We start from the raw sequence: 57,671 nt of genomic DNA, 5'->3' as shown, positions 1-57,671 counted from the left end.
CCGGCAATAAGGGCACCCATATCGAGTGACAGAACCTTCTTGTCCTTGAGGCCATCGGGCACCTCGCCGTTGACGATACGCTGGGCCAGCCCTTCGACGATGGCGGTTTTACCAACGCCGGGCTCACCGATGAGAACCGGGTTGTTCTTCCGGCGGCGCTGCAATACCTGAATGGTACGGCGAATTTCATCATCGCGGCCGATTACCGGGTCCAGCTTGCCGGCCTCGGCTCGCTCGGTAAGGTCGATGGTGTATTTGGACAGAGCCTGACGGTTTTCTTCGGCGCTGGCGTCGTTGACGGCTTCACCGCCGCGAACGTCGTCAATCGCTTTTTCCAGGGCAGCTTTATCAACACCCTGCTCCCGAAGTACGCGACCCAAAGTACCCCGATCTTCCAGGGCGGCCAGCAACATGAGCTCACTGGAGATGTACTGGTCTTTGCGTTTCTGGGCGAGCTTGTCGGCAATGTTGAACAGCCGGCCCATGTCATTGGACATGGAGACGTCGCCGGCCGATCCCTGCACTTCGGGCAGGTTTTCGATTTCCCGGGCGATCGCCTGGCGAATGCGTCCGGGCTCTGCGCCGGCCTGCTTGAGCAGCGGCTTGATCGCGCTGCCTTCCTGATCAAGCAGTGCCTGCATCAGGTGCACCGGCTCAATAAAGTTGTGATCTTTTCCGACCGCGATGGACTGTGCGTCCGCGAGGGCGGTCTGCAGCTTGCTGGTCAGCTTGTCGATTCTCATGTGTACTTTCCCCAAATTTCTGCGAATACCATGGTGCCTTGGGTGGCGGATATTCGATTGCTTTGACAGTTAATGTAGGGGCAAGTAGAGCGACTTCAAGCGGGGCTGCGATGTATTCGTCAGAAAATTGACGGCCGTCAGGTTTGAGTTTGGTGCTGGGTGCAAGGCTGGCGCGAGGCTGCTTTCCAGAACACGCCGTGAATACATCCATGTAGGCTTGGCTGCAGCATCCATGCTGCAGACAGTTCTGGAAAGCAGCCTCGCACCAGCCACCGGACTTTTCAGTAACCGCCTCGCCGCCGCCAATTCAAGCTGGACATTTAACTTGTTAGCCAGACCAGCGTGGCCATACGCCCGGTTCGACCATCCCTGCGGTAAGAAAAAAACCGATCTGAATCCTTAACGGTACAAAGCCCACCGCCAGTCACGTTGGAAACACCGAGATGATTTAGCCGCAAAGTGGCAAGGGCATAGATATCTGCCATGAAATGACCCGGCCGAGCGCCTTCGGCTCTGAAGGCTTGGACCGCTTTCGGATCATGCTCAAGGAAGGCGTCACGCACTTCCGGGCCGACCTCGAAGCTGGTCGGACCGATGGCCGGGCCGAGCCAGGCTTGCAGGGTTTCGGGCGCAACCGCCATCTCGCTCACCAGATTCTCGATAACACCGCCACACAGGCTTCGCCAGCCACAGTGGGCGGCGCCAACAACCGTTCCTTCGCGATCGGCAAGGATAACGGGCAGGCAGTCGGCGGTGAGGATGGCGCAGGCGATGCCCGGATGACGGGTGTAGCTGGCGTCAGCCTCGGCCGTTTGTCCGACGTTGTTCGGGGTTAGCTCAACGACCGCGGTACCGTGTACCTGGTTGAGCCAACCAATACGGGCGCTATCCAGCTTCAAGGACTCGGCGAGTCTTCGCCGATTCTCTTGCACGTGATCTGGAGCGTCTTCGACGTGAACACCGAGGTTAAGACTGTTCCAGGGTCGACCGCTGACTCCACCGGCGCGGGTTGTGCTGATCGCCCGCACTCTGTCGGGCGCAGGCCAGTCTGGTTTCAGGGCGTCACTTTCAATAGTCACGGGTTTCCAGCTCCCGGGCGTGTTTGCGCAGAGCTTCAATCAACGCAACCATATCCTCAGGCAAGGGAACCTCCCAGGTCAGGATTTCACCGGTTTCCGGGTGTTCCAGGGTCAATTGCCGGGCGTGGAGGGCCTGACGGTTGAACGCCGAGAGGGCCTCTCTAAGCTCGTCAGTGGTTCCCTTGGGCAGTCTCAGCCGACCTCCATAGAGCGGATCTCCGACCAGCGGGTGTTTTACATGGGCCATATGAACCCGGATCTGATGGGTTCGGCCGCTTTCCAGTTTGCAGCGGACGTGAGTGTGGGCGGCAAAACGTTCCACCAGACGATAATGGGTGACCGCCGGTTTGCCGGAGGCGACGACCGCCATTTTCTTGCGCTCCCGAGGATGCCGGCCGATGGGCGCATCAACCGTTGCGCCGCCGGTGAGGGTGCCAACGACGACGGCCTCGTACTCGCGGCCCATGGTTCGGGTTTGTAGCTGGTCGACCAGGGACGTGTGCGCAATCAGGCTACGGGCAACGACCATAATGCCCGAGGTGTCTTTGTCGAGGCGGTGTACGATACCCGCCCTGGGCAGATTCTCGACCTCCGGTGCGTAGTTCAGCAGGGCATTGACCAGGGTTCCATCGGCATGGCCGGCCGCCGGGTGCACTACTAGGCCCGCGGGCTTGTTGATGACCAGCAAGTGCTCGTCCTCATAGACAATATCGAGGGAGATTTCCTCGGCCTGCCAGCTCACCTGGGCTTCCGGCTCGGCATCCAGCGCCAGGCGATCATCCAGCATCACTTTGTCCCGAGGCTTTCGCGTCTCACCATTCACCGTCAACGCGCCGCTTTTGATCCAGGACTGCAGGCGGGAACGGGAATGTTCGGGCATCAGTTCTGCCGCGGCCTGGTCAAGGCGCCGATCACTCAGTTCCGGCGGCACGACAAAGTTGGCGATGATTCGTTTTTCAGATGACATTAAGCCCCCAGGGCCTGTGTGTGTTACGTTTCGGTCAGATTATTGGAAACAGCGAGGCATTGCTCTGCACATGGAGCCACTTCCCCGCTACAATGACTGCCCTTGAATTAATCGACATTATACGGGATTCCGGAATGAGATCAGGTCTTCGTTTGCTGTTACTTTCCACACTGGTTGTTCTGGTCAGTGCCTGCGCCTCCAACAAGCAGGAGGAAGTACTTCCGGAGAAGACCTACTATGAGAATGCACGCCAGGCCATGACCTCCGGGAATTTCAACGAGGCAGAGGAGAACCTGGATGCCCTGGAAACCTACTATCCCTTCGGTCGCTACGCCGAACAGGCCCAGCTTGATCTGATTTATGCCCGCTACCAGAACCTGGACCTGGAAGGTTCCCGCGCAGCTGCCGACCGTTTTTTGCGTCTGAACCCGCAAAGTGACCACGGGGATTATGCGCTCTATATGCGTGGCCTCGCCTCCTACAACCTGGATATCGGCCTTGCTGCCCGTTACTTTCCGATCGACGTTGCGGCCCGGGATCCAGGCGAGCAGCTGCAGTCTTTCCGGGATTTTTCGGAACTGCTGAGCCGCTACCCGGAAAGCCAGTACGTCGCAGATGCCCGACAGCGAATGATCGCAGTGCGCAATCGCATGGCTGAGCTGGAACTTTACGCTGCCCGCTATTACGTCAAACGCCAGGCCTATGTGGCGGCCAACAACCGGGCGCGGTACATCATCGAGAATTATCCGACCGCAACGGTTACTGAAGAGGCTCTGATTATCCTGGCAGAAACCTTTCGCTTCCTGGATCTGAAAAAAGGTTCACAGGACGCAATCGCCATGCTCCGTACCAATTTCCCGGAAAGTGAGGCATTCAATGCCGACGGCGATTTTGAGGTGGATCTGCTGGAGGGTGAAAACCGTTCACTGACGAACGTTGTTACCTTCGGTTTGATGGGCGACGAGTAAGGGCTCAAACAGCTGAATTTGGGGCCAGATGAAAAGTTCATCTGACCCCGAATACTTCAACTATTTGCCACTCTTCCAGCCGTTGGTGATCGGATAACGCCGGTCCTTGCCAAATCCTCGCTCGGTAATTCGAACACCAATCGGCGCCTGCCGACGTTTGTATTCGTTGATATCTACAAGACGAATAACCCGCTCAACGTCGACTCGCTCGAAACCTTCCGCAACGATCGCATCGGCACTGAAATCCCGCTCTACATACAGATTCAAAATCTGATCCAGTACATCGTAACCGGGCAGGCTGTCTTCATCTTTCTGGTCCGGCGCCAGTTCTGCCGATGGCGGCCGGGTGATCACACGCTCGGGGATCACTTCTCCCTCCGAAAGCGTGTTGCGGTATTTGGCCAGGCGGAATACCAGGGTTTTGGGCACATCCTTGAGCACATCAAAGCCGCCAGCCATATCGCCATAAAGCGTTGAATAGCCCACCGCCATCTCGCTCTTGTTACCAGTGGTCAGCACCAGGGAACCAAACTTGTTGGAAAGCGACATCAGCAGAACACCCCGGAGACGCGCCTGCAGGTTTTCCTCGGTTGTATCCGGTTTGGTGCCCTCAAAAGGCGCTGCCAGAGTTTCCATGAAGGCGTCGTACATGGGTTCAATGGAAAACACATCATACTGCACGCCCAGGGCAACGGCTTCAGCCTCGGCATCCTCAAGGCTCATGCTGGAGGTGTAACGGAACGGCATCATCACCGCCCGAACCCGATCCTTGCCCAGTGCATCGACGGCAACCGCCAGAGTCACTGCCGAGTCGATACCGCCTGAAAGCCCTAGAACCACCGATTTGAATCCGTTCTTGTTTACGTAATCCCGTACACCGGTCACCAGGGCGCTGTAGACATTAGCCTCCAATGTCGGCTCTTCCGGCAACGCCTGGGATACCGACTGACAGTGGTGTTCGCACAGAAAGTCGACCGGATATAATCCTTCACCAAACTGAGGGGCCTCTGCAGTCAGCACACCGGAATGGTCAAACACCATGGAGCCACCGTCAAAAACCAGCTCGTCCTGACCGCCCACCAGATTCACATAAACGATACTGACCAGATTCTCCCGGGACTTTCTCTCCAACAGGGCCTTGCGACGTGCCTGCTTGTCGATATCGTAGGGTGACGCATTGAGATTCAGAATCAGACGGGCGCCTGCGGCCGCACAGTCTTCTACCGGGCCCTCCTTCCAGAGATCTTCACACACGGTGATACCTACGGGAACGCCGCGGATATCCAGAGTCAGAACATCCTGGCCTTCGGCAAAGTAACGCTTCTCGTCAAACACCTGGTAGTTGGGCGGGAAGCGCTTGAAATACCGGCCGGTAATTTCGCCACCATCAATCACCACCGCCGCGTTATACAACAGCGGGCCATGACGAAGGGGAGCACCGATAACGATCACCGGGTCCAGCCGTTCCGCCTGCAACCTTTCCAGCGCTTCGTTGACCCGTACCTCCAGGCTCGGGCGCAACAGCAGATCCTCCGGCGGATAGCCGGTCAGGCAAAGCTCCGGGAAAACCACGATGTCTGCCTGATGCTCGGACGATGCCCGGCGGGTAGCCTCCAGGACGAGCTCGGTATTGCCGGGTATGTCTCCCACCAGAAAATCCAGCTGGGCCATCACCACCCGCAGTTTTCTGGCAGACACCCCGGTCGCTGCCTGGTTTCCGGACACGGACATAAATCGGCTCCTGTAACTCATTGCCATGAAAAGGCTATTATAACCCCGCATAGGCGTGGATTTCTTCCGACCAACAGCGGATTCCTGTAAATCATGGCAGCAGATACACCAGCACAGTCGGCCGAAACGCTCGGCCAACCCCCTTCAACACCGTCCGGTGTGCAGCAGGCAAAGCTATTCAGGATCTACAACCACTACCGCCTGGTGGTGAGCCTGATGCTGGTGGCGCTGTTATTCGTGGACCCAGTCAACTTTGACATGCGTTTCCGGCTGCTGGATTACTACCAGGCAGGCGTCTCCGCTTACCTTGGTCTCAATGCCTTCATTGCCCTGCTCCTGGTGGCGGGCTTTCACCCCAGCCAGCGCCACATTACGCTTTCCATCCTGGTGGATATCCTGATCATGCACGGCCTGCTGCTTGCCAGTACAGGCATTACCAACGGCCTGGCCAACCTGGTGATTGTGTCTGTTGCGGCGGGCAATATCCTGACCCCAAGCCGCATGGGCACCTTCTATGCCGCTTTGGCCGCAATCTGCTCCCTGGGGATCTCTGGCTGGGCAGTTCTGGCTCTGGGCGAGTCCGCCGACGATATTGTCCGGGCCGGCTCACTGGGCATCCTTTACTTTGCTGCGGCTTTCGTCCTACAGAGCATTTCCCGCCGGATGATGCGCAGCGAGGCTCTGGCAAGCAGCCGCGCACGCAGTATTGCCGAGCTGGAGAAGATCAACCAGCAGATTATCCAGCGCATGCGTACCGGCATTCTGGTGCTGGACCGTTTCGGCCAGATCCGTCTTGCCAACGCTGCCGCCGAGGAGCTTTTATATGGTGCGCCAAAGACCTCGGTTCCGATTCAGGAGCGCGCAACCGTGTTGCCCAAACCGCTAAAGCAGGGCCTGGACGCATGGCTGAAGGACCCGACCCAGCGCATTGAGCCGTTCCAGCCCTCACCCACATCGCCGCTACTGCAGGCCAATTTCACCCAACTGGATCAGGAACGGGGTGACCAGATCCTCGTGTTCATTGAAGACATGAGCAAAGTCACCCAGCAGGCCCAGCAGATGAAGCTGGCATCGCTGGGCCGACTCACAGCCGGCATTGCTCACGAAATCCGCAATCCGCTGGGCGCAATCAGCCACGCGGCCCAACTTATGGAAGAAGCACCGAACCTGGAAGCCGGCGACCGCCAGATGCTGGCGATCATCCAGCGACACTCCCGCCGGGTGAACGGGATTATCGAAAACGTTCTTGATCTTTCAAGACGCCGGGCCGCCAATGCAGATCTGATCGAAGTCGCACCCTGGCTCCAGGAATTTCGGGAAGATTTCCTGCAAACGCAGGACGAGGACTGCACCACAGCCAACATTGTTCTGAAAATCGATCCGCAACTACCGCCAGCGCGGTTCGACAAAAGCCAGATTGAGCAGGTGATGGTGAACCTTTGCGACAACGGTTTACGCTACAGTCAGCAGCACTCGGGCCAGCAAAAGATCGGAATACACGCCGGGGCAACCGAGGATGGCGAGCGGGCCTATATCGATGTGCGGGACCTGGGCCCCGGCATTGCGCCGGAAAACAGAAACTCAGTGTTCGAACCGTTTTTCACCACAGACAAGACCGGGACCGGGCTCGGGCTTTATCTGGCCAGGGAACTGTGCGAGGCTAATCAGGCGCATCTTTCCCTGGTAGAAGACAACAAGCCCGGCTGCTGTTTTCGCATTACATTTGCTCACCCGAGGCGAATGATCTGAGCCTGCGCCGGCGGATATCGGGCGCTTGAACAACGACATGGAACCGACGACACAAGATGACCACATACACAGCGCTGATTGTTGATGATGAACCGGACATCCGGGAGTTACTCGAGATCACCCTCACCCGGATGGGAATATCAACCCTCACGGCACCCGACCTCACCAGCGCCCGGAAATTGCTGGAACAGAACGCCACCCACCTCTGCCTGACCGACATGAACCTGCCAGACGGTAATGGCATTGAACTGGTCCAGTGGATTCAGAAACACTCTCCGGCCACGCCTGTTGCCTTGATCACAGCGTACGGCAACATGGACACCGCGATTGAATCGCTCAAAGCCGGGGCTTTTGATTTCGTGTCCAAACCGGTGGAGCTGCCCCGACTAAGGGAACTGGTCAATAGCGCCCTCAAGCTATCTGAGCCCAAGGCAGACGCGGAAGATACAGCCGACGAGCCAGGCCTGCTACTCGGCAAATCACCAGAGATTCGAAAACTCCGGAACCAGACCCGAAAACTGGCCCGAAGCCAGGCCCCCGTGTTTATCAGTGGCGAATCTGGCAGTGGTAAAGAGCTGGTGGCCCGAATGATCCACCTCCAGGGACCCCGCCGCGAAGGACCGTTCATCGCGGTTAACTGCGGTGCGATTCCCTCGGAACTGATGGAAAGCGAATTCTTCGGCCACAAGAAAGGCAGCTTTACCGGGGCCGTGGAGAACAAAGACGGCCTGTTCCGCTCTGCCAACGGAGGTACCCTATTCCTTGATGAAGTGGCAGACCTGCCCCTGGCCATGCAGGTGAAACTGCTCCGCGCCATACAGGAAAAAGCCGTTCGGCCCGTCGGGGACACCAAGGAAGTGCCCGTCGACATTCGGGTACTGAGCGCCACCCACAAGAATCTGCCGGAGCTGGTCCAGGAAGGCAGCTTTCGTCAGGATCTTTTCTACCGGATTAACGTGATCGAACTCGCAGTACCACCCCTGAGAGAGCGGCCGGATGATATTTCTCTGCTTTCGAATCACATTCTTGAACGGATTGCGAAAGAGTATGAGTGTGACCCTGCCTCGTTAACGCCAGCGGCCGTGGACAGACTGCGAGGCTATGACTTTCCGGGCAATGTCCGGGAACTGGAAAACGTCTTGGAGCGGGCTTTTACCCTGTGCGACGCCGATCAGATCGATGCTGATGATCTGCATCTGGGGAATGGTGTTCAGCATGCAGCTTCGGCCTCGCAGATCATTGCTGAAGGGCAAGCAAACGGGGAAGATGGCATTGCAGCAGTACCCGATGGTGAAATCGATCTCGAAGGATATCTGGAAGGCATCGAGCGGCAAGCCATTGAGAAGGCGCTTGAGGCAACTCGGTGGAACAAGACGGCGGCAGCGAAACGATTGGGGATTAGCTTTCGAGCATTGCGGTATAGGTTGAAGAAGTTGGGAATGGAATAAAAATGTATTAACCTTCTCTTTGCCGTAAGGACTACGGTAGATAAAACTTAGCTTGACTGCCATCAAGGACTGGATGGCTAGTAGGAGATTCAAGGATGAGAACCACCTCCTCTTCCAAAGGCTTAACTTTGGTGGAATTATTGGTTGTTATATCGCTTTTAGCGCTTTTAGCAACGAAAGCTGTGCCTTCTTTCAATGAACTTATACAAAATAGCCAACGAACAGCTGCCATCTCTGAGCTTCGTCAGTTTCTAGCCTTAGCCAGACGACATTCAGTTATGACAGGGCAGATCGTAACCGTATGCCCTACGGAACCTGACGGTAAGTGCGGCCGAAATTGGAACGGGCCTGTTTCAATGTTTGCAGACCCAGGTAATCAACGGACTCTCCTTCAAGGCACCAAAGTCAATGCGGTTTTGCCTCCCCCTAAATTTGGAAATTTTATCGTGAGGTCACTGTCGAGAAGCTATTTCCAATTCAGACCAGATGGTTTTATATACAGCGATTTGGGAAACATCACCTGGTGCCCAGATTCAGGAGAAGCCTCTCTGGCAGGCCAGCTGATCATAAGCCGGAGTGGACGAATAAGAACCGCCACAGACAGCAACGGAGACGGCGTGGTCGACGACGCGAAGGGAAAGCCCGTGCGCTGCTGAATCACCAGCAGCCCGCAACGGTACTGCCATCTTTCACTGCAGTCTTCGCTCCGGTGTTCGAGATTCTGAGTGTGCCACAATCATCGTTCGCCTGATCACCCGAAGGCGCTGCCTGAAGAGAATAGGTGTTCGCAGTGACCGACCCATTAAAACCTATGGTGTAAAATGCAGTCCCACTCCGAGGAGACTGCGTAAACGGCAGCGTTGGGGCATTTCCGGAAGCATCAAGGTAACTGAAATTTGCGGAGTATTGACGTTCCATCCATTGGGCCAATTCCATTAAATCGGCTTGAGTCGCTGTCCGTCGAGTTTCTCTTACCTGGTTCTGATAGGAAGGATATGCGATCGCTGCAATAATCCCAATGATCGCCACTACGATCATTAACTCGATAAGAGTGAAACCAAGATTTTGCTGTCGGTTGGCGCCCTCTTTAGTTGTACCCAGCGAATGACTCATAGGGTATCCACCTCAATCAGAATCCGTTCCAATTCGCTACCAGACCTCTCATACTTCATTGACTTTAATTTTTGACCTTCACGAAGAATTTCCAACGCAGCTTGACCTGAAATCGATTGCCCGTTCATTATCACTTCCCGCTTAACGAACATTTCCTGGTCGTCGATAACCAACCTACCTTCGGTCGGGTAGATTGAATTGACAATAACCTGCTGCGCCTCCAACGTTGTATTTAAACCAGTTTTTGGCGACGTTTGGGCGATAGCCATGGCTGAGGAAACAGTCATGGCGAGCAAAAAAATCAAACCGAAAGCCTTATTCATGAAAATCCCCTTAGAGTCCAGACCCAAACAAACTATGGCGTTCACTCAACCAACTCATTCCAGCCACGACGACCAGCATTCGTAACTGCGCCACTCAATGGAGGAATTTCTACAACGTCGACAGGTTCGTCACCGTCGCTACCCGGCGTAAATCTGAAATTTCCAAGAATTGTAGACTGGTTTGGCATTGAATTTATCTTGTAGCCTGTCACGATCTGACTGAAGTCAAGAAAAGCTCTGGACTCTGGAGTTCTGCCGTCCAGACCGAACGCAAGAATCCAGCCCGCCCCGCCACCCAAGCAAGGATTTTGGTCCGGAATAATTGTGTTCAAATACAGAAACTCCCCTCTAACCTGCGGGCTAACGACAGCCCTCTCGCCACTAATATCCAAGTCAGCATACCAGCCATTAATCTCGGAAAAATCAAGGGCGTCCCCATTTGAGTAGCGAACCTCTGCGGTCGCCTCCCCCTCCAGAGCAAGGGTAGCCTCGTCAAGAGTTCTAGGCTCGAGTGTTGACCGTGTAAGACCAGCTACACCCTTATCCCATAACCCGTAAACTGACTGTGTATTTGTCGAGGTTACATCGTCACTTTCTAGGTATTGGCCGGTTCCGAAAAATATCAGCAGATTCGGTTCATTACCTGCACGGACTGCGTCTTTGTTTGCAGCCGCCACAGGCGCAGCCGTAATTGGCTGATTGGATGCTGCTGTGAAAAGCGGCTGTGGACCCGAGGCGTTGGAATATGCAGTCCCCCAGGAACCATTTGTGCCATCAGCTACCCAGAGCTTGCCATCAAGATCCCCTGCGTAGATCCGGTCAATCAGATAGTCACCAGTGGTATCGAAAGCACTGAGAGGAGATAGGCCATCACCATCCGAATCGAATTCGACATACCGGACTTCATCGCTCTCCCAAGTTCCATCCATACCCCCCTCGATATCCAACATGAAAAACCCGGTTGAATCTTCGGTAGAGTTGTATCCGTTAGATACGAAGGCGGTCCAGCGAATATCTGAACTTCCCCATTTGGCCATACCGATGATCGGGGCCTGCGTAACATAGCCAAGTTTGTTGTCGTTGCCCGCAGTAAACTCCCAAAGAACTATACTTTCTGCATTCGACTCTGAGAAGCTAGAAGGATCCGTTACATCAAGAGCGAAAATTCCTTTTGCGCCAGCTCTTCCGCCGCCAACAATGACACTTCTCCACGCCGTATCGTTAGTGAGGTTGCCATTTGCTCGCTTTCCTTTGGTATAGATATCCTGCTGCCTGATCTCCAAATCAACGTAGTACCGATGCTGATAGGCAGGGTCCGTGAGAAAATGAAGTCCTGCATTGTCAGCCGTAGAGTTGTAAACAAACTCAGGGATATATGCCAGAACTTCCTGCCCACCGCTCTTCGTCGCCGAGAAACCATGGAGCATTCCATCATTAGAGCCCACGTAAACAACAGGTGAACGATCTTTGTTGGTTTCCGCGAAGTCAGAGAAACGCTCGGAGGATTCGCCAAATGGATCCGAGTCCGGCCAGATAGCGCGTGGAGCACCCACAAACTCGGGGGAGGAATTAACAATGGATCCTAATCGGCTTCCCCGCTTACGAAACTCAGTGGTGTCCTCCAGTGAACGATCGCCGCGAATAAAATTCAACCTTTGCTCTGCCACAGTATCTGTGACGCCACCATAACGGAGGTCGTTTTTCTGGACATCGGTGAGATCATCCCAAAGAAAGGGGCTTGCGCTACCATTACCGTAGGTGATGATCACACGCTCATTGGTGCTGATGTCACGTTCATCCAGTAGGTCTCCAGCGGACCACCCGTTTCCGGCTTCTATCGCATCTTCAATATCGGGCACTACGGGGGTATCTGTTCCTCCAAGCTCAACGGCTTTGAGGTCGCCAGTCCAACCGTTTGGATCAAACTGGGATGAAAATATCAGTGCACCTTCCTGGAAAGAAGAGACATCAAACTCAACAGCCGTTGAAGACCCAGCTTCAGCTGTAATATCGCCTACGGTACCCTTTAGCTCTTTCGCAAAGGTCGAGGGGTTTGACGCACTAAAAAATCCACCTCGAGCGTTAACCGCGGCATGCAACATATCGTTCACTTTGTCTTCGTCAGAGGTTCCGCCCCACCAATTCAAGTATGTTCCATCTTCAATGGCTTTAAATGCAGCGACAGGATCCACCGATCCGGCGACGCCCAAGCCAACGGTATACGTAACCATATGTTGCCAAAAAGCGGGATTTCTCTCAGATACAGGCACATAGTTGTTAATGTCAGTTCTCAGGTCGCGCTTCCAGTAATACATGGCAACGTCTGCAAGGGTTCTGGAATTTCTGCCATCTTTAAACGGATCCACTGCCAAGTATTCGAAAGAATCGCCTCGTTCATTAGTTATCGCAGAGCCATTTACATCATCTGCCTGGTAGACATCAGAACTCGGATCACTACCGTTGTAGTAACCATCAGACATCAGGATGCTGTATGAGAGCCGACACTCTCTGACGGGATTTGTTTCAGAAACTTCTTTGCTCGGATCGTCTGACCAAGCCCTTTCACTTTCCTCAAAATACTGGCCAGCACCTTCGAGAGCGCGCCTCAGAGGGGTGTTACCACTGGCCGGGACATCATATAACCACCCTAAAAAAGCAGATCTTTGGTCATTTGAGTATTCGCGAACACCTGAAACAATTGCCCTGACGTCGGAAGCGTCGTCAATATCATTCTGCCCTCGATTTATTCTTCCCCACCCTAAGCGGAAAGAGGTCGGTAGCTCGAAAAACGCTTCCGCGATTCCGGCGCGCGACATGTACATTCTTGTTGAATAATAGGTAAACCAGTTTGCGAAATTTTGTCTCTCTTCATCAGATTGATCTTTGACAACAACCTTAGTATAGCAAGAGGCTGTTTTCGGGCTCGAAACACAAGCATCGGAGCTTTCATCCAACTGGTAATAAAATGCTGGCTCGTTATATGTATTACGCCAGGTCGGGAAGACATTCTCTAGGTTTGCGTCTCCCGCCGTAGTCATGTTGTCCGCGTAACCATAATAGTATGCCCCAGTAAAAGGACTATTCTGTTTACGCCCGGTTCCATCGGCTTTTCGTGGAGGCAGATATTGCAAATCAGGGTCAAACCATATGGTGTTCACTGCACTTGAAAAATACCAGGGACAATTTGAGGGGTTATTACAAAGATCATTGCCCAACTCATCTGGCATATATTCTCGCTCCATTGAGCCGGAATCATCGATGATGAACATCAAGTTCGGCGCAACAGCACTACCAATAAAAAGCGGCTCTTGAGCAAAATCCGGCCTAGCAGAGTAACCAGCGGTTGGAAGAACGAGAAGCCCAGCCAACGTACCAACAAACCATCTTGAATCAATCATTCGTTTCCTCCTGCCAGCCCACCAGGCTGAAAAATATAGAAGCCTTCCAGCAAGCGTGCGCTGGTCCCAGATGGCCCGGGAGCTCGAACAACGATACGCGCGTAGTCAAACTCGGTTGGTCCTGCCGCACCATACTGGCTCAGATCTCGCGGTAATTGCGCTTCAGCATCCAGAGTGACCTTACCTTTGTAGTCATAGAAATAAAGAGCTGAAATGCCATTTACAGCCGAAGCCTCGATTGCATTTACTGGATCCCCGGTTTCCCCGCTTTTGCTCCATGTCGTTGCTGCGAATGGAGAAGGGGGAGAAGCGCTTGAGCCCGGTGCTGACTCGTAAAACCCGGTTGTTGAGCCGAAATCGTCCAGATCGGCCAAACCATCCAGAGCCGCTTCAGCTTCAACCATTGCCCTTTCAGCTATCTCAAGTGCCAGCATCCCATCTCGCTGAGCTGAGGCCATCCGCTCCTGCATTACGCTGCCCTGCATACCTGAAATTGCCAGCAATGAGAGCACGAGCAGGATTACTAGCGAGACAAGGAGAACGGCACCCTTTTGTGTGTTTTTTGGCATAACATTTACCTCAGATGCGGTTCCGGATCGCGGCAGTGAAGTTAAAAGCTCTGTAGAGCCTGTCGTCTTGCGCAGTCCAGTTTTTTACTCCCGAGCAATCGGTCCAACTGGGGTAACAGAGTCTGGATCTGGTCTGCAAAACCTCATCTTCGCCGCCACGAACAAGCAGACTGACTTCCACAGCGAGCACGCTGTCCCAATCTAATGTTGAATCGCTTGGTAGCTTCCAATCCTGGACTCCAGTTGCAGGCTGCCCCTCACCAAAGCGCAGGCGCATATCAATAACGCCCGAAACAAGCTCAAACGTCGTCCCGTTGCGATCTCTCATAAAGAGGCCAGGCTCTCCTGATGCACCGGTTGCGATAAAGTAAGCCTCAGAGTAGGTCCGAAATACATCCGACCCTTCACCATACACAGCGCTCAAACAGTTCTGCGTGGTAGTGCAACCCGGAGGTGAATTGGCTGAAAAGTCATTCCCAGGCTCACCATTGCCACTATTTGCGACCAATGTAATTGTTGCGCCGCCAGTTCCGCCTTGAACATTAGACAATTCAAAAATATCGCCGTTAATACAGTCAGTTATCAGGATGATATCGCCAGTCTCAAGGTCTCCACGCTCATTTACTGTAAAAGATGCCGAGTTCACCTGAGCCGTTGAAGCAACTGAGGCGCCAGCTCTCCTAACACCCATTGTTACGAAAAAGTCAGTTCCTGCGATAGCGTCAGTTGGTCTCAGCGAACTTTCAGCCGTGATGCCCTGGAACTGGAAATCATGAAGTGCCGGATCATAATCAGAGTCGGAAACATCAAGGTTATTTGTGACCCCCTCTAAAGGGAAACAGCCGTAGAAGCCAGCATTTCGCAGGGCCCTCGAAAGAATATCTGCTCCAAAGCGGCCAGATTCCTGAGCCCGGGCACTTGCCTCCACTACCCGGAAGGACTGGCTGTTCGACGAAAATATCTGAACCAAACCCACTGTCAGAAAGGTGCCCAAAAGTAAGGCAATCATTAACTCGATTAATGAAAGCCCGCTCTGTTTTGATGGTGAGACGTTCAAATTCATTGCTTAAAGACTCGCGTTCATTGTCAGGGTTTGCGTAGCCGAGCCAGAATCACTAAACGGATCCCTCTCGGTCCACTGAACCGTAATCTGAGCCACATCTGCACTTACGGAAATCTGCAGATCACTGTCGGCACCAAGAACCTGCTGCATATTTGCCTCGAGTTGAGCGAGATCTGCTGAATCGAGAACATCTCCACCATTCGCCCTGACTCTGTCTGCAGCTGTTTGCGCATACAACGTTGCCTCCGAACGGAGAGTTGAATTCGCTGTTTGCTGCATAGACAGCAGTTGGACTCCTGCGACACCGAGCAAACCGATTGCCAGCACCAACAATGCGACAAGCACTTCGATCATTGAGAAGCCTGACTCTTTGTGGATTCGTCTCACTGGAGCTACCCTCACGGACATGTAATCGTTGTAGATTGGACCTGACCACCAAGAGTGACAGATACCTGAGTACCACGCTCTCCACTCTCGCCACATACGTTAAAAATCACATTGGAAGTATGTGTCGCCAGCCCATTAGCTCTAAAACCGGGATTTGAGCCAGATGTAAGCGATATATCTACACCGTCGCCCGGGCCTTCCACTTCTCGCAAAGTTTGCAAAGCTCCATTAACGGTAGCCTGAATCAAAACCCCCCCAGAGTAGTCTGAACCGTTTGGCGCCACAGAAACCGTAGTGCCCAATCGAACTGCTTCGGCTCGAGCCATGTTCAAGGCTCCCACCAAATCATTGCTTGACGACGTCAATCTGTTGCTCTCTATGAGCCTGCCAAAGCCCGGAACAGCCACAGTCGCCACGATTGCGATGAGTGTGATCAGAATGAGAAGTTCTATTAACGTAAAGCCAGCTGGCTGTTTGTGAATCAGCATAGTAGTTCCCACTATTCGTTATTCTTAAGGTAACTTGGGTAGGAGAGGCTATCTAGGGTAAGAGCGACGAAAGGAATTAAAGGTAGGATGAACGGTTATCAACTTGAGAAAAGATGACGCAATTCACAATCACGTCATCTTTTCATGCCATATGCGATGATGTAGACGCTTCACTAGTCGGCTAGCTAACCTCCACCACATCTATCCGAAGCTCTTTTGGCATAGAAAACACAATATTCTCCTCACGCCCGGCAATCTCCTCCGGAACGCTGCCGCCAAGCTCTCGCAGGCGAGTAATTACATCATTCACCAGAACCTCCGGAGCTGAGGCGCCAGCGGTCACGCCAACCGAGGTCTTCCCTTCCAGCCAGGCGGCGTCGATCTGGGAGGCCTCGTCGATAAGATAGGCTGGTGTGCCCATGCGCTCGGCCAGCTCGCGCAAGCGATTTGAGTTGGAGCTGTTCGGCGAGCCAACCACCAGCATCAGATCACAGTCGCCAGCCAGCTGCTTCACGGCGTCCTGGCGGTTCTGGGTGGCGTAACAGATGTCATCTTTTCGCGGGCCCTGGATTTCCGGGAACTTTGCTCGGAGGGCGTCGATGACCCGGGCGGTATCGTCCATGGACAGAGTGGTCTGGGTCACGTAGGAGAGCTTTGCGGGGTCTTTTACCTCGAGGTTGGCAGCATCCTCCTCGTTTTCCACGAGGTAGATTTCACCGCCATTGCTGTGGTCGTACTGTCCCATGGTGCCTTCCACTTCCGGGTGGCCGTGGTGGCCGATCAGCACGCATTCCCGACCATCGCGACTATAGCGCATGACTTCCAGGTGGACTTTGGTGACCAGCGGGCAGGTGGCATCGAAGACTTTCAGGCCGCGGCGGGCGGCTTCGTTCTGGACTGCCTGGGAAACACCGTGGGCGCTGAAGATAACCAGCTTGTCGTCTGGAACTTCATCCAGCTCGTCCACGAAAATGGCGCCGCGGTTGCGCAGGTTATCCACCACAAATTTATTGTGGACAACCTCATGCCTTACGTAGATAGGCGCTCCGAACACGTCCAGCGCCCGGTTTACAATTTCAATGGCGCGGTCCACGCCGGCACAAAAACCTCGGGGATTGGCGAGTCGGATCTGCATATCAACCTGCTATTCTGGTTAGTGGGCCGGGCCTGCCGGTTCCACGTCGATGATTTCTACTTCAAACGTCAGTGTACGCCCTGCCAGGGGGTGATTGAAATCCACCTCAACTTCGTCACCTTCTACACGGCTGACAACACCGGGCAACTCGCTCTGGCGCGCGTCGGCAAAGGAAATCATTACGCCGGGTTCCAGCACCATATCGGGGCTGAACTCATGGCGCTTGAACGTCTGTACGTTATTCGGGTTGTGCTGGCCAAAGGCTTTCTCGGGCGGCACCTGGAAGCTGCCTTTATCACCAGCTTTCATACCCATCAGGTAGGCCTCGAAATTCTCCGGCAGGTTGTCATCGCCGATTTCCAGGGACGCCGGCTCTTTCTCAAAGGTCGAATCAATCACTTCGCCATCCGGGAACTTCAGGGCGAAGTGCAGTTTTACCCGGGTACCCTTGTCGACAGGCAGTTCATTCATAAGAGTTACTCACTCCTTTTCGCATCCCCGTCCGAGTCGGCGGGTTTGCGGAACATATCAAGAATCATCATGGCGGCACCGATGGTGATCGCAGTGTCAGCCAGGTTAAAGGCGGGAAAGTGCCAGTCCTGCCAGTAGAAGTGCAGGAAATCGACCACGTAGCCGTGCACCACCCGATCGTAGACGTTGCCCAGGGCGCCGCCGAGTATGAGTACGATGGCAATGGCGGTCCAGGTTTCATGGCGCTGGAGGTTTTTTAGCCAGTAAATCAGCACCACGCTGACCACGAGCGCCAAAGTTACGAAGAACCAGCGCTGCCAGCCGGCCGCGCCAGCCAGAAAACTGAACGCTGCTCCAGTGTTGTGAAGCAGCGTCAGATTAAACATCGGCATCACCGGAACCGGATCACCGTAGGTCAGCATGGCGGTGGCCATGGCCTTGGTGCCAAGATCCAGAGCGATCACCAGCACCGCCAGCCACAGCCACTTCAGTTTGCTCCCGGTGACCTGCTCTGTCATGGTCGCGTCCATCAGGCGTAGGCGCGGGCTTCGCCGGGCCCTTCCACGTTGATCACACAGCGACCACAGAGGTCGTCGTACTTGGCATTGCGGCCGACGTCTTCCCGGTGGTGCCAGCAGCGCTCGCACTTGGTGTGAGCGGCGGGTGTCACCTTCACGCGGAGACCTTCATGGGAGGTCATTTCCGCATCGCCCGCTTCTGAAACCGGTTTGACACTGGCCTCGGAGGTAATCAGAACAAACCGCAGCTCCTCACCCAGGTGCTTCAGATCGGCAGCCAGGTCGCCTTCGCAGAACAGAGTCACCTCGGCACTGAGCGAGCCTTTGATTTCACCCCGTGCCCTGGCTTCCTCCAGGCACTTGTTGACGGCCTCTTTCACGCTGTACATCTCGCGCCAGTAATCGCGGCCAAGCTCAGCGTTTTCCGGCAGTGCTGTGAGACCTTCGTACCAGGTTTCATAAAACACGGTATCGCTGCGCTTACCCGGCAAATGCTGCCAGATTTCATCAGCGGTGAAGCTGAGAATCGGGGCAATCCAGCGAACGAGCGCTTCGGCCACATGGTACAGGGCCGTCTGGCAGGAACGCCGCGCCAGACTGTCGGCCTGGGTGGTGTACTGGCGATCCTTGATGATATCCAGATAGAAGCCGCCCAGAGTTGCTTCACAGAAGTTGTACACCTTCTGGTAAATCCGCAGGAAGGCGTAGTTGCCATAGTCTTCATGGAGCTCTTCCTGCAACTGCAGGGCACGATCCACCATCCAGCGGTCAAGGGCGATCATGTCTTCCGACGCCACCATGTGCTGCTCCGGATCGAATCCGGTCAGGTTGCTCAGCAGGAAGCGGGAGGTGTTCCGGATCCGGCGGTAACCATCGGCGGTCTGGCGCAGGATGTCCTTGGACACGGTCATTTCGCCGCTGTAGTCGGTTGCGGCCACCCACAGGCGCAGGATGTCGGCGCCCAGCTCGTTCATGACTTCCTGGGGCGCGATCACGTTGCCCAGGGATTTGGACATCTTGTGGCCCTTGCCATCGACGGTAAAGCCGTGGGTCAGAACCTGCCTGTAAGGCGCCACGCCATTCATGGCGATGGAGGTTTTCAAGGACGACTGGAACCAGCCACGGTGCTGGTCTGAGCCTTCGAGGTACATATCCGCCGGGAACTGGCCCAGCTCCTCGCGAACCCGCAGGACAGACTCGTGGGTGACACCGGAATCGAACCAGACATCCAGGGTATCCGTTACCTTCTCGTATTGCTCGGCATCACTACCCAGCAGGGACGACGCATCCAGCTCGTACCAGGCATCGATACCGCCCTCTTCGATCTGCTGGGCCACCTGCTCAATCAGGTTCTGGGTGTCCGGGTGCAGCTCCTGGGTTTCCTTGTGGATAAACAGGGTGATGGGCACGCCCCAGGTCCGCTGACGGGAGATGCACCAGTCCGGCGACTGGTTGAACATGGCTTCGATACGGTTCTTACCCCAGGACGGCACCCAACGTACACCCTGGATCGCTTCAAGGGCATCAGCGCGCAGGTTTTCCTTATCCATGCTGATAAACCACTGGGGTGTGGCCCGGTAGATCAGCGGGGTCTTGGTACGCCAGCAGTGGGGATAGCTGTGACGGAACTTCTCGGAGCGGACCAGCTTGCCCTCGCGCTCGAGGGCGCTGCAAACCGGCTCATCGGCCTTGTAAACGTGTACACCGGCCAGCTCACCGGCGGCCGAAGTGTAGGTGCCATCCGCCTGAACCAGGTTGATAGTGCCGATGTTGTAGGCCTTGCCCACCTCAAAGTCTTCCATACCGTGGTCAGGCGCGGTATGAACCGCGCCGGTACCGGCATCGGTGGACACGTGATCACCCAGGATCACCGGCACCTGCTTGTCGTAGATCGGGTGCTGGAGAATCAGATTCTCAAGAGCCGCGCCAGCACAGGTTGCCAGCACTTCGTAGCTCTCAACCTGCCAGCGGGCCATGATGCCATCGACCATGTCGGCAGCCAGGATCATCCGCTCCGGGCCGTGCCCGACATCGGTCTGTACCAATGCATAGTCCAGATCGGCATTAAGGGAAACGGCCTGGTTAGCCGGAATGGTCCAGGGCGTGGTGGTCCAGATAACCACGGACACATCGCCATTGCCATTATCGGTGCCGAACAGTGACAGGGCTTTTGCCTGGTCAACCGCGGTAAAGCGCACATCGATCTGGGTCGAGGTCTTGTCCTGGTATTCAACCTCGGCCTCTGCCAGTGCGGACTGACCCACCACACTCCAGTAAACCGGCTTGTAACCACGCACGAGGTGGCCCTTGGCGACAATCTTGCCCAGGGCACGAACAATACCCGCCTCAACTTTGGGATCCATGGTCAGGTAGGGTTTGTCCCACTCCCCCATCACGCCCAGGCGAATGAAATCGGTTTTCTGACCGGCAATCTGCTTGGTGGCGTAGTCGCGACAGGCCTGGCGGAAGGTCTTGTAATCCACCTTCACACCGGCCTTGCCAATCTCCTGCTCCACCTTGTGCTCGATCGGCAGACCATGACAGTCCCAGCCCGGCACGTAAGGCGCGTCATAGCCCATGAAGCTGCGGGACTTGACGATCATGTCCTTGAGAATCTTGTTGACCGCGTGACCAATGTGAATGCTGCCGTTGGCGTAAGGAGGGCCATCATGAAGGATGAACTTTTCCCGCCCTTCACGCTGCTTGCGCAGGTTGCCGTAGACGTCGAGATCCTGCCAGCGCTTGAGCATTTCCGGCTCGCGCTTGGCCAGGTTGCCGCGCATGGGGAAGGCGGTTTCCGGCAGATTCAGGGTGTGCTTGTAGTCGCTCATGGTTTGTGTGCGTACTCTTTTGGTCTTGGTCAGTTTGGGTCGGTCATTTATTCGTTGGGGCGCAGCCGGGCGTTTCAATCCGCGCTTTTCACAGAGCCGTTTTCGGCAATCCACGCTCGAGCCTGGTCAAAATCCCGGGCAATCTGATCTTTCAGCTCATCCACAGAACCGAATTTTTCCTCGTCCCGCAGGCCATGCCGGAACACAACCTCCAGGTGCTGACCATAAAGTGTGCCAGCAAAGTCAAACAGGTGCACTTCCAGTGAGGGCCGCTTGCCGTCAACGGTCGGACGCACACCAATATTGGCAACGCCATCGAATCGGGCGCCATCGTCAAGGGTGGCGGCAACCACATAGACACCGCGCAGGGCGGGTGTCCGATGTAACAAAATATTCGCGGTTGGCGCACCAATCTGGCGCCCCAGTTGGCGGCCATACACGACCCTCCCCCGGATTCGATAGGGGTGGCCCAGCAGCGATTCGGCTTTCTCGAGCCCATTCACCGTGAGTAAATCCCTGACACGTGTACTGCTTACTCGCTCGCCGTCGACGGTTACTGTCAGGGTATTCTCGACGGAAAATCCGGCGTCGTATCCAACTTTCTCGAGAAGCGCGAAATCGCCCGCCCGATCACAGCCAAAACGGAAATCATCGCCGACCACAAGGTGACGAACCGCCAATCCATGGATCAGAACATCGTCTATAAAGCCCATGGCCGAATAACTACGGAACGCCTGGTTGAAGCGCAGGCACAGCACAATATCAATGCCTTCCGCCAGCAGGGCCTCGAACTTCTGACGAAATCCCATCAGCCTCGGCGGCGCTTCCCTGCCCTGAAAAAACTCCCGGGGTTGGGGCTCGAAAATCATCACCACCGAGGGCACGCCCAGGGCCTTGGCCTTACTTTTGACCTGATCAATAATGGTCTTGTGCCCAAGGTGCACACCGTCGAAGTTACCGATGGTGGCGACACACCCGTTGGCGAGCGGTGAATCCTCCCGACGGGAAAGCATTTTCAGGTTGGTCAGGCCCCGGATCAGACGCATGCAATGCGAACCTTCAATTGCCAGCTAGCTTTCAGCGCTCACTTTTACCGCAACGCTGGTGAGAAAACGCGCGATTATACCTTACCTGTGGCGGAAATGTCTTACCCGAACCCCGGCCAGCGCCAGTGCAACGAAGTACACGGCGACACCCGCCCCTACCAGCATCGCCATGTCCGCTGCACGCTGATAGCCTTCGTTTGCCAGCCACACCGACACCGGGGCGTTGAGCCAGACAATGACGGCCGCCAGGGCACCGTTGGCAAATAGCAGCTGTAGCAGAAACCGGGGCCAGCCGGGCTGGCTCTGCCAGGCCCCTTCCTTACGCAGTCCGCGCCAAAGAAGGTAGCCATTCAACCAGGCCGATATTGAGGTAGCCAGCGCGAGACCGGCGTGGGCCAGCGGGAAAATGAGAATCAGGTTGAACACCATGTTTGCCACCATGGCAATGATGCCGATCTTGACCGGGGTTTTGGTGTCTTCTCTTGCGAAAAACCCCGGCGCCAGAACCTTGATGAGCATGAACGCCAGCAACCCGGCGGAATAGGCCCGCAAGCTCTGGGCCGACATGGCCACATCCCGGTCGGTAACGGCGCCATAGTGGAACAGGGTGGCAATCAGCGGCTCGGCCAACAGCGCAAGCGCCAGGGCAGCCGGTAGACCAATCAACAGGACCGCCCGAACCGCCCAATCCAAAGTGGCCGCGAACTGGTCCGCTGACGCCGCTGCGTGTTTACGGGAAAGGCTCGGCAGAATAACCGTCGCAATGGCTATCCCGAACACGCCGAGGGGCAATTCCGAGAGTCGATCGGAGTAATACAACCAGGAAACGCTGCCGGTCTGGAGAAAGGACGCCAGAACCGTATCCAACAGCAGATTGATCTGGCTGACGGATACCCCGAACAGCGCAGGCGCCATCAGCTTGAGAATCCGGCTGACACCTTCGTGGCGATAATCCACACGAGGCCGTGGCAGCAGGCCCAATCGCATCAGAAACGGCAACTGGAAAAACAACTGCAGGGCCCCGGCAATGAAAACACCCCAGGCCAGAGCCATCACCGGCTCATCCATCAGCGGCGTCAACCAGATGGCTGCCGCAATCATCGCCAGATTGAGAAGAACCGGGGTAAACGCGGGTACCGCAAAGCGATCGTAACTGTTGAGGATGCCGCCGGCGAAGGCTGTCAGGGATATCAGCAACAGGTACGGAAAGGTGATGCGCAACATGTCGCTGGTCAGCGCAAATTTCACCTCATCATCCAGGAAACCAGGGGCAAAGACCGCCGTCAGCACCGGCGCCCCGAGAATGGCCACCAGCGTGACGCCCAACAGCACCAAGCCGAGGGAGCCGGCCACCGCATTGACCAGCCGCTGAACGTCCGAGAGCGACTGATTCTCCCGATAGGATGACAGGACAGGCACAAAAGCCTGGGAGAAGGCGCCTTCCGCAAATAGCCGACGCAGGAAATTCGGAATCTTGAAAGCCACAAAAAAAGCATCGGCACCGGCACCGGCACCGAAATAGCGAGCGATGACCATATCCCGAACCAGACCCAGCACCCGGGACAGCATGGTCATAATACCGACGAGCCCCGACGATCTGAGTAGTCCTGGCGGCTTGGGTAATTGCTTCTGTTCAGGCGTTGATTCAGGTTCCGACGACATGCAGGCCCTTGCTTGGCATTCTGAATATCCTTTTGGCGCTCGTATTTCGGGAATTACCTGCTTCCCGGTCAAGCCCGCGTTCAGTGAGCCGCGAGTTTACCACAGGCCTTCTGTGTCGGGGCATGAAATGGGTTTTAGCCTTGACATTTGAAGGTTTGAGCGGCATAGTTCCGCGTCATTTATTTCGACGCGCTGGTTTTGGCGCGCCCGCGATGTAACGAATCATTCAGCAACGAATTTGAGATTTTCAGGAGTTTTACGGTGGCAAATTCCCCGCAAGCCAAGAAGCGCGCACGTCAGAACGAGAAGAACCGCAAGCACAATGCAAGCCTGCGCTCCATGGCTCGTACTTATGTGAAAAAGATCCAATCCAAGATCGAAGCCGGCAACTACGAAGAAGCCCAGGCCGCTTTCCAGCAGGCTCAGCCGATTCTGGACAGCATGGTCAACAAAGGCATCTTCGCGAAGAACAAGGTTGCTCGTAGCAAGAGCCGCCTGAGCGCCAAGATCAAGGCCCTGAAGAGCGCCTAATCAGCTCGATTCAGGCAAAAAAACCGGCCATCTGGCCGGTTTTTTTATGGACGAGCGATTATCACACAATCACCAGATTGTCCCGGTGGATCATCTCCTCGCCTGACATATAGCCAAGGATCTCGGTAATCCGGTCACTGGAACGGCCGGCAATAGCCCTGGCTTCGTCGGCGTCGTAATTAACCAGCCCCCGGGCGACTTCACGACCACTCTGGTCGAAGCAGGACACCATCTCGCCACGGCGAAACTGCCCCGACACACCTTTAACACCCACCGGCAGAAGACTGCGGCCACCCAGGCACAGCACTTTCACCGCACCATCATCCAGAGTCAGCCTGCCACGGGTCTGCAGGTGGCTGGCGAGCCATTGCTTTCGGGCAGCAATCCGGCCCTGCTCCGGCAATAACAGAGTACCGATTACATCACCCTGCCGCAGGCGACCAATCACGCCCTCAATGCGACCACCAACAATGACGGTGAAAGCCCCGGACCGGGCAGCAAGCCGCGCAGCACGCAACTTTGTCTGCATGCCGCCGCGCCCGAGAACACCGGCGCCGCCACCCGCCATGGCATCCAGTTCGCGATCGCCGGCCCTGCGCTCGGTCACCAGACAGGCATCCGAATGCTTCCTGGGATCCTTGTCAAAGAGGCCCAGCTGGTCAGTGAGGATAATCAGGCCATCCGCCTCAATCAGATTGGCAACCAGGGCGCCCAGGGTGTCGTTATCGCCAAACCGGATCTCGTCGGTAACCACAGTGTCGTTTTCGTTCACAATGGGCACGACACCCAGGTTCAGCAGGGCCCTGAGGGTTCCCCGGCCATTCAGATAGCGCTTGCGGTCGGAGAGGTCGTCATGAGTCAACAGAATCTGGGCGGTATGGATATCGTGCCGTTTGAACTGGGCCTCCCAGGTCTGCACCAGACCCATCTGACCAACCGCCGCAGCAGCCTGCAACTCATGGAGCTGCTCTGGCCGGACAGTCCAGCCAAGACGACTCATTCCCTCGGCGACGGAACCAGAGGAAACGACAACCACCTCCACGCCATCTTCAATAAGCTCGGCGATCTGATCCACCCACAAACCCAGGGCCGCCACATCCAGGCCACGGCCATCGTTGGTCAGCAAAGCGCTTCCGATCTTGATAACCAGGCGACGGGCCTGGCGCAACTGTAGGCGTTCAGTCATGGTGCTTGAGCGATCTCTCTGGTATCAGTCCTTGGTTTACTCCGGGGCGTAGACCACTTCGACATCGTAATCATCATCGTCAAAGTCGTCGTCATCGTCCTCTTCGCGGGCCGCGCGGCGTGCCTGACGCTCGGCTTCAATACGGGCGCGAGCTTCGTCGTCCATCTGCCGGCGACGTTGGGCCTCCCGCTCCGCGAATTCCGGATTCTGGGCCTCTTCCTCAGCCTGCTCTTCGATCCAGCGCATGACGGCCTGAGCCAGGGACTTGGTGCCCTCGCCACTGAGCGCAGAGATCCAGAAAACCGGCCCTTCCCATCCGAGCTCATCGACAATGGCCTGACAATGAGCATCGCGATCTTCTTCGGCCACCATGTCGACCTTGTTCAGTACGAGCCATCTCGGACGGTTGGCCAGAGTTTCGCTGAACTTCTCAAGCTCATGCTCGATCGCTCTAACCGCATCGGCGGGCGACGAGCCATCGTACGGTGCCACATCCACAAGGTGCAGCAGTAGACGGGTGCGCACGAGATGCTTCAGGAAGCGGATACCCAGGCCGGCACCTTCGGCGGCACCTTCAATCAGACCCGGGATATCGGCAATCACGAAACTCTGGTGCGCCTGTACACTGACAACACCAAGATTGGGTACCAGCGTGGTAAACGGATAGTCCGCAACCTTCGGGCGAGCCGCCGACACCGAACGGATAAAGGTAGACTTGCCAGCATTGGGCATGCCCAGCAAACCCACGTCCGCCAGCACCTTCAACTCCAGCCTCAGGTTACGCAACTCGCCCTCGGAACCCTTGGTAGTCTGGCGCGGGGCGCGATTCACCGAGGATTTGAAACGGGTGTTGCCAAGACCATGAAACCCGCCCTGGGCCACCTTGAGGCGCTGGCCGGCGTGGGTCAGATCTCCCAGGACCTCATGGGTATCCATATCGACCACCGTGGTGCCGACCGGAACCGGCAGAACCAGGTCCTCGCCTTTGTTGCCGGTACAGTTGCGGCCGGAGCCCGGCTCGCCATTCTGGGCCTTGTGTTTGCGCTGGAACCGGTAGTCGATCAGCGTGTTCAGCGACTCCTCGGCTTCCAGATATACGGAACCACCATCGCCCCCGTCGCCGCCATCGGGGCCACCCTTGGGAACGTATTTTTCTCGCCGGAAGCTCAGGCAGCCGTGACCGCCCTTGCCGGCTTCCACAATGATGGTGGCTTCGTCTACGAATTTCATGAATCAACCCTTTGCGCCATGCGCATAAACTAAAAAGCCCCGCAGCCTCTAGGAAGCTTTGCGGGGCTCCGGATGGTTCTGAGCACCTGATAATATCAGGATATCAGCGCCACCCAGGGTTCGACAGAACCGGATCGCCGCTGCTTACGCAGCCGGAACGATGCTCACGAACTTACGGCTCTGCGGGCCTTTGGTTTCGAACTTCACCTGGCCGTCTGCTTTCGCAAACAGGGTGTGGTCCTTGCCAATGCCAACATTGCTACCAGCGTGGAAACGAGTGCCACGCTGACGGATGATGATGCTGCCTGCAGATACAGTCTCGCCGCCAAAGCGCTTCACACCAAGTCGTTTAGACTCGGAATCGCGACCGTTACGGGTACTACCTGCTGCCTTTTTATGAGCCATTACCAGCCTCCTTATTTAAGGGGTAATTCGAGAGCCTCAGCCCTTGATACCCGTGATCTTGACTTCAGTAAACCACTGACGGTGGCCCTGACGCTTCATGTGATGCTTACGACGACGGAACTTGATGATCTGAACCTTGTCATGACGGCCGTGGCTAACCACTTCTGCGGTCACTTTGGCACCATCAACTACCGGCGCGCCTACCTGAACCTTGTCGCCGTCGGCGATCAGCAGAACGCGATCAAACTCAACGTTACCGCCGGTTTCAACTTCCAGCTTTTCCAGCTTCAGGGTTTCGCCTTCTTTTACACGGTGCTGCTTGCCACCGCTAACAATAACTGCGTACATTCACTCGTTCTCCACGATTGACCCATCCCTGCTCTTATCCACCTGGTTCTAAGGGAGGCGCTCTGGCGACCCTATAGCAGGGAGCGCAGGTTGGGATGAGTTGGGCGCGTGATTGTACGAAAAGACGCACCGCAACACAAGCCAAGTTGACACTACCTTCGGCAATACCTAGCATTGCCGCGACCTGCCTTTAATATCAACAATCGTAACGACGATAACACCAGCAAGGGATCCACAAGCCGCATGACAGCCCAGCGCATTTACGACACCGTGGCCGACGACTTCAGCCGCGTTAATGATCTGATCATCCAGCGGCTTTCCTCAGATGTTCCCCTGGTGGAGAAAATCGCCCAGTACATCATTGAAAGCGGCGGTAAGCGCTTGAGACCGCTACTGGTTCTGCTTTCCAGCCAGGCCGCCGGCTACGAGGAAAACGACCACCTCAAGCTCGCAGCCGTGATCGAATTCCTGCACACCGCCACCCTGCTGCACGATGATGTAGTAGACACCTCGGACATGCGCCGCGGCCGAAGCACCGCCAACGCCCGCTGGGGCAACGCGCCAAGCGTTCTGGTAGGTGATTTCCTCTACGCCCGTGCTTTCGAGATGATGGTGGAGCTGAAAAGCCTGCGAATCATGGACGTTTTGTCCCACGCCACGGCGGTAATCGCCGAGGGCGAGGTTATGCAACTGATGAACGTGAAAAACCCGGACCTCACCGAAGAGCAGTACATGAAGGTCATCCACAACAAGACTGCCATGCTGTTCGAAGCCGCCTCCCACACCGGCGCACTGCTTGCCAACGCCAATGCAGAGCAGGAGCTGGGCCTGAAAGACTACGGCAAGCATCTGGGCCTGGCTTTCCAGCTGGTGGACGATGTCCTGGATTACCGCGGCGACGCCGAAGCCATGGGCAAAAACGTGGGCGACGATCTGGCTGAAGGCAAGACCACCCTGCCGCTGATCCACGCCATGAACCATGGCACCGGGGAAGAACGGCAGTTGATCCGTCAGGCCATCCGCAAGGGCGGCCTGGACGATCTGCCCCGCATCCTCGATATTGTTGAGCGCTCAGGCGCAATCGAATACACCATGGCAAAAGCGCGGGAGCAGGCGGAACTGGCCCAGACCTGCCTTCACCCCCTTCCAGACTCAGGCCATAAAGAAGCCATGGAACTGCTGACCGAGGTCGCAGTCGCGAGAGTTAGCTAAGCGACTCACGCCCGTGGGGTGAGTCAAAGTCCAGCTCCGGACCAACCGGTACTATCTGAGTCGGGTTGATGGTTCTCTGGCTTACGTAGTAGTGGCGTTTGATCTGATTAATATCCACGGTCTCCGCCACGCCTGGCACCTGGTAGAGGTCCCGAACGTAGGCAGAAAGCGCCGGGAAATCGCTGATCCGCTGGCGGTTGCACTTGAAGTGGCTGTAATACACTGCATCAAACCGGATCAACGTGGTGAACAACCGCCAGTCAGCCTCGGTCAGCCGGCCACCGACCAGATACCGTTGAGAAGACAACCGCTCCTCAAGCCAGTCGAGAGAATCAAACAACGCATTGTAGGCTTCCTCGTACTTATCCTGCGCAGTGGCAAAGCCCGCCTTGTAAACGCCATTATTAACCGTGTCGTAAACCCGGGCGTTCACAGAATCAATCTCTTCTTGCAGCTCCCCGGGATAGAAATCCAGATCGGTACGAACACCCTCAAGGCCATCAAATGCCGAATTGAACATCCGGATAATTTCGGCCGACTCGTTGCTCGCAATCGTTTCTTTCTTTTTATCCCACAAGGTCGGCACTGTTACCCGGCCAGAATATTCCGGTGCAGCCTTGGTGTAGACCTGATGCATGAAGCGGAATCCATGGAGATGGTCCCGGTGCTGCTCGCTGTCGGGCCGGAATTCCCAGCCGTTTTCAACCATGTCAGGGTGCACCACTGACACTGAAATGTGCTTCTCCAGACCTTTGAGCTTCCGGAAAATCAACGTCCGATGCGCCCAGGGGCAGGCCATTGAGACATACAGGTGATAGCGCCCGGATTCCGCCTTGAAACCGCCTTCGCCATCCGGCCCCGGCGAGCCATCGGCGGTCACCCAGTTCCGGAAACGCGCCGCTTCCCGTTCAAATTTGCCACCAGTCTTGTCGGTGTCATACCACTTGTCGTGCCATTTGCCATCAATCAGCAGGCCCATAAAGCCCTCCCGTTAAAATTCCTGAACATGATGAAATCAATACAGGCAGAATACCGGGGACCCTGCTACGCTCTCAAACAAGCATTTCTGGCCAACAACCTCAGATAATTCGAACATGCATACAGCCATCACCATTGACGCCCTCAAAGTCCTTGATGCCATTGACCGCAAAGGCAGTTTCGCCGGTGCCGCCAACGAACTGTTCCGGGTTCCCTCCGCCATCAGTTACACCGTGCAGAAGCTGGAAGAAGACCTGAATGTCGCCATTTACGACCGAACCGGTCACCGCGCCCGACTGACACCGGCCGGCCGCTACCTTTTGGAAGAGGGCCGCACACTGCTCGAGGCGGCAGAAAACCTCGCGCACACCACGCGCCAGGTCGCCCAGGGCTGGGAAACGCGGTTACGGATCGGGTTCAACTCACTGCTGCCGGCGGAATGCCTGTTTCCGGCAATCCGGGAATTCTATGAGCTGGGCGTACCGGTAGATGTACAAATCGTGGAAGAGGTCTTTGCCGGAACCTGGGATGCTCTGCAAAGCCGCCGCGTGGATCTGATCATCGGCGCCGATAATTTCAGCAAGCCAGCGGGAAACTACACAACCCAATCCCTGGGCGACATGCCGTTCGTTTTTGCCGTTGCCGCCGATCATCCCCTGGCCGATGCCGAAGCGCCGCTCTCCGAGGACGAAATCTCCCGTTATCCGGCAGCCGTCGCTGCAGACACATCAAGGTCCTTGCCCCCGGGCCACGCCGGCATATTCCACCGCCAGCGAACCTTGACGGTGGCCAACATTGACCAGAAGATCGCCATACAGGTAGCCGGCCTCGGCGTGGGATGGTTGCCAAGGGCACGAATCAGCGCAGAACTGAAGGAAGGCAAGCTGGTCATCAAGGAAGTGCAGGAATCGCGACAACCAATCAAACTGCAACTGGCCAGGCATGCCGAGGACCAGGGCAAGGCCCTGATGTGGTTTTGGGACCGACTCAGCGCGGAGGGAGCCGTTTCAGACTGGCTAACAAGCTGAAAATAAAGCAAATGGTATGACTCCAACTCGAAGTCATACCAGGCAAATGAGTCAACCGTTTGCGCGGGCACTTCGTTTATACTGCAGCTGAAACCAACGCCGAAGGGAGCTCTCTGATGCGGCAACTGTCGGAACTGGATGCCTCGTTCCTGTATCTCGAGTCGGAAACCACACCGATGCACATCGGAGGCATCTACCTCTTCGATGCTTCCGAACGGGAGAAACCGCTGGCCTTCAGCACCTTTGTCGCCTACCTTCGAAGCCGCCTGCATGTTGTGCCGGTTTTCCGGCAACGCCTGAAAGAAATTCCCCTGCGCCTGGGCCGCCCCTACTGGATTGATGACCCCGATTTCAGCATCGAGCGCCACCTTGCCTACGTTAATCTGGGCGAACACGGCCGCAAGGCAAGCCTGATGACGCTGGCCTCACGGATTCTGGAAGAACCTCTGAAAAGGGACCGCCCGCTGTGGCACATCACCTTCGTAGACGGTTTCAAACTGGACGAGCAGGACACCGGCAGTGATGGCTTCGCTTTGATCGTCAAATTGCACCACGCTGCCATCGACGCCTTCAGTGGCGAGGAGATTATTGGCAAACTACTGGAGTATACGCCCGAGCCCAGCCCGATTGCGCCACCTCGACCCTGGCAGCCCAGACCAGAACCCTCGGAAGAACGGGTCATGCTCCAGGCCGGTGCGAACATCATTCGCACGCCACTGCAGTTCACCTCTCTGGCGTTCAACGCAGCCGAGGCTACAGCCCGGGGACTGATCCAGAAGCAATTACGCAAACTGCCACTCCCGCTGCCCCTGTTTTCCGCCCCAAACAGCCCTTTCAATCGGCAGATTACGGCAAATCGGCAGATTGTCGCCCCCAGCGTGGAGCTTTCGCGCCTGAAGGCGATCAAGGCGTTTCTCGGGGACGTAACGTTGAACGATGTGGTTTTGGGCCTTTGTGCCGAGGCCCTGAAGCGCTATCTGATCAGCGAGGGCGCCAATGCCGACAAATCCCTGGTGGCAATGACACCGATTTCGGTTCGTTCCAACAGCCTACGACGAGCCACCGGGAACCAGATGTCTGCCATGCTGCTGGATCTCGCGACCGATGAAACCGATCCTGCCCAGCGGATACGGCGCATACACTGGAACGCGGTTGCCTCGGAGCCCTACCGGGAGGCTATTGCTGCAGATCGGCTGACGGAACTGCTGCCTTCAACCATGCTGGCGCTTTCCGCAAGACTTTACTCGGAATTGCAAATTGCCCAGCGTTACCAGCCGGTATTCAATCTGCCAATCACCAATGTTCCCGGACCACAGGTTCCACTGTATCTGCAGGGGGCACGCCTGGTTCAGCAATACAATACGGCGCCGCTGTTCGACAGTATGGGACTGGTTATTGTAGCGGTGAGCTATGAGGGAAGGCTGACACTGAATTTCACCACCTGCCCCGATGTGGTGGCCCACGGAGAGTCATTGCAGTCTCACGTGGATGAAAGCCTCAACGCCATTGAAGCAGCCATGGAACGGCTCGGAACAGAGGCAACCAAAGAACCCATCGCAGCCTCCCCAACACAGACCCTCGCAGATGATGCCATGACCGCGATGGAGGGGCTTCTCAAGAAAGCCCTGAAACGTTTCCGGGCCTGAACCGGACCCGGAAACGGTCAAGCAAGACTCGCTTATTCGAACGCCCAACGAAGAAACGCTTTCTTTTCCTCGTCACTCGCTGTTTCCCAAATGGTTTTCAACTGTTCAAGCGCGTTTTCAGCACTTGCCGGAGAACTCCGGCATTTCCTGCTCGGCCTCCTGACGCGACTCGGGCCGATCAAATTCGAACCCATAGGTCTCCCCGGCTTCCGCCGCTTTGGTAGCATTCTGACGAGTGCAAGACAACGGCGGGCTTCGCTGACCCACTCCGGCTTTTTCAACGCAGATCCCGATTGAGACCCAACCCGTAAAATTGTAAAAAAATGTTGAATTCGCCCCGAATTGGGTTAATTTTAAACAGATCGGCAGATATTAACGCGGCGCCCGAGAAGCAAGAACGAAAAGCGGGCAGTACAGGAGACGCCATGGACACCCATCGCAGGACCGGAGAAGAAGGGCCGGTTCCCTTTCGCAGTAGTCGATTCTTCTGCGTAGGGAGCAAATGGTACTTTACCACCCGGGAAGGGTTTGACAGTGGCCCGTTCGCTTCACGGGAGCGGGCGGAAACAGGCCTCAAACGCTTTCTGCACGTGGTCCGTATGCTGCCGGAAGAACAACAGCTTCACTGACAGGCCTTCGTGCCCGTCTAGACCATGACGGGCACCAGCCACACGTCTACTGCCCACAGGCAGATCAGGGCCATGACGCCGGCAATAACATCGTCAACCATGATACCCAAACCGCCAGGCAGGTGCTGGTCCAGCCAACTGATGGGCCACGGTTTTGCAATGTCAAAAAGCCGGAACAGAGCGAACGCCCCCAGAACCCCATAGATAGTGTCAGGGAAGAGGCCAAGGGCAATCCACATCCCGACGAATTCGTCCCAGACAATGCCGCCATGGTCGTGAACCTTCAGGTCTTCAGCGGTCTTTCCGCAGAGCCAGATACCTACGATAAAAGCAGCCAGTACCACCAGCCAGTAGCCCACGGGCGGCAACCAGGCGAAGACGTACCACAGCGGAATCGCGGCCAGGCTGCCCCAGGTACCGGGAGCCCTCGCCGTCGCGCCACTGCCAAAACCAAAAGCGAGCAAGTGTACCGGGTTCCGCAAAAAGCCCGGCGGCAGTATGACTGCAGGCGCCTCCGGCTCCGGAGTCGGGCCTTCCTGACTCATGATTCACTCCTGAAATGATCAAAACCCGCAGGTAGCACCTCCGAACTGCAGTCGGCGCCATCGAGATACAGCCCTTGCTCAGCCTCGACCGAACCGATCACGGTAAGCTGGCTCGTGAGAGAGGCCGGTGCGCGGTCCCAGTTTTCCCGGGGGAAACACAGGCACAGTTCGTAATCGTCTCCCGAACGCAATGCGTAGTCCAAAGCCTTCTCGCCCTTGAGCCTGACAAGCTCCGGCGAAAGCGGTAACCTGGCACTCTCGATCCGGGCCCCCACCCCGGAAGCATCCAGAATATGCCCAAGATCAGCCAGCAAACCATCAGAGATATCAATTCCGGCGCTGGCATACTGGCGAACCCCTGCCCCAAGAGCCAGCTTGGGGCGGGGCCGGTGGTAATGCTCCAGCACGGCGAGCATGTCAGCGGAGGGGGCAGGTTCAGAGAGATAATCAAGGGCAGCGCCAGCGTCGCCCAGGGTTCCCGACACCGCAATCAAGTCGCCGGGACGGGCGCCCGAGCGTCGAATTCCGCCCCCCTGCTCCACGGTGCCATGCACCTGCAGGCTCAAAGTAAGCGGGCCGGAGGTGGTGTCCCCACCCGCCAATTCAAGACCGAACGCCTCGCTGGCACTTCTCAGCCCTCTCGAGAAGTCTTCAAGCCACTGCTCATCCAGGGCCGGCAGGGTCAGCGCAAGAGTGAAACATTCCGGGTCGGCACCCATGGCAGCGAGATCACTGGCTGCTGCGGCGAGCGCACGCCAACCCAGGTAATCCGGGCGATAGTTTCGGGGGAAATGGACACCTTCAACAAAAGCATCCACGGAAAAGACAAGATCCCGGCCGGCGGGTATCCGCTGAATCGCGCAGTCATCCCCCGGCCCGAGAATCAGGGCTCGGGATTTCTGCCGCCCGGAGAGCGGCAGAAAGTAACGCCGAATCAGCTCGAACTCGCCCATGGGCTAGCGGGAGCGGGTCTCAGCGAGCCGAAGTCGGCCGCTCAGCTTGTCGAGGATGCTGTTGACGAACTTATGGCCCTCGGTGCCGCCGAAGCGCTTGGCCATTTCAATGCCCTCGTTGATAACCACCTTATAGGGCACATCCAGCCGATGCTTCAGCTCATAGGCCCCAAGGCGCACGATAGCCAGCTCCACCGGATCCACCTCGTGAATGGGCCGATCAAGAAAAGGCTCGATCAATTTGTCCAGCTCGCCCTGCTCACGATGGACACCACGGAGCAGATCGCGAAAATACAGCAGATCAACCTTGGTCATGTCATTGTCGACCATGAACTCGGCTTCAATGTCAGAAATCGCCGTCTTGCTGAAATGGCGCTGATAGAGCCCTTGCATGGCCAGGGCCCTGGCACGGCGTCGATCACCGGCTTTCGGTTTGCCGGACGGGGCCGGCTGCGGTGATGTACCTTCAGTGTCACTCATTACTCACCCAGCTTCTTGAAAAGGCTGACCATTTCAAGGGCGGTGATCGCCGCTTCCGCACCCTTGTTACCGGCCTTGGTGCCCGAACGCTCGATGGCCTGCTCGATGGAGTCCACTGTCAGGACACCGAAAGTCACCGGCACGTCAGTATCAAGACTGACAGCGCCAATACCACTGGAGGCTTCGCCGGCAACGTACTCGAAATGAGGCGTTCCGCCACGGATGACCGCACCCAGGGCGATAATCGCATCGTACTCGCCGGTTTCTGCAACGCGCTTGACCGCCAGGGGCATTTCATAAGCTCCCGGCACGCGAACAATGGTGACGTCATCATCGGAAATACCGTGACGGCGCAGGGTGTCCAGCGCACCCTCAACCAGGCTTTCTACAACAAAGCCGTTAAAACGGCCCACCACCAGGGCATAGCGCCCACTGCACTCGGTAAAATCACCTTCAATTACTCTGATATCTGCCATTGATGGCTCCTTCACGTGTCGCGGCATCGGGGCCACGACCGGGTTTATCATTCGGGGGTATAGGGAACGTATTCAACAACTTCCAGATCGAAACCGGAAATGGCCGAGAATTTGATCGGCGGGCTCAGCAGACGCATCTTGCCGACACCGATATCCCGGAGAATCTGGGAACCAGTGCCTACGGTGAAGTAAACGCCTGAGCTGCCCTTGCCAGAGGAGCCTTTCCCCTCATCAAAGAATTCCTGGATACGGTCTTCCAGATTGTAGCTGTCCTCGGCACTGTTCAGCAGGACAACCACGCCCTTGCCTTCCTCCGCCACTTTCTCCAATGCGTGATGTAGAGGCCAGCTACGGGAATCCTTGCGGCGGGCCCCCAGAAGATCCCGAAGGGTATCGGTGATGTGGACCCGTACAAAGGCCGGTTCGTCGGGGGAAATATCTCCCATCAACATGGCCAGATGAGTGGCTCCCTGGATGTTGTCGCGATAGGTCCGAAGTTTGAATACGCCGTACTCGGTGTCCAGGTCGTTCTCTTCCACACACTCCACGGTGCGTTCGTTCATGGTGCGGTAATGAATCAGATCGGCAATGGTGCCGATCTTGAGGTCGTGCTCTTCGGCAAACCGCTCCAGATCTTCCCGACGAGCCATCGAGCCATCGTCATTCATAATCTCGCAGATCACACCCGCCGGTTCGCAGCCGGCCAGCGCCGCAAGATCACAGGATGCTTCCGTGTGCCCGGCGCGGCTCAGCACACCGCCGGGATCAGACATCAACGGGAAAATATGGCCGGGCTGGACCAGATCACTGGCCCTGGCGTTGCGCGCCACTGCCGCCTGAACAGTACGGGCACGGTCCGCAGCCGAGATGCCAGTCGTCACGCCTACAGTGGCCTCAATGGAGAGGGTAAACTTGGTTCCGAAGCCGGAGGCGTTCTGCTGCACCATCAATGGAAGACCCAGCTGTTCGCAGCGGTCCCGGGTCATAGGCATGCAAATCAGGCCACGACCAAACCGGGCCATGAAGTTGATGGCTTCGGCCGTGCAATGCTCAGCAGCCATCACGAGATCGCCCTCATTCTCGCGATCCTCGTCATCCATCAGTATGACCATTTTGCCCTGACGGATATCTTCTATGATGTCTTCAATGCTGTTCAGTGCCATGTGGTTTTTTACCCTTGCGGCGCTCCGGCAAATGTTGGCTTCCGGAACATCCTGAGTTTATGAATTACCGGCGAGTGAGAATCAGGCGCTGATCCTCACCCACCTGACGTCGATCCAGCACGTTCCATTGTACTTTATCTGCCATGGTTTCCAGCGGCAGGTGGGCGGTCGGCCTCCCCGTACTGCCCAGGAAAACCGGCGCCTGGTAGAGCCAGAGTTCGTCGACCAGATTTTCGCTAATGAACGTTCCAGCCAGAGTCGGTCCCGCCTCCACCAGCAGCTCGTTGATACCCAGCTCCCCCAGCGAGTCCAGCAGTTCGGCCAGATCAATGCCGTTGTCTTTCCAGGCGACGCCGGTAAGGCTGATGCCCAGTGCCGCCAAATCCTGGGCCGGCGCCGTGGCCAGAGTTGATGATGCACAGAACACCTGCACATTGCCGCCCTGAAGAATATTCGCCGTGGAGGGCGTGCGCGCATCCCGGTCGGCAATTACCCGCAGCGGCTGCCTGGACGGCTCGGTGGCATCGCCAATGTCTCCGAGCTCCTCGCGACGGACTGTCAGCGAGGGATCGTCGGCGAGCACAGTACCAACACCGGTCAGGATGGCGTCGCTGATCGCTCGGAGGCGTTGGACATCCCGGCGCGACTCAGCACCGGTTATCCACTGGCTCTCGCCAGAAGCCATGGCAGTACGACCATCCAGGCTCGCTGCCATTTTCAGCCGCACCCAGGGCCGCCCGGTGTTCATGCGCTTCATGAAACCCGGATTCAGGCGAACAGCTTCTTCCGCCAGCAAGCCTTCGGTAACCTGAACGCCAGCCTCCCTCAGCATATCCAGCCCGCGTCCGGATACCGAGGGATTCGGATCCTTGGTGGCGGCATACACATGGGCAACACCGGCATCAATCAGCGCCCTGGCACAGGGCGGTGTACGACCAAAGTGGCTGCACGGCTCCAGGGTTACATAGGCTGTCGCTCCCCGGGCGTCCGGACCGGCCTGACTCAGGGCGCGGATCTCAGCGTGGGCTTCTCCGGCACGCTCATGCCAGCCCTCACCGAGTATCAGATCGCCGCGGGCAATGACACAGCCAACCCGGGGATTGGGATGGGTAGAGTACCGACCGCGCCAGGCAAGCTGGACAGCCCGCGCCATCATGGCCCTGTCGCGGTTGTCGATCATGCCTTTCCTTTCGGGGCGTGGTTATCCGCCAACGCTTTGGCGACGTCAACGGCCGCCTCACCGTTGCTTGCCGACAGCCTCTCAATCTCTTCCTTGAACTCGTTGATATCCTGGAAACTGCGATACACCGACGCGAAGCGGACATAGGCGACCTTGTCCAACTGGCGCAATTCGGTCATCACCTCCTCGCCCAGTTGCATGGATTTCACTTCCCGTTCGCCGGTCGCCCGCAAACGGTATTTGATCCGGTTCAGGGCCGCATCAATCTGCTCGATGCTAACCGGCCGCTTCTCGAGGGCCTTCATCAGCCCCGAACGCAGCTTTTCCTCATCAAACGGCTGCCGGGTGCCATCCTGCTTGACCACTCGCGGCATCACCAGCTCGGCAAACTCGAAGGTCGTGAACCGCTCCCGACAGGACAGGCATTCCCTGCGGCGACGCACCTGATCTCCCTCGGCCACCAGCCGGGAGTCAATCACCTTGGTATCTGCTTCACCACAGAAGGGACAATGCATAGTCAGGAACTCCGAAGAGGAAGCCGGGCCGAAAGTTCGGCCCGGCAGGTCATGCCTGTAGTCTAGCTATAAAACGATTAGCCGTAGACAGGAAAACGGGCGCAGAGCGCACTCACCTGTTCGCGAACCCGGCTGTTGACCGCATCATCATCCAGATTATCGAGGATATCGCAGATCCAGCCGGCCAGGTCGCGACACTCGGACTCGCCGAAACCGCGAGTGGTGATCGCCGGGGTACCAATACGCAGGCCGGAAGTGACGAACGGCGAACGGGGGTCATTGGGAACCGCGTTCTTGTTCACGGTAATGTGAGCACGACCCAATGCAGCATCGGCGTCTTTACCGGTAATGTCCTGCTTGATAAGGCTGACCAGGAACAGGTGGTTCCTGGTGCCGCCGGAAACCACATCATAGCCACGATCCACAAAAACCTGAGCCATGGCAGAGGCGTTCTTCACAACCTGCTGCTGGTAGGTCTTGAACTCTTCGCTCATGGCCTCCTTGAAGCAAACAGCCTTCGCGGCAATAACGTGCATCAGCGGGCCACCCTGGCCGCCCGGGAATACCGCAGAGTTCAGCTTCTTCTGCAGATCAGCATCATCGCAAGCCAGGATCAGACCACCACGGGGACCGCGCAGGGTCTTGTGTGTAGTCGTCGCGATCACGTGGGCATGGGGAACCGGATCCGGGTAAACGCCCGCGGCCACCAGGCCAGCCACGTGGGCCATATCGACAAACAGGTAAGCGCCCACCTTGTCGGCAATCTCGCGGAAGCGGGCAAAATCAAGCTCCTGAGAGTACGCGGAGAAGCCGGCGATAATCATCTTTGGCTTATGCTCCAGAGCGAGCGACTCGATTTCATCGTAGTCAAGAAGGCCAGTGTCGGTGTTAATACCGTACTGCACAGCGTTGTAGATCTTGCCCGAGAAGTTGACACTGGCGCCGTGAGTCAGGTGCCCACCATGGGCGAGGCTCATGCCCAGAACAGTATCGCCTGGCTTGAGCAGGGCCATAAAGACAGCAGAGTTGGCCTGGGAGCCGGAATGCGGCTGAACGTTGGCATAGGCAGCACCAAACAGTTCCTTGGCGCGCTCAATCGCCAGATCTTCGGCAATATCCACGAACTCGCAGCCGCCATAGTAGCGCTTGCCCGGATAGCCTTCCGCGTACTTGTTGGTCAGCACGCTGCCCTGGGCTTCCATCACCCGGGGGCTGGTATAGTTCTCGGACGCGATCAGCTCGATGTGAGCTTCCTGACGCTTCTCTTCCGCCTGCATGGCGTTCCAGAGTTCGTCGTCAAAGCCGGCGATTTTCATTTCACGATTAAACATGGATGCGCTGCCCCTGTGTGCTTGGCTGGCCCGGAGAGCTTTGGCGATCTCCGCAGGCTCCCTTAAAAATTGGGCCGCTATTCTATCTTACAAACGGGTAAAAAATCACCCTTTATACCGTCCGCAGATACCGGCATGCGGCCAACTCCGGTTTCTGCTCAATTGCTATCACTGGTAGGTTTCGATACCTTACCGGATCAATAGCACTGGCTTCGATCGAGGGCGGCGGGGCTGGCCTTCCGGGATCGTCAAAATCAGGGATGATTTTGCCGAGCGTACATGGACGTATTCACCGCGTATCCCGGAAGGCCAGCCCCGCCGCCCGAACCATCAGATTGCGAATTCACGAACCTGTTTTACCAAGAGGTTTACGCCAACATGGCCCAATACGTTTACACCATGAACCGCGTGGGCAAGGTGGTCCCGCCCAAGCGCGAGATTCTGAAAGACATCTCCCTGAGCTTCTTCCCCGGCGCCAAGATCGGCGTTCTGGGCCTCAACGGTGCCGGTAAATCCACCCTGCTCCGCATTATGGCGGGCGTAGACCAGGATTACATCGGTGAAGCCCGTCCGCAGCCTGGCATCAACGTGGGCTATCTGCCCCAGGAGCCGGAGCTGGACGAAGAAAAAACCGTCAAGGAGATCGTCGACGAGGCGGTTTCCGGCGTCCACGACGCCCTGGCCGAACTGGACCAGGTGTACGCAGCCTACGCCGAACCGGATGCCGACTTTGACGCCCTGGCCAAGAAGCAGGGCGAGCTGGAGGCCTATATCCAGGCCACCGATGGCCACGACATTGAACGCAAGATGGAAGTTGCCGCGGACGCCCTGCGTCTTCCACCCTGGGATCAGAAAGTAAGCGTTCTTTCCGGTGGTGAGCGCCGCCGGGTCGCACTGTGCCGTCTGCTGCTGTCCGGCCCGGACATGCTGCTGCTGGACGAGCCCACCAACCACCTGGATGCCGAATCCGTGGCCTGGCTCGAGCGCTTCCTGCATGACTACGAAGGCACCGTGGTCGCCATCACCCACGACCGGTACTTCCTCGACAACGTCGCCGGCTGGATCCTGGAACTGGACCGTGGCCACGGCATTCCGTTTGAAGGCAATTACAGCCAGTGGCTGGAAAACAAGGAGAAGCGCCTGGAGATGGAATCCAAGCAGGAAGCCTCTCACCAGAAAGCCATCAAACAGGAACTGGAGTGGGTGCGAAGCAATGCCAAGGGCCGTCAGTCCAAGAGCAAGGCCCGTCTGGCCCGCTTTGAGGAGATGAGCTCCCAGGAATTCCAGAAGCGCAACGAAACCAACGAACTCTACATTCCGCCCGGACCTCGCCTGGGCAACAAGGTGATCGAGGTGGACGGCATCAGCAAGTCCTTCGGTGACCGCCTGCTGTATGAAGACGTGTCCTTCAGCGTACCGCCCGGTGCCATCGTGGGCATTATCGGCGGTAACGGTGCCGGCAAATCCACCCTGTTCAAGATGATTGCCGGTTTCGACAAGCCGGACTCTGGTGACATCACCGTCGGCGAAACCGTGGAACTGGCCTACGTGGACCAGATGCGTGACCTGGATGGCAGCAAAACCGTTTGGGAAGAGCTCTCCGACGGCAACGATATCATCAAGGTTGGCAATTACGAGACGCCCTCCCGGGCTTACGTAGGCCGTTTCAACTTCAAGGGCAGCGACCAGCAGAAGCGGGTTGGCGACCTGTCCGGCGGTGAGCGCAACCGCCTGCACCTGGCCAAGCTGCTGAAACAGGGCGGCAACGTGCTGCTGCTGGATGAGCCCACCAACGATCTGGACGTGGAAACCCTCCGGGCGCTGGAAGAAGCCCTGCTGAACTTCCCGGGTTCTGCCCTGGTGATCTCACACGATCGCTGGTTCCTCGACCGCGTAGCCAGCCATATTCTGGCGTTCGAAGATGATGGCGAGGTGGTGTACTTCGAAGGCAACTTCACGGAGTACGATGAGGACTTCAAGAAGCGTAAGGGCGATTCAGCCATGCAGCCCAAGCGCATGAAGTACAAGAAGCTGGCCTGATGGCGAAAACCAAAACCGCCTTTGTCTGCACCGAGTGCGGTGCAGACTATTCCAAGTGGCAGGGCCAGTGCACGGCATGCCAGGCCTGGAACACCATCAGCGAAGTCCGCGGCGTCAGCAGCAACAGCAAAGGCGCCCGCGGTGCCCGCTTTGAGGGATTCGCCGGCAGCCTATCCGAAGTTCAGAGCCTGGACGACGTCAGCCTGGCCGAGCAGCCTCGCATCAGCTCCGGCATGCAGGAGTTCGATCGGGTCCTGGGCGGCGGCCTGGTCGAAGGCTCTGCCGTACTGATGGGCGGCCATCCGGGCGCCGGCAAGAGCACACTGCTGCTACAGGCCGTCTGCCATCTTGCCGCCAGCGTCCCCGCTTTGTATGTCACCGGTGAGGAATCCCTGCAACAGGTCGCCATGCGCGCCAAACGGCTGGGCCTGCCCACCAAAGACCTGAAGATGCTGTCCGAAACCAGTGTCGAACGAGTCATGCAGGTGGCCGAGGCAGAAAAACCCCGGATTCTGGTGGTGGACAGTATTCAGGTGATGCACATGGCGGATATCGAGTCCGCCCCGGGCAGTGTCTCGCAGGTACGGGAAAGCGCCGCCTACCTCACCCGTTTCGCCAAGCAGACCGGCACCATTCTGTTTCTGGTCGGCCATGTCACCAAAGACGGCAGCCTGGCCGGCCCGAAGGTTCTGGAACACATGATCGACTGCTCTATCCTGCTGGAAGGCTCCAGCGACAGCCGTTATCGAACCCTTCGGGGGATCAAGAACCGGTTTGGTGCAGTGAACGAGTTGGGCGTGTTCGCCATGCTGGAACAGGGGCTAAAGGAAGTGAAGAACCCCAGCGCGATCTTCCTGAACCGCGGCGAAGACGCTGCCCCTGGAAGCGTGGTGATGGTGGTCTGGGAAGGTACCCGCCCGATGCTCGTGGAGATCCAGGCCCTGGTGGATATGGCTCAGGGCGGCTACCCCAGACGGGTCGCAGTTGGCCTCGATCAGAACCGGCTGGCCATGCTCCTTGCCGTATTGCACCGCCATGGCGGCATGCACGTATCCGACCAGGACGTGTTCGTGAACGTGGTTGGTGGCGTAAAAGTAAACGAAACCAGCGCCGATCTCGCGCTGCTGGCCGCCATTGTCTCCTCCTTCCGCGACCGAGCCCTACCCCAGGACCTGGTGATCTTCGGCGAAGTCGGCCTCTCCGGCGAGATCCGCCCGGTACCCAGTGGCCAGGAGCGCATCTACGAAGCCGCCAAACACGGTTTCACCCGGGCCCTGGTGCCGAAATCCAATGCCCCAAGGAAGGCCATCGACGGCATGAAGGTGATTCCGATAACCAAACTGAGTGATGCACTGTCGGCCCTGGAAGAACTTTAGACCTGCATTTCTGTAGTTACCGGCCAATTTGGGAGTTAACGGCTAGACTGGCATAGGTGCTTCCAAAAACCGCTACGAGCACATCCATGTGCGCTTGTCCTCGGCCATCCCTGGCCTCCGACATTTTTGGAAGCACCTATGCCAGTCTATCCTGCTCACTCCAGGGCAGGACTCTGACTTTTTAAACTCTTGAAGACGAATTCCGAAAGGCGAAAACTGGTATCAGCTCGTGATTCGCCGTCCCTTTAAGGGGTCAATCAATCAGATGTGCAAACTCTCTTTCCAACAGCGCCTGGTCGCCCAGGTTCAGTTCCACTAGGCGCTTAAGATGCGTGGCGCTATCAAGGTCAATGTACTGACATTTGAAGCCCAGCCGGTGCGGTTCCACGTGCCTCAACTCAACAGCCATGACAATACCAGCCTCATGGTCGTTCAAATGGACAATCACCTCACAGGGCTGCTTTAACGGGACCTGCCAACCCTCCGGCCGCTTGACCAGAACACCTTTCAGCGAAATATCCAGCACCTCAGTCGTCCAGACAGATTCCTGACAATGGAGTTCACAGGGCGCATCGAATTCGATCCGGTGGAACCGGCGTTTTTCGGGATTCTTGGGGGGCAAGTGGTTACTCCTGTTTACCGGTCTTGTTTCACCTGACTATAGACCGGACAGGAGATTGCATCCAGAGGATTTTGGGGAAACGGGTATAGCTCTGAAGTTGGTCTCGGGCCGTGGTGGGGCCCTTTCCAAAAATGTCGGAGGCCAAGGATGGCCGAGGACAAGCGCACATGGACGTGCTCGTAGCGGTTTTTGGAAAGGGCCCCACCACGGCCCAGCCCGCATGGTCAGCAGGCTGGGTGAAAACCAACTCCAATACTCAGCGATGGTACTCGGGGCTGAGTTCAACAACAGCCTCAATGAACGCCTTGGCATGCTCCGGATCCACATCCGGCGTAATCCCGTGACCAAGGTTAAATATGTGCCCATTGCCGGAACCGAAGCGCTTGAGGATATCAGCCACTTCCTGCCGGATCCGCTCAGGCGGTGCATACAGCATCGCCGGATCCATGTTGCCCTGAAGGGCCACTCGATCACCAATCCGGGCCCGGGCATTACCGATATCGGTAGTCCAGTCCAGACCAACGGCATCCGCACCGGAATCGGCAATGGATTCCAGCCACTGACCGCCATTCTTGGTAAACAGGATCACTGGCACCCGGCGACCATCGCTCTCGCGAATCAGGCCGTCAACGATCTTCCTCATGTAGCGGAGCGAGAACTCTTCGTACGCCCAGCTGCTCAAAACGCCTCCCCAGGTATCGAAAATCTGTACAGCCTGGGCACCGGCCTTGATCTGGCCGTTGAGGTAGTCAATGACCGCGTCCGCCAGATAATCCAGCAAGCGGTGCATAACCTCTGGCTGGCCGTACATGAGCTTCTTGGCCTCCCTGAAATCCTTGGAAGAGCCGCCTTCAATCATATAGGTGGCGAGGGTCCACGGGCTTCCGGAGAAGCCGATCAGGGGAACACTGCCATTCAGCGCACCGCGGATGGTGGAGACCGCGTTCATGACGTAATCCAGGTCCACCTCAGCGTTGATCTTCGGCAGAGCGGCAACATCGGCTTCGGAGCGGATCGTGTTCCGGAATTTCGGGCCCTCGCCGGTTTCGAAGTACAGGCCGAGACCCAGAGCATCCGGAATGGTCAGGATGTCTGAGAACAGGATGGCCGCATCCAGCGGGAAACGCTCCAGGGGCTGTAGCGTCACTTCACAGGCCAGCGGCGTGTTCTTGCACAAGCTGAGAAAATCCCCGGCCTTCGCCCTTGTCGCACGGTATTCCGGCAGGTAACGCCCCGCCTGTCGCATCATCCAGACCGGTGTGCGGTCCACGGGCTGGCGCATCAGGGCGCGCAGGAAACGATCATTCTTCAGCTCGGTCATAGGAAATCCAGCGTGTTCTGTACAAAGGGGAAAATTGGATGGAGGCCATAATACCCGGTTTGCGGGAATAAAAAAGGGCGGCTTTCCCTTAGGAAACCGCCCTTCTGATCAGGATCAACCGTGCAATCAGATATCCAGGTAATCCATGATGCCTTCGGCAGCCTGACGGCCTTCCCAGATAGCGGTTACGACCAGATCGGAACCACGGACCATGTCCCCGCCCGCAAAGATCTTCTCGTTGCTGGTCTGGAACATGAATTCTGCGCCTTCCGGAGCAGTTACCCGGCCCGAATCGTCGGTATTCACCTTCAGCTCATCGAACCAGTCGGCCGGGCTCGGACGGAAACCGAAGGCGACCAGAACCGCGTCCGCAGGAATAACCTCCTCGCTACCCGGGACCACTTCCGGACGGCGACGACCATTTTCGTCGGGATCGCCCAGACGGGTCTGAACCACCTTCACACCCTCAACCCGGTCTTCACCAATAATGGCGATGGGCTGACGATTGAAGAAGAACTTAACGCCCTCTTCCTTGGCGTTGGCCACTTCCCGGCGAGAACCCGGCATGTTGGCTTCATCCCGGCGGTAGGCACAGGTGACGCTCTCGGCCTGCTGACGGATCGAGGTGCGGTTGCAGTCCATGGCCGTATCGCCGCCACCCAGGACAACAACCCGCTTGCCTTTCATGTCGATGAAGTCTGCTTCGTCTTTCTCGAAGCCGAGACGACGGTTGACGTTCGAAACGAGGAACGGCAGTGCATCGTACACGCCCGGCAGGTTCTCACCCGGGAAACCTCCCTTCATGTAGGTGTAGGTGCCCATGCCCATGAAAACGGCATCGTACTCGTCAATGATCTCCTGCAACTGAACGTCCTTGCCCACCTCGGTAGACAGGCGGAATTCCACGCCCATCTCCTCGAACACCTTGCGGCGGCGGGTCATAACGGATTTTTCCAGCTTGAACTCGGGAATGCCGAAGGTCAGCAGACCACCGATTTCCGGATAGATATCGAATACAACCGGCTTGACGCCATTGCGAACCAGAACGTCCGCGCAGCCCAGACCCGCAGGCCCAGCGCCGATGACGGCAACCTTCTTGTCTGTCCACTTCACGGCGGACATATCCGGTTTCCAGCCCAGGGCAAAGGCGGTATCGGTAATGTACTTCTCGACAGACCCGATGGTAACCGCGCCGTACCCGTCGTTCAGGGTGCAGGCACCTTCACACAGGCGATCCTGCGGACAAACGCGGCCGCAAACTTCAGGCAGGGAGTTGGTCTGGTGACACAACTCGACGGCCCGCATGATATTGCCTTCGGAAACCAGCTTGAGCCAGTTCGGAATATAGTTGTGAACCGGGCACTTCCACTCGCAATAGGGGTTACCACACTCAAGACAGCGATGGGACTGGGACGCCGCGTTATCTGCTGTGAAGGGGTGGTAAATTTCACCAAACTCTTTCTTCCGCTTCTTGGCCGGGACCTTTTTCGGGTCGACACGTCCAACCTCGACAAACTGGAAGTCATTACTCAGTCGTTCTTTCATCTGGATGCTCTCATCAACTCGATTTCGACAAGGGCGGCAGCCAGGCTGCTCGCCCCAAACCCTCTCAGCCTCTTATTCCGGACGCGCCCGGGTGCTGGCCAGCAGACTGCGCAGATTCGCAGCCTTGGGTTTCACCAGCCAGAAGCGGCCAATGTAGTCGTCGAAATTCTCAAGAATGTGCTCTGCCCACTCACTGCCGGTTTCCGAGATGTGCTCCCGGATAACACCACGCAGGTGATTGCGGTAGGACTCCATGTCCTCGCTGGAAATCCGCTGAATTTCCACCAGCTCGTGGTTGTATTTGTCCACGAACGTGTTGTTGATATCCATGACGTAAGCAAAGCCACCGGTCATACCAGCACCGAAGTTGTGGCCAGTAGAGCCCAGCACCGTCACCAGACCACCGGTCATGTATTCACAGCAATGGTCTCCGGCGCCTTCCACAACGGCATGGGCACCGGAATTACGAACTGCAAATCGCTCACCCGCGGTTCCGGCAGCAAAGAGTTTGCCGCCGGTTGCGCCGTAGAGACAGGTATTGCCGACGATAGAGGTTTCCTGAGTCTTGAACGCGCTGCCGCGGGGCGGCTTCACAACCAGCTTGCCACCGGTCATGCCCTTACCGACGTAGTCGTTGGCATCCCCTTCAAGGATCAGGTTGAGACCACCCACGTTCCAGACACCAAAACTCTGGCCAGCGGTACCGGTCAGGTCCAGGGTGATCGGTGCATCCACCATACCCTGGTTACCATGGATCTGGGCGATTTCGCCAGAGAGGCGGGCGCCAATAGAGCGATCACAGTTGGTGACTCGATAGGACCACGCGCCTCCACTCTTCTCTTTGATCGCCGCAGCGGTATCCTGAACCATCTGTTCCGCGAGCCTGCCCTCATCAAACGGGTGATTCCGTTCGACCTGACAGGTCTGCGGCTTGTCTGCAGGAATATGGTCGTTAGACAGCAGGCGACTGAGATCCAGCTTCTTCTGGCGCTCGGTATCGCCCGGCAAGCGTTCCAGCAGATCTACACGACCAACCAGTTCTTCCAGGGTACGCACGCCCAGCTTGGCCATCCACTCCCGGGTCTCTTCGGCCACGAAGCGGAAGAAATTCATCGCCATTTCCACCGTGCCCTTGAAGTGCTCTTCACGGAGGTGGTCGTTCTGGGTAGCCACACCGGTCGCGCAGTTGTTCAGGTGACAGATACGCAGGTATTTGCAGCCCAGCGCCACCATCGGGGTGGTACCGAAACCGAAGCTCTCGGCACCAAGGATCGCGCCCTTTACCACGTCCAGACCTGTTTTCAGGCCGCCATCAGTCTGCAGGCGAATCTTGCCACGCAGGTCATTGGCTCGCAGCGCCTGCTGGGTTTCGGTAAGCCCCAGCTCCCAGGGAGAACCGGCGTAGCGGATCGACGTCAGCGGGCTCGCCGCTGTACCGCCATCGTACCCGGACACCGTGATCAGGTCGGCGTACGCCTTAGCCACACCTGCGGCAATCGTACCGACGCCGGGCTCAGAGACCAGCTTCACAGACACCAGAGCCTGCGGATTGACCTGTTTGAGGTCGAAAATCAGCTGGGCCAGATCCTCGATGGAATAGATATCGTGGTGCGGCGGCGGTGAAATCAGCGTTACGCCCGGGACCGAATAACGCAGGCGGGCGATCAGTTCATTGACCTTGCCACCGGGCAACTGGCCACCTTCGCCTGGCTTGGCACCCTGGGCCACCTTGATCTGCATGACATCCGCACTACGCAGGTATTCGGCAGTGACGCCGAAACGCCCGGAAGCCACCTGCTTGATTTTGGAGCGCTTTTCGGTGCCATAGCGGGCCGGATCTTCACCGCCCTCGCCGGAGTTCGAGCGACCACCCAGAGTGTTCATAGCGACTGCCAGGGCCTCGTGAGCCTCTGGAGACAGCGCACCCAGGGACATGGCCGCGGAATCGAAGCGCGGGAAAATATTCTCGATCGGCTCAACTTCCGAGAGATCAATCGGTTTGAGGTCCTTGCGGAAGCCAAGGAGATCACGCAGGGTTGCCACCGGCCGTTCATTGACCAGCCCGGCGTATTCCTTGTAGTGGCCATAGTCGCCACTGGTTACTGCTTCTTGCAGCTTGCCGACGACATCCGGGTTGAAAGCGTGGTACTCCTCGCCGTGGACGTACTTCAGCAAGCCACCCTGGACAATCGGCTTGCGCGGCTTCCAGGCCACGGAAGCCAGTTGCTCCTGGTCCTGCTGGAAGTCGTAGAAGCCAGCCCCCTTGATACGGCTGGGCACACCTTTGAAACACAGGTCAACGACGTCGTCAGCCAGCCCGATCGCCTCGAAGAGCTGGGCGCCCCGGTAGGAGGTGATGGTCGAGATCCCCATTTTGGAGAGGATCTTCAGCAGCCCCTTGTTGATGCCCTTCCGATAGTTGTTCTTGGCGTCAATCGGATCCATCAGCAATTCGCCGGTGCGGATCAGATCGTTCAGGACCTGGTAAGCGAGGTACGGGTACACCGCTGTCGCACCAAAACCGAAAAGCACCGCAAAATGGTGGGGATCACGAGCCCAACCGGTTTCAACAATGATGTTGGAATCGCAGCGCAACCCTTTCTGGACCAGATGATGGTGAACGGCACCGGTTGCCATCAGGGCATTGACCGGCAGTTCACCTTCCTTCAAATCTTTGTCGGTGAGGATCAGCAGCACCTTACCATCCCGGACGGCCTGTTCCGCTTCCTCACAAACCTGGCGAATCGCCTGCTCCAATCCCTGTTCCGGGCGGTAGCTCATGGAAATACGCGCGACCTCGAAACCCGGGCGCTCATTGTTGGCAATCTTGAGGAACTTGGCAGGCGACAGAACCGGTGTCGTCAGAATAATGCGGTCTGCGTGATCGGCGGTTTCCTCGAATACGTTGCGCTCGGCACCCAGACAGGTCTCCAGGGACATGACAATCGACTCACGCAGAGGGTCAATCGCCGGGTTGGTCACCTGGGCGAACTTCTGCCGGAAGTAGTCCGCCACGTGGCGTACCTTGCTCGAGAGCACGGCCATTGGGGTATCGTCGCCCATGGATCCAACCGCTTCCTGGCCGTTCTCCGCAAGCGGACGCAATACCTGGTCACGCTCTTCGAAGGAGACCATGAACATCTTCTGGTGCACCAGAAGCTCGTCGGAATCCATCAGCCTGAAATCCGGGGTGTCCTGATTCAGAGTGGTCTCGACGCGGAGAGCGTTTTCCCGCAGCCAGCGCTTGTAAGGCTGAGCGGTCTTGAGACGCTGATCAATGTCCTTGGTGTGCAGGACTTCACCGGACTCTGTGTCGATCGCCAGCATCTGACCCGGTCCGACACGGCCTTTGGCTACCACATCGTCCGGCTGATAACCGTAAGTTCCGATCTCTGAGGCCAGCGTGATGAAATCATCCTTGGTGATGACCCACCGGGCCGGGCGCAGACCATTCCGGTCGAGCATACAGACGGCATAGCGGCCGTCCGACATGACCAGACCGGCAGGACCATCCCAAGGCTCCATGTGCATGGAGTTGTACTCGTAAAACGCACGCAGCTCTGAATCCATGCTGTCGACATTCTGCCAGGCTGGCGGAATCATCATGCGGACCGCGCGGAACAGGTCAACACCGCCGGCAAGCAGCACTTCCAGCATGTTGTCCATGCTTGAGGAGTCAGAACCGGTGAGGTTCACCAGAGGCTGCAGGGTCTGCAGATCTGGCAATTCCGGAGAGCTGAACTTGGCGGCCCGGGCGATGGCCCAGTTACGGTTGCCGTCGATGGTGTTGATCTCACCGTTGTGAGCCAGATACCGGAACGGCTGGGCCAGCGGCCAGCGTGGCATGGTGTTGGTGGAGAACCGCTGATGGAAAACACAGATGGCGGTCTCGAGATCGGGGTCACCCAGATCCTTGTAGAAGTTGGCCAGATCTGCCGGCATCATCAGGCCTTTATAGGCCAGGGTGCGGTGTGACAGGCTACAGATGTAGAACTCGGGATCGTCGGCCATATCGCTTTCGGCGTGGCGACGGCCCACGAACAGACTGATCGCAAAATCACGCTCCGCCTTGCCACCAGGCACCACGAAGACCTGCTCAATACGGGGCAGGCAATCCAGCGCCATGGGCCCGAGGCAGCTGTCATCCACCGGCACATCACGCCAGCCGAGAATCTCCAGGCCCTGCTCGGTCAACCGTTTCTCGATGGCCGCACGACCAGCCGAGGCCTTGGCTTCGTCGGGGTTCAGGAAGACCTGGCCGACGGCAAAAAGATCACCCGGCTCCTTACCAAACGATGCCTTGGCGGCTTTTTTCAGAAAGCCATCCGGGCTCTGGATCAGCAGGCCACAACCATCGCCGGTCTTGCCGTCTGCAGCGATACCACCTCGGTGGGTCATGCAGGTCAGAGACTCGATGGCAGTTTGCAACAACTTGTGGCTGGCCTCGCCCTTCATGTGGGCGATCAGACCGAATCCGCAGTTGTCCCTGAATTCGTCGGGATGATACAAACCTGTCATCATAAGCGTTCTCTCGCGTAGAAATGCTTTTCAATCAAAGAGTTAATTGGCGCGCGGCCATACAACCACCCTTTGACACTGAAAATGGGGGCTGGCTATTTTACACACGTAGAAATACGTACTCAAATCGGCGTGGAGTTATTGTGGGAAGCCGAAACGGGAATTACCAATCGACAAGGTTATGGAACAACAAGTTAGCGGAATAAATAGTGCCGCTATAAATTGTCGACCGGACGCACCCAGGGTGACCTGGAAGCCAGCTCCCCTGGCAAACCAGCTGCCGCGGCATTGGCCGCCTCCCGGGTAGGAAATTCCCCATAGAATACCATAAACCAGGGCTGGCCTTGCCTTTCCCCGCGGGTGTAGACCAGATCACCAAGCTGTGAATAGCGGGAAATAACGTTCAGAGCAGTCTGTTCGAGATTGCCGGCCACCAGTTGAATGGTCCAGCCTCCACGCGCCCGAACCTGATCAATCGCCGAAAAATACGCCGGGTTTGCTGGAGTGAAGCTCGGCGCGGCCTCTGGCTCTGGCTCTGGCTCTGGCTCTGGCTCTGGCTCTGGCTCTGGCTCTGGCTCTGGCTCTGGCTCTGGCTCTGGCTCTGGCTCTGGCTCTGGCTCTGGCTCTGGCTCTGGCTCTGGCTCTGGCTCTGGCTCTGGCTCTGGCTCTGGCTCTGGCTCTGGCTGATCAGCTTCCGGCTCGGTTACCGGCTCTGTCAATACCGTTTCAGGCTCCACGGCAGGCTGGTCCTGCGACGGCTCTTCCGGGGTTGGCACTGAATTCTCTGTTTCAGGCCCAATGGTTATGCTCTTTCTCACCGGCTCCGGTGCTTTTACAGTCTCGCCGGCCACGGATTCATCATACTGGCGAGACACGAACCACCAGGAGGCCGCAAGCAGCATCAAGGCCAGCCCCGGCCACAAAAGCCGCTTCCAGGGCATCTCACTGGATCGACTTACACTTGGCGCGCCCACCATGTCCAGCCAGACCCCCGGCGTTACCCGCTTGAGCCTCGCAAAACTACCCTGGCTCAAGGCGTGAATTTTTGAAACCCGGGCAGGACTGAGGAGCTCGCCTGCTTTCCCCCCCGCTGCATGAACTCTTGGTTCGAGATAGGCAACAATTTCATCTTTTGTCAGTGGCCGGAGGTGGACCTGATGGACGCTTGTGGTCGCATCATCCAGGGCCAGCATTTGCACCAGGTTGTCCGTGCCGGCAAACACGGGAACGGCGGACGAGCCGCGCTCTGAAGCCAGATAAGCAGACAGAATCAGCCTGAGCAGCTCCACCGGTGCGCGGTCTGCATCGTCAATCAGGAGGACCATGCGCTGGCCCTTTCGAACCCGGGATTCCGACCACTTGAAGAAGCGATAAACCAGGTCTCGGGGGCTGTCCTCCGGGCCAAGGTTGGAGCGAGCAACCGCTTTCAGGTCCCGGGCAAGGGCCTGGGCGCTGGTCAGCGCTGCCGCCGGTATACGGTGAAAGTCGAGTCTGGATGATTCGCTGCGGACCAGCTCCGCCAGTATTCGGGTTTTGCCCGAGCCAGCAGCTCCGGTCAATAACAGAGCCATATCACCGAAGCCGCATAGATGGCGCAACGCTTCCAGAGCGTGATGACGCATGGCATCCGGAAAGAACGGCGTCTCCATTTCCAGCGGGTTGGCACGGAGGCTGTAGCGTTGCTGCAACCTGGGAAACAGGCCGCCGCCATCAAGACTGTTCAAACTGTCTTCAGTCACGGGTCTTCCTTGTCTGCTGGTCCGTTACCAAATCATTGAAGCCTTCGGCCAGGTATCATATCGCGCTGCAAAAACGGGCAAATGTCAGGGCGAGGTTGTCGGGACTCGACTCTGAGGTGACGATGGCATCGCCTACCGAGCGAAGCAGGACCAGCCTGAGCAGGCCGTCCACATTTTTCTTGTCGACGGCCATCAAACTCATAAAGTCATCGGCTGTCATTCCTGCCGGAGGTTTGTCCGGCAATCCGGCACGCAGAATCAGTCGGTTTATACGGTCACAATCGTCACGGCTGATCATTCCCTCAAGAGCAGACAATTCGGCGGCCATGAGCATACCCGTCCCCACTGCCTCTCCGTGCAGCCAATTGCCATAACCCGCATAGGTCTCTATCGCATGCCCGAAGGTATGACCAAGATTCAGTATCGCTCTGAGACCACCTTCGCGTTCATCAAGGGCAACAATCTCTGCCTTGCAGGCGCAGGACCGGAAGATAGCCTCTGACAGCGCCTCCGGATCAAGGCTGACCAGAGCATCCATCTGCTCCTCCAGCCAGGCAAGAAAGGTCTGATCCCGAATCAGCCCGTACTTGATGACCTCTGCCAGGCCTGCTGACACCTCTCGAGGAGGCAAGGTCTGCAGGCTTGCCGTGTCTATCAGTACCGCCTGCGGCTGATAGAAAGCGCCAATCATGTTTTTGCCAAGAGGGTGATTGATGCCCGTTTTACCACCAACAGAAGAGTCCACCTGAGAAAGCAGGGTGGTTGGAATCTGGATAAACGGAACACCCCGTTGATAGCAGGCTGCGGCAAAACCGGCCATATCACCGACGACACCCCCGCCAAGGGCAACCAGTGTGGTTTTCCGGGTATGACGCTGCTCGAGAAGACCGTCAAAGATGCTGTTAAGGGTCTGCCAATCCTTGAACTTCTCGCCATCGGGAAGTACGACGGTATCCACCCGTTTCCCTGGAAAGCAGGCCTTTGCCCGCTCAAGGTAAAGCGGTGCCACTGTCTCGTTGGTAACAATCATGACCTGGGTCCCGGACACGTAACCTGACAGATCCTGGGCGCCGAGAAGGTTCTCGCCGATAAAAATGGGATAGCGACGCTCACCGAGCTCCACCGACAGTTCGCGGTACCGATTAGACATGATTGCGACCTTCCTTCCGGATCTGCCTTTTATGACGTGGGGTTTTCGGGTTCAGGCGGTTAACCAGCTGACGAACGACAAGCCTCGGGCTTTTTCTGTCTGTGTACATGATGATGTCGGCCAGGCTTGAATACAGGGGATCGCGGATTGAGAAAAGTTTCCGCAAGACCGCCTCCGGATCATCGTTCTGCAACAAGGGCCGATTTCGGTCTTTGCGCGTTCGCTCTACCTGTTGCTCTATCGACGTTTTCAGATAGATAACCGTGGCGCCTCTCTTGAGTATCGGATGATTCTCCTGCCGCATCACTGCCCCGCCCCCTGTGGCCAGCACGGTGTTATCCTCATGAGATAACTCATCCAGCATTGCTGTTTCCCGCAGACGGAAGCCGTCCTCCCCTTCAACATCAAATATCCACGGGATGTTGGCCCCGCACCGCTCTTCAATGATGCGATCAGAATCGAGGAAACGATAGCCGAGCTCTTTGGCGAGCATCCGGCCAATCGTGCTTTTCCCTGCTCCCATGGGGCCAACCAGGACAACGCGTTTCGGCAAAGACATAACTTCCGCTCAGTTTTGTTCAGGCGGGTGAGAATATCACAGGGCCGGTGATTGCATAAGTTCGGGGCCCGTCCTGGACAAAATTCAGGCACAAAAAAGCCGCCGGTTTTAAGCGGCGGCCTTTGAGCTAACCCGTTTAGCGCAGCAGATCGTTCTTGATGATCTTCGGTGTGATGAAGATCAGCAGTTCACTGCGCTCATCAATGTGTTCGGTGCGCTTGAAGATACGGCCCAGGTAGGGAATATCTCCGAGGAACGGCGTTTTGGTGGTCTGGGTCGCAACTTCCGACTGGAAGATACCGCCCAGAACAACTGTCTCACCGTTACCAACCAGAACCTGGGTGGTGACTTCGTTGGTATTGATCGACGGAATACCAGCAGTCACCTCGCCTCGGGAGTCCTGATTGACCACCAGATCCATGATGATCTTGTCATCCGGTGTAATCTGCGGCGTTACTTCCAGGGAGAGCACGGCTTCCTTGAAAGAAACAGACGTCGCACCGCTGGAGGCCGCTTCCTGATAGGGAATTTCCTCACCAGACTTGATCGACGCCGTCTGACGATCGGCAGTCACAACCCGGGGCTGGGAAACCACTTCCGCTTGACCATCACTCTCAAGGGCTGACAGCTCCAGATCTACCAGGAAGTCGTCGCTGCCCCACCCGATGGCGAAGGAAGAGGCACCTTCACCAGTCACTCCGAGGTCGACCGCAAGGGCGCCTGGGAAAGAAATACTATTTCTGAATCCAGTTTCAGTTCCTGCGGTTGAACCATTCACCGCCTCACCAACTGAGTCGCGCGAACCTCCAATTGACACAATACTATTTCCCTCATTATCGTACGCGGCACCACCCCAGCGAACACCGAGGTTCTCTGCCACGTTGGTCTGGGCGCGAACAATCCGAGCCTCGATAGACACCTGACGCACCGGCACATCCCATGTCGATACCAGACGGCGAATTTCATCAAGCTTCTCGGCAGTTTCACGAACACTGATCGTGTTGGTACGAACATCAGAGGAGACGAATCCGCGATCAGAGATCAGCTCTTCGTCTTCCTTGATCAACGCAACAATATCAGCCGCTTTGGCGTAGTTAACCTGAATGATGTCCAGACGAACCGGGGCCAGTTCGGCAATCTGCTTGTTGGTTTCGAGCTCAAGCTTCTCACGCGCTGCGATTTCGTCTGCAGGCGCTACCAGCAATACGTTGCCGATCTGACGCTTATCGAGGCCTTTGGTCTTGAGAATCAGATCCAGCGCCTGATCCCAGGGAACATTCTGCAGACGCAGAGTAATGCTGCCGCCTACCGTATCACTGGCAACCAGGTTCAGACCGGTGAAGTCAGCAATCAGCTGCAGGACCGAGCGCACTTCAATATCCTGGAAGTTCAGGGACAGCTTGTCACCGGTATACGGGAACTTCTCTTCCCTGCGGGACTCCGCCTCTTCCTGGCTCAGTTCTTCAACGCTGACAGTAAACTGGCTGCCGGACTGGTAGGCAATGTAGTCGTAATTCCCCTCGGGGGTGATCTCGACCACGGCATTGCCATCTTCCACAAAGGTGTCAATACGGGTAACCGGGGTGGCGAAATCTGTCACATCGAGTCGGCGCCGCAGGTCCGAGGGTACTTCAATACCGTCCATCGTCAGGCGAATCTTACCGGCGCGCTCTGTCAGGTCCACCGGCGTGCTGGAGCTACCCAGATCAACAAGAACGCGACCTTCACCGTCCTTGCCCCGACGGAAATCCACACCGGCCAGAGCGTTGGCAGACATGGAGCCCGATGTTGAGCTGCTTTGAGACGCGGGAGCAGAGGAACTCGCGACAACGCCATCGGCCTGGCCGCCAATTGTCATGACCAGGGAGTTGCCCGAACGAACTGTGTCATAGGGCACCAGCTCGACCAGGTTGAATATCAGCCGGGTACGGTCCTTGGTTTCCACCACGGTCATGCTCTGGGCGTTGCCTGATCCCAGAGGCACACTGCGACTTTCAAGACCACTGGTCGTGTCCCGAAGATCAACCGCAATGCGAGCGGGACGCTCAATGGTATAACCGGAAGGTTCCGGCGGTGCCCCATCAAATTGCAGTGTCACCTCAAGCCGCTCGCCCGGTAGCGACGAAAACGACACGTCTTCCAGCGTGACCGCGTTGGCCAGGCCGGATAACAACCCAAAAGCAATCACGCTGACGTATACATTGAGTTTTCTGAACATCGCTAGCCTCGACCCTAAACTTTTTTGTACGTGCATGTTTCTTTCAACTTTCATCCAGCCGCTCCTTAGCCTGCGCCCTCTTCCAGGGTCAGGGAGCGAGGACGCTCTACCCAGCCACCCCGGCCATTGGGAACGATTTCAATGAGCTCGATACGGGTTTCACTAACGCCCACAATGCGACCGTAGTTCTGCCCCATGTAATTTCCCGTGCGGACTCGATGGATCCCGCCGGTATCGTCTTCAATCAGAGCAAACAGATTACCCGATGCACCCTGAAGCGTGCCGACCATTTGAAGTGCTTTCAGGTCAAAATTCTCGAGAACCTCTCTGGGACGATCCAGATCCGGCTCCACATCACTGATCGGCTGTTCGTCCACCATAGTGAGCTGGACATCAATCGGCGGCTCAAAGGGCGCCCGACGATCTGCCGCTGAGTAACTGAAAGCTTCGTACGCCTTGAACTCCGGCAAGGGCTCAACATACCCTCTCGGTTTTGCCCGCGTCTCGGCCATGAACTGATCAAGATCTGAAAATCCGCTGCCCTGGGAGCATGCTGTCAGGAGAGACACCAGACACACACCCAGCCAGGCTTTTACCGCATGCTTTCCTGTCATGCTCATTCTCCAGCCCGGTAGCGGTAAGTACGAGCCAAAACCTGCATATCAAGCCGGTCCGCATCTCCGCCAGTTGGTTTTATCGTCAAGTCGTGTAGCGTTACGATCCGTGGAAGGCTGGCAACGCTGCTGACAAATGATGCCAGCTCATGGTAAGAACCGGACACCCGAATATTGATTGGCAGCTCGGAATAGAAGTCCCGACGCTGTTCCGGTTGCAGCTTCACTTCCTGAAGTGCCAAACCACTACCCAAAGCCGTATTCGTAATGTCTTCAAGCAATCCTGGCACTTCGGTCTCACTTGGCAGCTGTCTTACCAAGGCGCCAAAGGTTTCTTCCATTTCCGCCATCTGGGCCTTGAAAACCTCAAGGTTTGCAACCTGATAGGCTTTCTCTTCATAAGTTTTCCGGAGTTCCTGCTCGGTGCGCTCTACACGCTCAAGT

51 protein-coding genes (2 of these 51 only partly in view) are annotated in these 57,671 nt (G+C 56.9%); 11 read left to right on the top strand and 40 right to left on the bottom strand.

What is annotated here, in order from left to right:
* The 3 genes from clpB to rluD form a co-directional block, all read right to left on the bottom strand.
* Positions 1-743: the beginning of an ATP-dependent chaperone ClpB gene (clpB, locus tag ACGK9W_RS21305; protein WP_008170699.1), read on the bottom strand. The gene continues 1,834 nt to the left of window position 1, outside the view; only the first 743 of its 2,577 coding nucleotides appear in the window; the start codon lies at positions 741-743; the stop codon falls past the left edge of the window.
* 320 nt (positions 744-1,063) lie between these two features.
* The gene (gene pgeF / locus ACGK9W_RS21300; protein WP_288367453.1) at positions 1,064-1,822 is read right to left on the bottom strand and encodes a peptidoglycan editing factor PgeF; all 759 of its coding nucleotides are present in this window, start codon (positions 1,820-1,822) and stop codon (positions 1,064-1,066) included.
* Positions 1,812-2,789, bottom strand: coding sequence for a 23S rRNA pseudouridine(1911/1915/1917) synthase RluD (rluD, locus tag ACGK9W_RS21295; RefSeq protein ID WP_008170702.1), 978 nt, complete (start codon positions 2,787-2,789; stop codon positions 1,812-1,814). Before rluD ends, pgeF begins: the two co-directional genes overlap by 11 nt.
* Before the next feature lie 134 nt (positions 2,790-2,923).
* On the opposite strand from rluD, the gene ACGK9W_RS21290 reads away from it, so the two are divergent.
* Entirely contained in the window at positions 2,924-3,757 is an 834-nt protein-coding gene (locus ACGK9W_RS21290; protein WP_008170703.1) for an outer membrane protein assembly factor BamD, read from the top strand.
* 60 nt (positions 3,758-3,817) lie between these two features.
* Here ACGK9W_RS21290 and ACGK9W_RS21285 read toward each other — a convergent pair whose 3' ends face one another.
* Positions 3,818-5,488, bottom strand: coding sequence for an NAD+ synthase (locus tag ACGK9W_RS21285; RefSeq protein ID WP_008170705.1), 1,671 nt, complete (start codon positions 5,486-5,488; stop codon positions 3,818-3,820).
* A 93-nt stretch (positions 5,489-5,581) separates the two neighbouring features.
* On the opposite strand from ACGK9W_RS21285, the gene ACGK9W_RS21280 reads away from it, so the two are divergent.
* From ACGK9W_RS21280 to ACGK9W_RS21270, 3 genes are all read left to right on the top strand, one after another.
* Positions 5,582-7,237, top strand: coding sequence for a PAS domain-containing sensor histidine kinase (locus tag ACGK9W_RS21280; RefSeq protein ID WP_008170707.1), 1,656 nt, complete (start codon positions 5,582-5,584; stop codon positions 7,235-7,237).
* Positions 7,238-7,293: 56 nt separating this feature from the next.
* A complete protein-coding gene (locus tag ACGK9W_RS21275; RefSeq protein WP_008170709.1) occupies positions 7,294-8,685 on the top strand; it encodes a sigma-54 dependent transcriptional regulator in 1,392 nt (463 codons plus the stop codon).
* Positions 8,686-8,780: 95 nt separating this feature from the next.
* Complete coding sequence (locus ACGK9W_RS21270) at positions 8,781-9,341, top strand: GspH/FimT family pseudopilin (RefSeq protein WP_081467505.1); 561 nt, start codon at positions 8,781-8,783, stop codon at positions 9,339-9,341.
* Position 9,342: 1 nt separating this feature from the next.
* Here the strand turns inward: ACGK9W_RS21270 and ACGK9W_RS21265 are convergent, their stop codons facing one another.
* From ACGK9W_RS21265 to murJ, 13 genes are all read right to left on the bottom strand, one after another.
* Positions 9,343-9,798 (bottom strand): type IV pilin protein, encoded by a 456-nt coding sequence (locus ACGK9W_RS21265; RefSeq protein ID WP_008170711.1) that lies wholly within the window; start codon positions 9,796-9,798, stop codon positions 9,343-9,345.
* Positions 9,795-10,121 carry a hypothetical protein gene (locus tag ACGK9W_RS21260; protein WP_139043660.1) on the bottom strand — a complete coding sequence of 109 codons (327 nt, stop codon included), beginning with the start codon at positions 10,119-10,121 and terminating at the stop codon, positions 9,795-9,797. Before ACGK9W_RS21260 ends, ACGK9W_RS21265 begins: the two co-directional genes overlap by 4 nt.
* A 41-nt stretch (positions 10,122-10,162) precedes the next feature.
* Complete coding sequence (locus ACGK9W_RS21255; protein WP_008170716.1) at positions 10,163-13,519, bottom strand: pilus assembly protein; 3,357 nt, start codon at positions 13,517-13,519, stop codon at positions 10,163-10,165.
* Positions 13,516-14,088, bottom strand: a complete 573-nt coding sequence (locus ACGK9W_RS21250) for a PilX N-terminal domain-containing pilus assembly protein (RefSeq protein WP_008170718.1) — start codon at positions 14,086-14,088, stop codon at positions 13,516-13,518. Before ACGK9W_RS21250 ends, ACGK9W_RS21255 begins: the two co-directional genes overlap by 4 nt.
* Positions 14,089-14,098: 10 nt before the next feature.
* Positions 14,099-15,151, bottom strand: coding sequence for a PilW family protein (locus ACGK9W_RS21245; RefSeq protein WP_008170720.1), 1,053 nt, complete (start codon positions 15,149-15,151; stop codon positions 14,099-14,101).
* 3 nt (positions 15,152-15,154) lie between these two features.
* Complete coding sequence (gene pilV, locus ACGK9W_RS21240) at positions 15,155-15,505, bottom strand: type IV pilus modification protein PilV (protein WP_008170721.1); 351 nt, start codon at positions 15,503-15,505, stop codon at positions 15,155-15,157.
* 44 nt (positions 15,506-15,549) lie between these two features.
* Positions 15,550-16,026: a GspH/FimT family pseudopilin gene (locus ACGK9W_RS21235; protein ID WP_081467503.1), complete on the bottom strand. Its 477-nt coding sequence runs from the start codon at positions 16,024-16,026 to the stop codon at positions 15,550-15,552.
* Between the two features lie 181 nt (positions 16,027-16,207).
* Entirely contained in the window at positions 16,208-17,161 is a 954-nt protein-coding gene (gene ispH, locus ACGK9W_RS21230) for a 4-hydroxy-3-methylbut-2-enyl diphosphate reductase (RefSeq protein WP_008170723.1), read from the bottom strand.
* Between the two features lie 18 nt (positions 17,162-17,179).
* Positions 17,180-17,632: an FKBP-type peptidyl-prolyl cis-trans isomerase gene (gene fkpB / locus ACGK9W_RS21225; RefSeq protein WP_008170725.1), complete on the bottom strand. Its 453-nt coding sequence runs from the start codon at positions 17,630-17,632 to the stop codon at positions 17,180-17,182.
* A gap of 5 nt (positions 17,633-17,637) precedes the next feature.
* Positions 17,638-18,162, bottom strand: a complete 525-nt coding sequence (lspA, locus tag ACGK9W_RS21220; protein WP_008170727.1) for a signal peptidase II — start codon at positions 18,160-18,162, stop codon at positions 17,638-17,640.
* A complete protein-coding gene (ileS, locus tag ACGK9W_RS21215) occupies positions 18,162-20,981 on the bottom strand; it encodes an isoleucine--tRNA ligase (protein WP_008170729.1) in 2,820 nt (939 codons plus the stop codon). Before ileS ends, lspA begins: the two co-directional genes overlap by 1 nt.
* A 74-nt stretch (positions 20,982-21,055) precedes the next feature.
* Complete coding sequence (gene ribF / locus ACGK9W_RS21210) at positions 21,056-22,027, bottom strand: bifunctional riboflavin kinase/FAD synthetase (RefSeq protein ID WP_008170730.1); 972 nt, start codon at positions 22,025-22,027, stop codon at positions 21,056-21,058.
* A gap of 81 nt (positions 22,028-22,108) precedes the next feature.
* The gene (gene murJ / locus ACGK9W_RS21205) at positions 22,109-23,689 is read right to left on the bottom strand and encodes a murein biosynthesis integral membrane protein MurJ (RefSeq protein ID WP_081467504.1); all 1,581 of its coding nucleotides are present in this window, start codon (positions 23,687-23,689) and stop codon (positions 22,109-22,111) included.
* A 261-nt stretch (positions 23,690-23,950) separates the two neighbouring features.
* Between murJ and rpsT the strand changes: the two genes are divergently transcribed.
* Entirely contained in the window at positions 23,951-24,220 is a 270-nt protein-coding gene (gene rpsT, locus ACGK9W_RS21200; RefSeq protein ID WP_008170735.1) for a 30S ribosomal protein S20, read from the top strand.
* Between the two features lie 61 nt (positions 24,221-24,281).
* On the opposite strand, the gene proB is transcribed toward rpsT, so the two are convergent.
* The 4 genes from proB to rplU form a co-directional block, all read right to left on the bottom strand.
* Positions 24,282-25,406 carry a glutamate 5-kinase gene (proB, locus tag ACGK9W_RS21195; RefSeq protein WP_008170737.1) on the bottom strand — a complete coding sequence of 375 codons (1,125 nt, stop codon included), beginning with the start codon at positions 25,404-25,406 and terminating at the stop codon, positions 24,282-24,284.
* Between the two features lie 36 nt (positions 25,407-25,442).
* Positions 25,443-26,636, bottom strand: coding sequence for an Obg family GTPase CgtA (gene cgtA / locus ACGK9W_RS21190; protein ID WP_008170740.1), 1,194 nt, complete (start codon positions 26,634-26,636; stop codon positions 25,443-25,445).
* 144 nt (positions 26,637-26,780) lie between these two features.
* Positions 26,781-27,041, bottom strand: a complete 261-nt coding sequence (gene rpmA, locus ACGK9W_RS21185; protein ID WP_008170742.1) for a 50S ribosomal protein L27 — start codon at positions 27,039-27,041, stop codon at positions 26,781-26,783.
* Between the two features lie 36 nt (positions 27,042-27,077).
* Positions 27,078-27,389 (bottom strand): 50S ribosomal protein L21, encoded by a 312-nt coding sequence (gene rplU / locus ACGK9W_RS21180; RefSeq protein WP_008170744.1) that lies wholly within the window; start codon positions 27,387-27,389, stop codon positions 27,078-27,080.
* A gap of 243 nt (positions 27,390-27,632) precedes the next feature.
* Between rplU and ispB the strand changes: the two genes are divergently transcribed.
* Positions 27,633-28,601, top strand: coding sequence for an octaprenyl diphosphate synthase (ispB, locus tag ACGK9W_RS21175; RefSeq protein WP_008170746.1), 969 nt, complete (start codon positions 27,633-27,635; stop codon positions 28,599-28,601).
* Here the strand turns inward: ispB and ACGK9W_RS21170 are convergent.
* A complete protein-coding gene (locus tag ACGK9W_RS21170; RefSeq protein ID WP_008170748.1) occupies positions 28,594-29,580 on the bottom strand; it encodes a glutathione S-transferase family protein in 987 nt (328 codons plus the stop codon). The two genes, ispB and ACGK9W_RS21170, sit on opposite strands and share 8 nt — an antisense overlap.
* 115 nt (positions 29,581-29,695) lie before the next feature.
* Here ACGK9W_RS21170 and ACGK9W_RS21165 point away from each other — a divergent pair, with 115 nt between their 5' ends.
* The 3 genes from ACGK9W_RS21165 to ACGK9W_RS21155 all read left to right on the top strand — a co-directional run bounded on the left by ACGK9W_RS21165 (position 29,696) and on the right by ACGK9W_RS21155 (position 32,882).
* A complete protein-coding gene (locus ACGK9W_RS21165; RefSeq protein WP_008170750.1) occupies positions 29,696-30,607 on the top strand; it encodes a LysR substrate-binding domain-containing protein in 912 nt (303 codons plus the stop codon).
* A gap of 116 nt (positions 30,608-30,723) precedes the next feature.
* Positions 30,724-32,253, top strand: coding sequence for a wax ester/triacylglycerol synthase family O-acyltransferase (locus ACGK9W_RS21160; RefSeq protein ID WP_008170752.1), 1,530 nt, complete (start codon positions 30,724-30,726; stop codon positions 32,251-32,253).
* 425 nt (positions 32,254-32,678) lie between these two features.
* Positions 32,679-32,882, top strand: a complete 204-nt coding sequence (locus ACGK9W_RS21155) for a DUF6316 family protein (RefSeq protein ID WP_008170755.1) — start codon at positions 32,679-32,681, stop codon at positions 32,880-32,882.
* 17 nt (positions 32,883-32,899) lie between these two features.
* Here ACGK9W_RS21155 and ACGK9W_RS21150 read toward each other — a convergent pair whose 3' ends face one another.
* From ACGK9W_RS21150 to glyA, 8 genes are all read right to left on the bottom strand, one after another.
* Positions 32,900-33,427: a phosphatidylglycerophosphatase A gene (locus ACGK9W_RS21150; protein WP_273018495.1), complete on the bottom strand. Its 528-nt coding sequence runs from the start codon at positions 33,425-33,427 to the stop codon at positions 32,900-32,902.
* Positions 33,424-34,380 (bottom strand): thiamine-phosphate kinase, encoded by a 957-nt coding sequence (gene thiL / locus ACGK9W_RS21145; protein WP_273070332.1) that lies wholly within the window; start codon positions 34,378-34,380, stop codon positions 33,424-33,426. The genes ACGK9W_RS21150 and thiL overlap by 4 nt, the downstream gene beginning before the upstream one ends.
* A 3-nt stretch (positions 34,381-34,383) precedes the next feature.
* A complete protein-coding gene (gene nusB / locus ACGK9W_RS21140; RefSeq protein ID WP_202348066.1) occupies positions 34,384-34,860 on the bottom strand; it encodes a transcription antitermination factor NusB in 477 nt (158 codons plus the stop codon).
* On the bottom strand, positions 34,860-35,336 hold the full coding sequence (gene ribE / locus ACGK9W_RS21135) for a 6,7-dimethyl-8-ribityllumazine synthase (RefSeq protein ID WP_273070336.1): 477 nt from the start codon (positions 35,334-35,336) through the stop codon (positions 34,860-34,862). Before ribE ends, nusB begins: the two co-directional genes overlap by 1 nt.
* 47 nt (positions 35,337-35,383) lie before the next feature.
* Positions 35,384-36,499, bottom strand: a complete 1,116-nt coding sequence (ribBA, locus tag ACGK9W_RS21130; protein WP_405418564.1) for a bifunctional 3,4-dihydroxy-2-butanone-4-phosphate synthase/GTP cyclohydrolase II — start codon at positions 36,497-36,499, stop codon at positions 35,384-35,386.
* 64 nt (positions 36,500-36,563) lie between these two features.
* Positions 36,564-37,679 (bottom strand): bifunctional diaminohydroxyphosphoribosylaminopyrimidine deaminase/5-amino-6-(5-phosphoribosylamino)uracil reductase RibD, encoded by a 1,116-nt coding sequence (gene ribD / locus ACGK9W_RS21125; RefSeq protein WP_273070339.1) that lies wholly within the window; start codon positions 37,677-37,679, stop codon positions 36,564-36,566.
* Positions 37,676-38,194: a transcriptional regulator NrdR gene (gene nrdR, locus ACGK9W_RS21120; protein ID WP_273070340.1), complete on the bottom strand. Its 519-nt coding sequence runs from the start codon at positions 38,192-38,194 to the stop codon at positions 37,676-37,678. Before nrdR ends, ribD begins: the two co-directional genes overlap by 4 nt.
* 77 nt (positions 38,195-38,271) lie before the next feature.
* Entirely contained in the window at positions 38,272-39,525 is a 1,254-nt protein-coding gene (gene glyA, locus ACGK9W_RS21115; protein WP_405418561.1) for a serine hydroxymethyltransferase, read from the bottom strand.
* Positions 39,526-39,903: 378 nt separating this feature from the next.
* Between glyA and ettA the strand changes: the two genes are divergently transcribed.
* Both ettA and radA read left to right on the top strand, forming a co-directional pair.
* A complete protein-coding gene (gene ettA, locus ACGK9W_RS21110; protein WP_104323167.1) occupies positions 39,904-41,565 on the top strand; it encodes an energy-dependent translational throttle protein EttA in 1,662 nt (553 codons plus the stop codon).
* Positions 41,565-42,941: a DNA repair protein RadA gene (radA, locus tag ACGK9W_RS21105; protein ID WP_405418559.1), complete on the top strand. Its 1,377-nt coding sequence runs from the start codon at positions 41,565-41,567 to the stop codon at positions 42,939-42,941. Before ettA ends, radA begins: the two co-directional genes overlap by 1 nt.
* Positions 42,942-43,194: 253 nt before the next feature.
* On the opposite strand, the gene ACGK9W_RS21100 is transcribed toward radA, so the two are convergent.
* The 10 genes from ACGK9W_RS21100 to ACGK9W_RS21055 form a co-directional block, all read right to left on the bottom strand.
* Complete coding sequence (locus tag ACGK9W_RS21100) at positions 43,195-43,563, bottom strand: PilZ domain-containing protein (protein WP_062786494.1); 369 nt, start codon at positions 43,561-43,563, stop codon at positions 43,195-43,197.
* A 256-nt stretch (positions 43,564-43,819) separates the two neighbouring features.
* The gene (gene hemE, locus ACGK9W_RS21095) at positions 43,820-44,884 is read right to left on the bottom strand and encodes a uroporphyrinogen decarboxylase (RefSeq protein WP_405418557.1); all 1,065 of its coding nucleotides are present in this window, start codon (positions 44,882-44,884) and stop codon (positions 43,820-43,822) included.
* 126 nt (positions 44,885-45,010) lie between these two features.
* Complete coding sequence (locus tag ACGK9W_RS21090; protein ID WP_053114383.1) at positions 45,011-46,429, bottom strand: FAD-dependent oxidoreductase; 1,419 nt, start codon at positions 46,427-46,429, stop codon at positions 45,011-45,013.
* Positions 46,430-46,501: 72 nt separating this feature from the next.
* Positions 46,502-50,950 carry a glutamate synthase large subunit gene (gene gltB / locus ACGK9W_RS21085; protein ID WP_405418555.1) on the bottom strand — a complete coding sequence of 1,483 codons (4,449 nt, stop codon included), beginning with the start codon at positions 50,948-50,950 and terminating at the stop codon, positions 46,502-46,504.
* A gap of 212 nt (positions 50,951-51,162) precedes the next feature.
* Positions 51,163-52,686, bottom strand: a complete 1,524-nt coding sequence (locus ACGK9W_RS21080; protein ID WP_405418553.1) for an SPOR domain-containing protein — start codon at positions 52,684-52,686, stop codon at positions 51,163-51,165.
* Positions 52,687-52,741: 55 nt separating this feature from the next.
* Positions 52,742-53,836 carry a 3-dehydroquinate synthase gene (aroB, locus tag ACGK9W_RS21075; RefSeq protein WP_405418551.1) on the bottom strand — a complete coding sequence of 365 codons (1,095 nt, stop codon included), beginning with the start codon at positions 53,834-53,836 and terminating at the stop codon, positions 52,742-52,744.
* Positions 53,829-54,395 (bottom strand): shikimate kinase AroK, encoded by a 567-nt coding sequence (gene aroK / locus ACGK9W_RS21070; protein ID WP_405418549.1) that lies wholly within the window; start codon positions 54,393-54,395, stop codon positions 53,829-53,831. Before aroK ends, aroB begins: the two co-directional genes overlap by 8 nt.
* 136 nt (positions 54,396-54,531) lie before the next feature.
* On the bottom strand, positions 54,532-56,613 hold the full coding sequence (gene pilQ / locus ACGK9W_RS21065) for a type IV pilus secretin PilQ (protein ID WP_405418548.1): 2,082 nt from the start codon (positions 56,611-56,613) through the stop codon (positions 54,532-54,534).
* 65 nt (positions 56,614-56,678) lie between these two features.
* Positions 56,679-57,227: a pilus assembly protein PilP gene (locus tag ACGK9W_RS21060; protein WP_008170793.1), complete on the bottom strand. Its 549-nt coding sequence runs from the start codon at positions 57,225-57,227 to the stop codon at positions 56,679-56,681.
* A 2-nt stretch (positions 57,228-57,229) separates the two neighbouring features.
* On the bottom strand, positions 57,230-57,671 hold the 3' portion of the coding sequence (locus tag ACGK9W_RS21055) for a type 4a pilus biogenesis protein PilO (RefSeq protein WP_008170795.1). The gene runs 170 nt beyond the window's last position; 442 of the gene's 612 nt are visible here — the last part of the coding sequence; its start codon lies off the right edge, out of view; its stop codon occupies positions 57,230-57,232.

This window comes from Marinobacter flavimaris, from assembly GCF_045057155.1.
GTDB classification, from domain to species: domain Bacteria; phylum Pseudomonadota; class Gammaproteobacteria; order Pseudomonadales; family Oleiphilaceae; genus Marinobacter; species Marinobacter manganoxydans.
Note: the sequence above shows the minus strand (reverse complement) of the source record. Positions and strands in the feature narration are given on the sequence as shown.

Bases quoted from the DNA above. Each gene is read 5' to 3' on its own strand.
- rpmA (WP_008170742.1), bottom strand. From the start codon at position 27,041: ATGGCTCATAAAAAGGCAGCAGGTAGTACCCGTAACGGTCGCGATTCC.
- ribE (WP_273070336.1), bottom strand. From the start codon at position 35,336: ATGGCAGATATCAGAGTAATTGAAGGTGATTTTACCGAGTGCAGTGGG.
- ACGK9W_RS21250 (WP_008170718.1), bottom strand. From the start codon at position 14,088: ATGCCAAAAAACACACAAAAGGGTGCCGTTCTCCTTGTCTCGCTAGTA.
- ACGK9W_RS21265 (WP_008170711.1), bottom strand. From the start codon at position 9,798: ATGAGTCATTCGCTGGGTACAACTAAAGAGGGCGCCAACCGACAGCAA.
- ettA (WP_104323167.1), top strand. From the start codon at position 39,904: ATGGCCCAATACGTTTACACCATGAACCGCGTGGGCAAGGTGGTCCCG.
- aroB (WP_405418551.1), bottom strand. From the start codon at position 53,836: ATGTCTAATCGGTACCGCGAACTGTCGGTGGAGCTCGGTGAGCGTCGC.
- ACGK9W_RS21275 (WP_008170709.1), top strand. From the start codon at position 7,294: ATGACCACATACACAGCGCTGATTGTTGATGATGAACCGGACATCCGG.
- fkpB (WP_008170725.1), bottom strand. From the start codon at position 17,632: ATGAATGAACTGCCTGTCGACAAGGGTACCCGGGTAAAACTGCACTTC.
- ACGK9W_RS21160 (WP_008170752.1), top strand. From the start codon at position 30,724: ATGCGGCAACTGTCGGAACTGGATGCCTCGTTCCTGTATCTCGAGTCG.
- nusB (WP_202348066.1), bottom strand. From the start codon at position 34,860: ATGAGTGACACTGAAGGTACATCACCGCAGCCGGCCCCGTCCGGCAAA.
- ACGK9W_RS21165 (WP_008170750.1), top strand. From the start codon at position 29,696: ATGCATACAGCCATCACCATTGACGCCCTCAAAGTCCTTGATGCCATT.
- ileS (WP_008170729.1), bottom strand. From the start codon at position 20,981: ATGAGCGACTACAAGCACACCCTGAATCTGCCGGAAACCGCCTTCCCC.
- ACGK9W_RS21060 (WP_008170793.1), bottom strand. From the start codon at position 57,227: ATGACAGGAAAGCATGCGGTAAAAGCCTGGCTGGGTGTGTGTCTGGTG.
- radA (WP_405418559.1), top strand. From the start codon at position 41,565: ATGGCGAAAACCAAAACCGCCTTTGTCTGCACCGAGTGCGGTGCAGAC.
- ACGK9W_RS21150 (WP_273018495.1), bottom strand. From the start codon at position 33,427: ATGAGTCAGGAAGGCCCGACTCCGGAGCCGGAGGCGCCTGCAGTCATA.
- gltB (WP_405418555.1), bottom strand. From the start codon at position 50,950: ATGATGACAGGTTTGTATCATCCCGACGAATTCAGGGACAACTGCGGA.
- aroK (WP_405418549.1), bottom strand. From the start codon at position 54,395: ATGTCTTTGCCGAAACGCGTTGTCCTGGTTGGCCCCATGGGAGCAGGG.
- rplU (WP_008170744.1), bottom strand. From the start codon at position 27,389: ATGTACGCAGTTATTGTTAGCGGTGGCAAGCAGCACCGTGTAAAAGAA.
- pilQ (WP_405418548.1), bottom strand. From the start codon at position 56,613: ATGTTCAGAAAACTCAATGTATACGTCAGCGTGATTGCTTTTGGGTTG.
- ribD (WP_273070339.1), bottom strand. From the start codon at position 37,679: ATGATCGACAACCGCGACAGGGCCATGATGGCGCGGGCTGTCCAGCTT.
- ispH (WP_008170723.1), bottom strand. From the start codon at position 17,161: ATGCAGATCCGACTCGCCAATCCCCGAGGTTTTTGTGCCGGCGTGGAC.
- ribF (WP_008170730.1), bottom strand. From the start codon at position 22,027: ATGCGTCTGATCCGGGGCCTGACCAACCTGAAAATGCTTTCCCGTCGG.
- ACGK9W_RS21090 (WP_053114383.1), bottom strand. From the start codon at position 46,429: ATGAAAGAACGACTGAGTAATGACTTCCAGTTTGTCGAGGTTGGACGT.
- nrdR (WP_273070340.1), bottom strand. From the start codon at position 38,194: ATGCATTGTCCCTTCTGTGGTGAAGCAGATACCAAGGTGATTGACTCC.
- ACGK9W_RS21235 (WP_081467503.1), bottom strand. From the start codon at position 16,026: ATGCTGATTCACAAACAGCCAGCTGGCTTTACGTTAATAGAACTTCTC.
- hemE (WP_405418557.1), bottom strand. From the start codon at position 44,884: ATGACCGAGCTGAAGAATGATCGTTTCCTGCGCGCCCTGATGCGCCAG.
- ACGK9W_RS21155 (WP_008170755.1), top strand. From the start codon at position 32,679: ATGGACACCCATCGCAGGACCGGAGAAGAAGGGCCGGTTCCCTTTCGC.
- ispB (WP_008170746.1), top strand. From the start codon at position 27,633: ATGACAGCCCAGCGCATTTACGACACCGTGGCCGACGACTTCAGCCGC.
- ACGK9W_RS21280 (WP_008170707.1), top strand. From the start codon at position 5,582: ATGGCAGCAGATACACCAGCACAGTCGGCCGAAACGCTCGGCCAACCC.
- ribBA (WP_405418564.1), bottom strand. From the start codon at position 36,499: ATGGCACTGAACAGCATTGAAGACATCATAGAAGATATCCGTCAGGGC.
- thiL (WP_273070332.1), bottom strand. From the start codon at position 34,380: ATGGGCGAGTTCGAGCTGATTCGGCGTTACTTTCTGCCGCTCTCCGGG.
- ACGK9W_RS21255 (WP_008170716.1), bottom strand. From the start codon at position 13,519: ATGATTGATTCAAGATGGTTTGTTGGTACGTTGGCTGGGCTTCTCGTT.
- murJ (WP_081467504.1), bottom strand. From the start codon at position 23,689: ATGTCGTCGGAACCTGAATCAACGCCTGAACAGAAGCAATTACCCAAG.
- cgtA (WP_008170740.1), bottom strand. From the start codon at position 26,636: ATGAAATTCGTAGACGAAGCCACCATCATTGTGGAAGCCGGCAAGGGC.
- pilV (WP_008170721.1), bottom strand. From the start codon at position 15,505: ATGATCGAAGTGCTTGTCGCATTGTTGGTGCTGGCAATCGGTTTGCTC.
- lspA (WP_008170727.1), bottom strand. From the start codon at position 18,162: ATGGACGCGACCATGACAGAGCAGGTCACCGGGAGCAAACTGAAGTGG.
- glyA (WP_405418561.1), bottom strand. From the start codon at position 39,525: ATGTTTAATCGTGAAATGAAAATCGCCGGCTTTGACGACGAACTCTGG.
- rluD (WP_008170702.1), bottom strand. From the start codon at position 2,789: ATGTCATCTGAAAAACGAATCATCGCCAACTTTGTCGTGCCGCCGGAA.
- ACGK9W_RS21290 (WP_008170703.1), top strand. From the start codon at position 2,924: ATGAGATCAGGTCTTCGTTTGCTGTTACTTTCCACACTGGTTGTTCTG.
- ACGK9W_RS21245 (WP_008170720.1), bottom strand. From the start codon at position 15,151: ATGAATTTGAACGTCTCACCATCAAAACAGAGCGGGCTTTCATTAATC.
- ACGK9W_RS21260 (WP_139043660.1), bottom strand. From the start codon at position 10,121: ATGAATAAGGCTTTCGGTTTGATTTTTTTGCTCGCCATGACTGTTTCC.
- ACGK9W_RS21270 (WP_081467505.1), top strand. From the start codon at position 8,781: ATGAGAACCACCTCCTCTTCCAAAGGCTTAACTTTGGTGGAATTATTG.
- ACGK9W_RS21170 (WP_008170748.1), bottom strand. From the start codon at position 29,580: ATGGGCCTGCTGATTGATGGCAAATGGCACGACAAGTGGTATGACACC.
- ACGK9W_RS21285 (WP_008170705.1), bottom strand. From the start codon at position 5,488: ATGTCCGTGTCCGGAAACCAGGCAGCGACCGGGGTGTCTGCCAGAAAA.
- proB (WP_008170737.1), bottom strand. From the start codon at position 25,406: ATGACTGAACGCCTACAGTTGCGCCAGGCCCGTCGCCTGGTTATCAAG.